Raw genomic sequence first — 57,671 nt, 5'->3', positions numbered from 1 at the left:
ATATTGATAATTATACAGCTTTTATACTTCCAGGTATAATTGTATTGGTTATCTTTTCATCATGTAGTAGTGGTGGTATCATCAATTTTATAATGAAAAATAGCGGAAGTTTTTATAGAGTTTTAATTGCACCTATTAGTAGATATTCCATTGTCTTTGGTCAGTTACTAGAAGCTATCCTAGTGTCTTTTATTGAAGTAGCAATTTTATGCATAGTAAGCATATTCTTTTCAGTAAAAATAGCATCTGGTATTGGTGGAATTGCTATAATGATAGTATTGATATTTATGACAGCCTTTTTTTTATCAAGTCTTGCTTATGCTATAAGCCTATTATTACCAAATGAAATAATTTATGAAACAATTATGACTGCCATTGTACTTCCTATTTTCTTTTTAAGCTCTGCTCTCTTCCCTGTTGAAGATTTATCTGGAGGATTAAAAATAGCAGTTATGCTCAATCCATTTACCCATGTTATTAATACTTTACGTAGCCTAATATTTGGTAAAACTATTCTGGTTGGAGATATACTACCTGTTATAGTGTTATTTTTAATATTATGTTGTGGAAGTTTCGCACTTGCTATGTGGAGACTAAAAAAAGAAATGGTAAGTTAATTTTTGAAGATAATGTGTGTAGATTTGTAAAAAACTAATCTATTATATATACACTAAAGATACACTAAAAAAGGTGGTGTTCCAAAATGATTAATTAAAATCATTTTGAGACACTACCTTTATAATTCATGCTACTTAAGTGTATATTTATAAATTTATACAAGAAACTATAAACTAAAGTACTTATATGTATAATTACTTATTAAACTTCTTACTACCTAACTTCATGTGGAACTTAGTATCTTTTGGAATGCTTGGGTTTATACCTCTTAATGTAGGTATTTCTCCACATATCAATTGTATAGGTACTATGAAGTTAAACGTTTGATAGTAAGGGTTATCTATAATATTTGCCTTTAAATTTTTGTCTTCTTCTGCAACATCTCTACCTATGACAAATACATTGTCTGTCCATCCAGAAAGTACTTCAACCATCTTAGTTACTCTAGGCTCTTTCCCTGTATCTAGTATAAATATAGTAGAATCACTATTTATAGCATTGTACACACCATGTATGAACTCTTCAAACTCATATCCAGTTACAGGTATTCTCATTGTCTCTAATAATTTTAATGCTGACTCTAATGTATCTCCATATATATCAGAGTTGCCTACTATTCTTATTTCTTTAGCGTTAACTAGCTTTTCTTTGTTTCTTTCAATCCATTGTTCAGATGATTTATATACTGATTCAAATCTATCTATTGCATCTAATATCTTATTTATCTCTTCATTGTACTTTTCACTAGATATTATTCCTTTTTCTCTAGCTATTTGAAGACCTAATAACATTAAATTTAACTTTGTGCAATAAAAGCCTTTTGTTTTCGCACCAGATTTTTCTTCACCACAATTCACTGTTAATATATAGTCAGAAATCTCATCTATCAGAGCATTTTTACAACCCGCCATAGATGCTATTTTACAACCTTTGTCTTCAGCTAACTTCATAGCATTATATACAGAATAACTACTTCCACCTTGAGATATTCCTACTACCAAAGTATTTTTATTATCAAATTTAAACGTATCTTCAGTTATCATAAATGGATACTTTTCTACAACATCTATGTCTAATAAATTTTGTAAATATGGTTGTACTTGCAATCCTGAGTGGTAACTAGTACCTGAACCTGTTATTATAATCTTTTTTATATCTTCTTTCTTAATTTCATTAAATAAATTATCTGCATTAGATATCATTTCTCTCATTTTAACTGGTGTTTCTAACATATAATCTTGTATTCTCATTTTGTATGCCTTCCTTATTCATATATTCAATAAATTATAATTTTGTTTCTATAATAATCCTATTGCATGTAAAGCAATTCCTCCCACTATAATGCCTAGAGTTAACTTTGTTACACTTACCTTTCGCTTTAACATGTAATATATTACAAATGCAAAAGTTAAAGGCAACATATTAGGTATTATTTTATCTAATATATCTTGTAAAACCACTTCTGCACCATTTAAATTAAATTTTAATGGAGTGGTTATACTTAACATTGTTGCAACCATTCCTCCTACAACAAATAAACCAACTGTTGTAGCCATAGACATTATTTTCTCCATAAGCCCTTCTCTTTGTATTCTTTCAAGGGAATTTACCCCGACTTTATATCCATATTTAAGTCCAAGTATTCTTAGAGCAAATGCTGGGATATTGTACAATAGTAAGAATAATAGTGGTCCAAATATATTTCCTTCTTTTGCAAGTGATACTCCTATTCCAGCCGCTATAATTCTAAATGTTCCCCAAAACAGCGAATCCCCAATTCCTGCAAGAGGTCCCATAAGAGCTGTTTTAACAGCACTAATTGAACTTTCATCAAATTCTGGATTATTAGCATTTTCCTCTTCCATAGCTACGGTTATACCTAATATAGCAGGAACTACTACTGTGGTTGTATTAAAAATCTCTAAATGTCTTTCTATTGCTTTTGCTTGATTTTCTTTTTTATTATATAACTTCTTTATTGCAGGTAACATTGCATAACAGTAACCTAAATTTTGCATTCTTTCATAATTGAATGCACCTTGAAGAGCAAATGAACGCCAAAACATACTTCTTAATTCTTTTTTTGTTAGTTTATTCAAAGTCAATCTCTCCTTCCGTTAAAATATTAGTTGCTACTTGAGGATTTTGACTATTTTCTTTGTTATTAATATAAAAGTTTAATATAACTGCTACACAGACTCCAAACAACGCTATTGCAGTTATATCTAGTCCAACATAAGATGCTAAGAGGAATCCTATAAAGAAAAATACAGACATCTTTTTTGAAAGTAACATATCCATAAGTAGTGCAAATCCTACTGCTGGTAACAATGTTCCTGCAACACCTAATCCATCTAGTATAACTTTAGGTATTGCATTTATTAATGTTGTAACTTTATCAGCACCAATCATAATTGCTAAAAATGTTGGAACTGATGTACTTAAAAAGAATAATACTACTGGCACCCACATCATTATGGTAACCTTTTTAAAGTCAGCTTGTTTAGCATAGAAAACTGCCTTTTGAGAAAAATATGAGTTTACTATTCTAACTAATACTCCAAGAGATTGTGCTAAGACTGCTACTGGCACTGCTACAGCTAGAGCAACTTCTGCACCATTTCCTGATAATATAGCAAAAGCTGTACCTAATACACCACCTGTTACTACATCTGGAGGAGTAGCTGCACCTATTCCTGCAATTCCCATCCAAATTAATTCAAGTTGTGCACCAATCATAATTCCTGACTTTATATCTCCTAAAACTAATCCTACTAATGCCCCTGTAACTATTGGTCTATCAAACATAGATTGACCAAATATACGTCCATCTAATATACCAAAGCCTGCTATAATAGCTAACATAATAGCTTGTACTAACATAGTGAACCTCCCTCTTAATTTACATTAATTACATCACATTCTTGATTTCATTTTTATTTTCTAATAATTCATTTACATGAACAATTCCATTTCTCGCTTCCTCTAAACCCGATTTAGCTAATAGCTTTGCATCCTCTTCTGGTGATAAAAGAATATCCAAAAGCATTGGTAAATTTACTCCTGTTAATAACTCAAATTTAAACCCCTGCAAAAGTAAATTAGTACATATGTTTGCTACACTTCCACCAAATATATCTGTTAGTATGATAAGTTCTCCATTATCTTTGTTATTTGATAATATACTTATCATTTCTTTCTCAGCATCGTCTGCTGATTTATCTTTTGTCATACAAAAGTACTCAACATTACTTAATGAACCAATTATTAATTTACTTGTCTCAACAAGCTCCTTAGACAATTCTCCATGTGTTGCAATTAAAAATTTTTTCATTTTCTTTCTCCCAAATTATTTTATTAAGTCTGATAATTTTTTCTTTTTGTCTCTAGGTAACATTCTAAATTCTATATCAATTCCTAAATCAGCTATTTCTTTAAAATTTTTTATATCATTATCATCAACAGCAACTAAGTCTGTCAGCTTCTTCTTTCCTTCTTCGTATCTTAATCCACCTACATTTATTTCTTTTAAAACTCCTCCTGAGTTTTTAGCTACATCTAAAGCATCTTTTGTATTTTTTACCAATACTAATACATTACTTTTCTTTGAAGAAGCAAATTTTTCTACTATTTCTCCAGATTCCTCTATCCCCCTTATATATAAAGTTACATTACTAGGCTTAGCTAAATTTAATGACATGGCTTTCATTTGATCGTTTTTTGCTTCATCATTTGCAACTAATATTACATTTATACCTAGTGATGTTGTCCATCCATATGCCACCTGCCCATGTATTAGTCTGTCATCAATCCTCATTAAAGATATCATTTTCCTCAAATCCTCCATTATATATTAAAATTTTTATTTTTTATCCTCTTGTTTACTTATAAAAGCAAAAAGCATGCCAACTAGTGGCATACTTTTTTTAATTTTATTTATTTATTTTTTAATACTGTATTTTACTGAAGTGAACCATAAATAATATTATAGATGTATCCTATTTCTGAAATAGATATTTGCACACTATAACTCTTTTCTAGCACACTAAATGCATTTTTTATTAGTTTAACTTCACTGTGATGGTTTTTAATTAATAAATTCATATCAGTATACTCTTCAATCTCAGCTTGTCTAACTAATCTTTCAATCATACAACTTAAGTGAACATATAAAGCAATTTTTTTGTCATTAGGAAGTTTTTTCTTTTGATTGTTTTCTATAGCGTTGATTCCTTCTTCTATTCTCTCTATTATTTTTTTTGAGTCTAAAATAGTCAGACTATCTATTACTCTAGTCAAAGAAAAATTCTTTATGATAGAATCATTTATGTTTTTGATTTTTTCACTTTCTACTACTTTACTAAATATTCTAAAGACATCCTCTTCTCCTTTTCCTGATATTATATCCTCTAACAGTATGAAATCTACTCCATTTACATTTGGATTAGCAGTTCCTACTATTGCCAATACATCATACATCTTAAAAATTGGATCTTTATCTCCCATAAAAACAAGACTCTCATAATCATGAGGTATTATCTTAACATCAACTATACCAATTAAACTTTCTGAAAGTAGATGTTGGATTTTTATAGCAGTACCTATCCCAGTAAAGCAAGAAGATACTATAGCATACTCCTTATTTTTTTGAGGATAATACAATTGTATATTGGGTTTAATTTCTTCATCCATAATTTCTGCAATATCTTCAATATTTTTACCTTGCATTAATAAATTGCCTACCTCTAGTGCAGAAATAGTGGATATTTGGTCTATAAACAACATTGGACTATTTATTTTGCTCTTTAAATCTTCATATATCAGATTAAGAGAGCCCATATCAAATAACACAACTAGTCCATTTTTTATCCTATCTCCTTCCAAGTATCTAGACATTTGATTTGATACATCAGCAATTGTCGCATCTATTGGCATATCAATAGCTGTAAATACATTTTTACCCAACATACGATTACATACATTTGCCATACTACTAGCAGTAGCATACCCATGTGCTATAATCATTGCATTAATTTTATTAGACTTCATTCTTATAACTGTTGACTTAATAAATATAATCATTATAATTATATCTACATTATTAAGGTACATATCCAATCTATTTGCTATTAATGTTGATACTTTATTTATTATAGAGTATTCTTTGTAATTCTCTTTTTTTAAATATGTTAGTAATTTACTTTGTAAAATTTTACATTCATCAGACAATTGATAAGACTCATCCTTCAAATAAAGATACGAAGAAAATGCTAATACATTATTCCCATCATATTTTATATTGTTGTTAACTTCTAAATTTCTAAATATGTCCTGCATTATAGATATTATAAGCTCCATAAGTACATTTTTATTTTCATCATTATTTGAAAAAACTAAGTTATCCATTAATCTAATCATTAAGTTGGAGCTCTTTTCACTAAATAACTCTTTCGTTATTTCTTTTTTTTCTAGTCTATCAAAATAATCTAAACACTTTATAAGACTTTGATATATTATATTTCTTTTATTTCTTTCATTTGATGTCTCAATATTAAATTGTTTAGGAGAAAACACAATACTTTTGCTTTTAGCACTTTGGAACTGAAATATATCTACATTTTCTATATAAATATTTCTAGGAAGGTCTTGAAGTGTAACAAAAATATTTCCATTTCTTTTTTGATTTTTTGCATATGCCCTTCCACATGCATATTTTATTACATTTTTACATTCACCTATATTACCTTTGAATTTTATCTTTAAAATCGTATTTAATGTAATTTGAGTTATCTCTATGGGTAAACCAAGTACCTTACTTTCCTCATATATAAAATGTTCTATAATCTTCCTTTTTTCAATAGTTCCTCTTTCCTCTATATTTGGAACATAAATATTTATAGGTATTCTTCTTAAAAAAGTCTGCAAAAACTCAGATAAGCTTTCTGTTGTAGCAAATACTAGTCTTACCTTAGCAGTTCTATTTACTCCATTCTCTCCAATTCTAGAAAATGTACCTGTATCCATAAATGTAAATAACTTTTCCTGACCTTCACTGTTTAATCTATGTACCTCATCTAAAAATAATATACCACCATCAGATTTCTCTATTAACCCAGCTCTAGATTCATTTGCTCCAGTATAAGCCCCCTTGACATGTCCAAATAGTATACTTGATAATAACTCTGGATTATTATAATACTGTGCACAGTTTAGTACATTATATGGAGAATTTTTTTCTAATATATTACTACTTACACTATATTTATATATTACCTTCGCTAAAAAAGTTTTACCTACACCACTTTCGCCTGTTAGCATTATTGTAAGTCCATCATTTGGATAAAGTACAGCGGTTTTTATTTGTTCTATTGCCTCTTTTAGGCTACTTTCATGACCTATAATACTGTTAAATACAATTTCCTGCTTTAATAATTTACACTCATTATTAAGTTCATCAACACTTTCATAAATACTTTTTTTCGTAGGACCTATTGCATCATTTATCTTATTTTTTGGTAGAAAGATAACAGGTCTACTATTTATCTTTATAAGATTATCAGATTTTACCAAATCATTTAATAATCTGCTTGATTGAGTTCTACTTAAATTAAATTTTTTTACTATATCTTCTGTTACTATACCACTCTGGTTTTTAAGTTCATCAAAATTGTTAAATAATACCTTTTCATTTATAAAACGTAAAATCTCATTCTTCATAATCAACCTCCAATATAAATATCAATAATACCAATGTATCATTTATATATTAGTGCAAATTTAGGAATAAAGTACATATAAAAACAACTCTATACTTTTTAAGTAAGAGTAAAATTTTAAAATACTATACACATAAATATTATAGATAATGATAACATCATATTCTCCTTTATTAATTTTTCATCTAGAAATAATTTTTTCTAAGTTAATTATATATTAAGAATCTATAAAGATGAATAATTTAAATCAGCCTTGTTGAAAATAAAAAATTAGAAAAAAATTTCGATATATTTTTTTATTAAGAATATTCTATTAGACTTAAAGTAATGATTTTAAATTTTATTTAGTATATAATAAATAAAAAGAATATTAATAGTTGATTAGAAAAAATTTGTAAAATCTTAAATTTTTATAGAAATATAAAAAGCTATGATTTTTATAAGGATAATATTTGTAACCTTAACATTAATAAATTTCAATTCTTCAAATTTTAATTCGAATATTATATCAGGATGTTTAATTTTTTCTGTACTCCTTTCATCATTTATTTTTGCTAAAGAATATAAAAAGTGAACTCTATATCATAGAGTTCACTATAGAAGATTGATTTAATTTAGTATTTCTAATACTGTATTTAATACAGCATGACCATTACAAGTACCATAGTTTACCATATCTATTATAGCTACTGGAGCTTTATCTCCAACTATAGATTTTACATCATCAAACATAAATCTAAGCTGTGGTCCAAGAAGTAAAATATCAAAATTACCAAGTTCTGATTTTATATTTCCTTCTCCAACTGCCCATATTTTACAGTCTATATCTCTTTTCTTTGCATCTTTCTCCATTTTATTTACCAATAAAGTAGAAGACATACCACCAACACACACTAATAATATCCTAATCATTAATATCTCCTTTTTAATCAAATCTACATATATTCTGATTAAAAAGTATATGTAGAAAAGTTTACATTTATAACTTCCTGTATTTTACTTTTAAATTATATCAAATTTTTCCAATTTTTTCACTACTATAGCTTATTTTATATTTTTAATGTCCACTTTTCTACTTCTTCACAAATATTTTCAGATTTTAATATTGCAGATATTATAGCATATCCATCACTATTTAAACACTTAAGTTTATCTATATTATCTAGTTTTATCCCACCAATCAATACAAATGGTATATCTACCTTTTCTTTAATTTCTTTGACAGTTTCAAATGATGCGGATTTAGCATCCAATTTAGTAGATGTTGTAAATATAGACCCTATACCTAAATAGTCTGCACCATCATTTTTTGCACAGATAGCTTCTTCTAAAGTTCTTGCTGATACACCTAGTATTTTATTCTTCCCTATAAGCTTTCTAACTTCCTTGGCATCAATGTCACTCTGTCCTACATGTACTCCATCTGCATCACAAATAATTGCTATATCTACTCTATCATTTATTATAAACTTAACACCATGTTTTCTAGTTATTTCCCTTAGCCTCATAGCCTTTTTTAAAAATTCTTTTCCAGAAGCATTTTTTTCTCTAAGTTGCACAGTTGTTATTCCAGAAGCTATTGCATCTTCAATACATTTATAAAAATCTCTACCTTCTAGCATTTCAGAATCAGTCACTAAATATAACTTTAAGTCTTTTTTTAAACATTCTTTATCTATCATTTACATCCTCCTGTTGAGCATTTATTCATTTAAAAATTCAATATTAGAGTATTTACTTATAATCTCTTCGTCCATTTGGTAAATAGAATTCATTAGCTTTTCTTTAAATGTACCTATTGGTGGATTATTTAAATTAGCCAACTCTCCACTTAATGACATTGTAAGTACACCCATTGTAGCTGCTTCTAATGTATTTTTAGTCACAGCCATAAAACTTGCAATCAAGCTAGCAGTCATACATCCTGTACCTGTAATACCTTTTAGCTTCTCAGTTCCATTATTTATTTTATATGTATCCTTACTATCAGTTATTATATCTATTTTTCCAGTTGCTGCAACTATACATTCAAGCTTTTCAGAAACTTTTTTTATTATATCAGTAGAATCTTCTTCATCATCAAAGGAATCTACTCCCTTACCCATTACATCAAAACCACCTATAAATTTTATTTCTGCTATATTCCCTTTAACCACGTCAAATTTAACTTCATTTAAAAGCTTATTTGTAAGTTCTGCTCTGGCTTTACTTGCAAAGACTCCCACTGGGTCTAAGATAACAGGTTTATTGTATTTATTTGCAGACTTTCCAGCCAATAAAAACAAATCTAATATATTTGAATTCATGGTTCCTATATTTATAACTACAGCATTTGCTATACTTACCATTTCTTCTACTTCCTCATATGAAAAACTCATAAGAGGGCTTGCACCTATAGCTAAGGTTACATTAGCACAATCATTTATTGTTACATTATTAGTATAGTGAATTACTAATGGGTTTGCTTTCTTTACATCTTCAATTAAATTATACATATTCTACCTCCATAAAATTTTATTTACTATTCAAACTTATAAAAATGATGTACTGGACCTACTCCATGACCTATATCAAAACTATTTTTTATTGCTTCTGTTATATAAATTTTACTTAATTTTACTGCTTCTTTTATTTCATAACCTAATGCAAGGTAAGATGTTATTGCAGAAGATAATGTACATCCTGTTCCATGTGTATTTTTTTTATCAATTCTTTCACTTTTATACACTTCAAATATATTTTTACCAACTAAAATATCCACTGCTTCTCCATCTAAATGTCCGCCTTTCATAAGAACAAATTTAGGTCCAAGCTCTAATATTTTCTTTCCTACACTGTTCATATCATCTACATTATGTATTTTTATTCCTGTAATTTCTTCTGCTTCTGGAATATTTGGTGTAATTATATATGCAAGTGGTATTAAATATTTAATTAGATTTTCCTTTGCTTCTGGTTTTAATAAATAATATCCACTTTTAGATATCATTACGGGGTCTACTACTAAATATTCTGGATTGTATTTTTTTAAATTTTCAACTATTTCAAGTATAATTTCTGGACTTGAAACCATTCCTATTTTTACTGCTCTTGGAGGTATATCATCAAATACTGCCTCTATTTGTTTTTTTATTATACTTTGACTTAAATCTTCTACAGCAAAAACACCTTGAGTATTTTGTGCCGTTATAGCTGTTATTACACTCATTCCATATGTGCCAATTGCACTAAAAGTTTTCAAATCAGCTTGGATTCCAGCTCCTCCAGACGAATCTGAACCAGCTATTGTAAGTGTTGGTATTTTATAGTTACTCATTTATACCCTCCTAAAAATTTAATTTAAATAAATTAACTAAAAAAGCTATACCTACAATAGGTATAGCTTAGAAATTCGCATATATCACAAATAATACATACTTAAGTTTTATACTAAGCTTTCCTACGCTGGCATTATCCAGTTCAGGTGTAAGGGTCGGTATTCCTCTCAGCTCTTGGCTCCCCTAGCTATTTTAATTTATTATATTTATAACTTCATTATATTACAATAGTATTTATTGTCAAGTTTTTACACTATATACATTTATTTACTATGTAATTAAAGACACTTACTTCAGTTCTTTTATCTCTTCTCCAATAATATAATTTTCTTTATTGTCAATTGAATCTATAAGTATATTGGGATTTTTTATTATAGATAATTTTTTATCTCTAGTTAATTTTTTTATATAGTATTCTAATTTCATTGCATTACTTTTTGTATTTGTTACAAAGTAAACTTCTAACTTTTTAAATCCCTTTGCTCTAGTATACTTTGAATTAATTCCTAGCTTATGTTCATTCATTCTTCTTACTATATTGCTAGTATATCCAGTATATAGAGAATCATCTTTACATCTTATAATATATGTAAAATACATCTTAATTCACATCCTTAAATTAAATATATAAACATTATATTATAAAATAAAAAAAACTACTGTAAATTATATATATTAATCAGCTCTAACAATAACTCAAATGCAAATTCGTAAAGTAGATTCTAAGAGTATTTGACGCTAAATTTTGACATATTAATAACATATCTATTCTTCTAACAAAAAATTCACAAATATAAAAAAATAAAATTTTCAAAAAAATTATAATTTTCAAAAAAATAAATTGACATATATAAAAAAATTATGATAACCTAATAAAAAGGGGGCAATGATTATGGAAAACAATTTAATTAAAGCTAAAAGCAATAATATTGAATTATCACAAAAGAACTTATTTAAAGTCAATTTACAGATAGGTGTAGACTTTACACTTTTGTCAAAATCACTTAAAGCCTTTTACAAAAAAGAAGAAGATTTTTATTGCATTGCTCTTGCACCATGCAATGTATCTGATGAAAAAGCAAATAAGAAGATAAATATTTCTGAGATGATAAAAGAAATTAATACTTTAATTGAAAGTGTAACTGATAAAAGCGAACTTTTAAGTGAAGAAATATTTACAAACAATCTATCAGAATTTTTTGACGAATCTTTAGATAACATTTATATAGAGTTAAGACAAGCATATCTATATCTTAAGAAGAACACAAACAATATTGATATAGAAAACTCCATTGAATATGTATTCGATGTCAGTATAAGTAATGAAACAAAAATGAAAGAAAATCCACTGATTAACTTTAATTCACTTTCTTTAGTGGTATGGAGTGGTGAAACAAAAAATATTTTACATCAAATGAACATTTTAGACTTAGAAAATATTCACTCCTATCTTTCAGAAAACAATACAAATATGACTCTTTATCAAGATGATAATCTCAAATATGAAGTTAACGAAAACAGTGAAAATATAGGAAAAAGTAATATAGATATAATTGAACAAATGCTTATACTTCCAGATAATTCAGACTATGATAAAGATGAAGTTGAAAACATGAAAAACAGACTTTCAAACATAAATGGAAAATATCTACAAACACTTAAAGAAAAAAATATAGTTATAAAATTAATAAATTCAAATTTAACTGACGAACCAGAATTTAGTGATTTAAAACACCAATTACCTCCGTGTTGGGTAAGATCAGGTAAAACTTGGAAGGATGTACCTGGGGTATATAGAAACAACTCTATTGTAGCTAAAATAGGTTATAGTAACCCTAGTTATGCAAATGTTCATTCAGCTAAAAATTTGGAATTACATGAAACTGCACATGCTATAGATAAAAATGTCTTAGACAAAAAATCAAATTCAGAAGAATTTATGGAAGTGTTTACTCAAGAAAGATATAAACTTTATGACCCTAAACAAGTTGCACATGCATATATTAGTAAATTTCCAGAAGAATTTTTTGCGGAATCATTTGTCCATTATTATCTTGATGAAGACTCAAAAAATATATTGAAAGAAAATTGTCCTTTAACATATAATTTTCTTGAAGAATTAGAACTAAGCTATGAAATACATTAATACTTAATAATATATTTCTATTTAATAAATTACTCTTTATAAAAGACTTTTTGATATTTATGTTATAATATTTCTAATGGTTATATTTTAAAATAGTTTATGTAGCCCATGATTTAAATAAATAATAAAAGGATGAAGAGTTATGAAATTAAACAGAAATGATGCTTGTTGGTGTGGAAGTACTAAAAAATATAAAAAATGTCATATGGATATAGATAATAAAATAAATTCATTCGCTCAGCTAGGTCATATTGTACCTACTCATGACATCATAAAAAATGCAACACAAATTGAAGAAATAAAAAAAAGTGCTGTAATAAACACAAAGATTTTAGATTATATTTCAGATAAAATTAAAGTTGGAATGTCTACAGAAGATATAAATGAATTAGTCCACAACTTTACATTAGAAAATGGAGCTATTCCTGCACCACTAGATTATAATGGTTTTCCTAAAAGTGTATGTACATCAATAAACAATGAAGTTTGTCATGGTATCCCAAGTAAAGACATCATATTAAAGGATGGAGATATTATAAATGTAGATGTTTCTACTATTTTTAATGGATATTACTCAGACGCTTCAAGAATGTTTATGGTAGGAAATGTTAAAGAGAATGCAAAAAAATTGGTTCAAGTTACTAAAGAATGCATTCAAAAAGGTCTTGAGGCTGCTAAACCATGGGGATTCTTGGGTGATATAGGTGATGCTATTAATTCTTATGCAAAAGAAAATGGATATTCTGTTGTTAGGGAAATTGGTGGGCATGGAGTTGGACTAAATTTTCATGAAGACCCATTTGTAAGTTATGTTTCTAAAAAAGGAACTGAAATGTTATTGGTTCCTGGAATGATATTTACGATAGAACCTATGGTAAACGAAGGAACTCATGAGATTTTTGTTGATGAAGAAAATGATTGGACTATCTACACAAAAGATGGTAAATTATCTGCTCAATGGGAGTGCATGATTTTAGTTACAGAGACAGGAGCTGAAATTTTAACTCAATAAAAAATAAAAGCCTATAAAGATTGAGTTTTCAATCTTTATAGGCTTTTATTTTATTCATGCACATCTATTGCATCAACTGGACAGCTTTCTCTAGCTTCTGCTGCTGATTCTTCAGCATCACTTGGTATTTCATCAACTATAACATGTGATTTTCCATCATCCTTCATATCAAATACTTCTGGACATATTGATGGACATAATCCACAACCTATACAAGTATCTTGATTAACATTTGCTTTCATAATAAAATCCTCCTAAACGTTACAAATTTAAAATTTTGTTTACCAAAGATTGGCGAACTAAAACTTTGACCTTCAGTTCTTTTTTATTATGTCCTCAAATTTGAAAATAATACCTTTTCAAAATAAATTTTATAAAATTTATTTTATAGTTGTATTATGACTATATATAATATACATTGTCTAGCTCTTCGTATTCGTAGGATACTTCTCTTTTATTCTTTTTTACAGGTTCTAGATTTCTTATTTTCACTATTTTTGCTGGTATACCAACAACTGTAGCTCCATTAGGTACATCTTTAACAACAACTGAATTTGCACCAATTTTTGAATTAGAACCGATATTTAAAGGTCCTAGTATTTTTGTTCCAGCTCCAATTAATACATCATCGCCAACAGTTGGATGTCTCTTTCCAGTATCCTTTCCTGTAGCACCCAAAGTAGCTCCTTGATATATTGTTACTCTATTTCCCACTTCGGCTGTTTCACCAATTACAACACCCATTCCATGGTCTATCAAAATACCTTCTCCCATTTTAGCCCCAGGATGTATTTCTATACCAGTCATAAATCTGGATATCTGGGATATTAATCTAGCTGTAAAAAGCATCTTCTTCTTATAAAGAAAATGAGCTATTCTATGCATTATCATTGCATGCACTGATGGATATAGTAAAAAAACTTCTATCTTAGATCTAGCTGCTGGATCATTTTTCATTATATATTCAATATCTTTATTTATTTTTTTAAACAAAGTATTCACTCCCTCAAATAAAATTATTAAAATATTCCCATGGACATATATTTATCTACTCCATCTGGAGCTACTGTTACTATTTTTTTATTTGGATATTTTTTCGCCATTTCCATAGCACCAAATATATTTGCTCCAGAAGATATACCTACCAAAATCCCTTCCTTTGATGCAAGTAATTTAACTGTATCAAAAGCATCTTCATCATCCACTAATATTACTTCATCAACTACACTAGAATCATAATTTTCAGGAACAAAGTTAGCTCCTATTCCTTGTATTTTATGAGGTCCAGTTTTATTTTCTGATATAGCTGGAGATTTTTTTGGCTCAAGTGCAACTACTTTTATGTTTGGATTTTGCTCTTTTAAATATCTTGCAGTCCCTATTAAAGTACCACCTGTTCCAACTCCACATACAAATATATCTAAATCTTTAACATCATTCATAATTTCAACTGCTGTTGTTTTATAATGTGAATTTGGATTGTCTTTATTTTCAAATTGTTTCAAACTTTTATAATTTGGATTTTCTCTTAATAGTTCATTTGCTTTTTCTATAGAACCTGCCATTCCAGCTTTTCCATCTGTAAGTACTAAATTTGCTCCATAAGCCTTCATTAAATCTCGTCTCTCGATACTCATAGTCTCTGGCATTACTATTACTACTTCATATCCTTTTAATCTTCCTATCATGGATAATGCAATTCCAGTGTTTCCACTAGTTGCTTCTACTAGTACATCTCCCTTTTTTAATTCTCCTCTTTTTTCTAATCCTTCTAGCATTTCATAAACTGCTCTATCTTTTATACTTCCTGCTGGATTTACTTTTTCTAATTTTACATATATGTTAGAACACCCGTTAGTACATCCTAAATTATTCAATCTTACTACAGGTGTGTTTCCTATCAACTCTAATGCGTTATTATATAACATACTACTTCCTCCTATATGTCCAAATCTATTATCAAATTGATAACGATAAATATATTATAGTATTATCATTTTGATAATGCAACCTTTTTTTGGATTTTATCCCTACAATTGTTTTATTCCTAATATTAGTAATATTCAAACAAAAAAAGTGAAAATCATTATCGATTTTCACTCTTCAAACTTCAAGATTTATGCTAAGTCATACACAATACTTCACTACAAAAACTCTACAAAATACTATATAAGACCTAATATTTTTGCAACCTCTACATTAACCTTTAACACATTAACTCTATCTTCACCTAAAACTCCGAAAAGTTTTTTTGAAGTATTGTCATCTACAATTTTTTGTAATTTACTCTCTGATATTCCTGATACTTTTGCTATAGCAGGTATCTGAACCTTTGCAGAAGCAGGACTTATATTAGGGTCAAGTCCTGAACCTGATGCTGTAAGTAAATCTGTTGGTATATCTTCTTTTTTTACACTTGGATTATCTTTCAAAAACTGTTCAATATCTTTTTGAACTCTATCATGAAGCTCTGGATTAGTTGCTCCATAATTAAAAGAACCTGATGAAACACCGCCATAAACTGTATTTCCATCCTTATCTGGTATTAAATCTTCTTTTGTATAAGTATTATAGTTTACTGATGAAACTCTTCCCTTAAAAAATCTTGCATCTGTAAAACTTTGACCAATAAGCTCTGAACCAACCTTTACACCATTTACTTCTATCATACTTCCATTAGCTTTATCTTTAAATGCAACTTGACTTACCCCTGTTAAAACAAGTGGATATACAAATCCGCAAACAAATAACAATACAATACTTACAAGCAATGCTGGTTTTAATGTTTTCATTTTTATATCCTCCATTTATTAACCTAAATTAAGAACCATTACTAAAGGTGTAATTAATAAATCAATTACTTTTATTCCTAAAAATGGTACTATAACCCCACCAAGACCAAAAATAAGCATATTTCTCATTAGCATAGCTTGTGATTTCATAGGTCTATATTTTACCCCTTTCATAGCAAGAGGTATTAAACATGGGATGATTATAGCATTAAATATTAAAGCTGATAATATCGCACTAAATGATGTAGAAAGTTTCATTATATTTAATATCTCCATTTGAGGTATTGCAAGGGTAAATATAGCCGGTATAATTGCAAAGTATTTTGCAACATCATTTGCTATACTGAATGTTGTTAAAGCACCACGTGTTATTAAAAGCTGTTTTCCTATTTCAACCACTTCTAATATTTTAGTTGGGTCTGAATCTAAATCTACCATGTTTGCTGCTTCCTTTGCAGATGTTGTACCACTATTCATAGCAAGACCCACATCCGCTTGAGCAAGTGCAGGAGCATCATTTGTTCCATCCCCTGTCATAGCAACTATTTTACCTTCAGATTGTTCTTTTTTTATTGCCTCTATCTTATCTTCTGGTTTACATTCTGCAATAAATCCATCCACACCAGCTTCTCTTGCAATTGTAGCTGCTGTTAAAGGATTATCTCCTGTACACATTATCGTCTTTATTCCTATCTCACGAAGTCTAGCAAATCTTTCTACAAGCCCTGATTTTACGGTGTCCTTTAAGTAGATAATACCGTATATCTCATTATTGACACACACTACTAGAGGTGTCCCTCCTAATTTTGCTACTCTATTTACACTTTCTTCTAAATCGCCTGGTACTAATCCACCAGATGATTTTACTCGATTTATTATACTGTCATAAGCTCCTTTTCTAATAGTTGTTCCATCAGATAAATTTATACCACTCATTCTAGTTTGTGCAGAGAATTCCACAAACTCAGCTTCTTCGGCCTCTTTTGTTTTTCCTGTTGAACCTAGTTTTATCCCTAAATCAACTATAGATTTTCCTTCTGGTGTATCATCTTTTAATGAACACATAACAGCATAGTTTATTAAATCTTTTGAATCAGCATTTCCAACTGCTATAAATTCTGATGCAAGTCTATTTCCATAAGTAATAGTCCCTGTCTTATCCAAAATCATAGTATCAACATCACCACAAGCTTCTACTGCTTTTCCTGACATTGCAATGACATTGAATCTAGTTACTCTATCCATACCTGCAATTCCAATAGCGGATAATAATCCACCTATAGTAGTTGGTATTAAGCATACTAAAAGTGCTATCATAGTAGAAATTGGAATCTTAACACCTGCATAATTCGCCATTGGATAAAGAGATATTAAAACAACCATAAATATAAGTGTTAACCCCACCAATAAAGTATTTAAAGCAATTTCATTTGGTGTTTTTTGTCTTGAAGCTCCTTCTACAAGAGCTATCATTTTATCTAAGAAGGACTCTCCTGGCTTTGTTGTGATTTTTATTTTTAGCCAATCACTTACAACTGTAGTTCCTCCTGTAACAGAAGCAAAATCTCCTCCAGATTCTCTCATAACAGGTGCAGATTCTCCAGTTATTGCTGACTCATCCACAGAGGCTATACCTTCTATTACTTCTCCATCATTTGGAATAACTTCTCCTGCATTGACTAAAACAATATCGCCTAATTTTAGCTCGCTTGCACTTATCATTTTTTCATTTCCTAATTTATCTAAAACTCTTGCCACTGTATCTTTTCTAGTTTTCTTTAATGTATCTGCTTGTGCTTTCCCTCTACCTTCAGCTACAGCTTCAGCAAAATTTGCAAAAAGAACAGTTATAAATAGTATTATTGTTACAATCCCATTATAAACTCTTAAGTTATTGCCTCCATCACCAAATAGACTAGGTACTATTGTAAGTATCAATGTTACTATAAATCCAATCTCTACAACAAACATAACTGGATTTTTCATCATATATTTAGGATTTAATTTTTTAAAAGCTTCTATAATGGAAGTTTTGAAAATATCTTTTGTAATAAACTTTGTTTTTTTAGTTTCCATAAAATTTTACTCCCTCCCAATTTTTTAGTGCCATAATACTAGATGCTCTGAAATAGGTCCAAGCGCTAAGGCTGGGAAAAATGTTAAAGCACCAACAATTAAAACAACCAATACTAAAATTATTGTAAATGTGAAATTATCTGTTCTAAGTGTTCCTATGCTTTCATTTACAGAGTTCTTAGATGCTAATAAACTTGATATTGCAAGTAATATTATAATAGATACATATCTTCCAAAAAACATAACTATACCTGTTGTTATATTCCAGAACATCGTATTATCTCCTAAACCTTCAAATCCTGAGCCATTATTAGCCGCTGAAGATGCAAACTCATATAAAACCTGTGATAATCCATGGAATCCAGGATTTGAAATTCCCTCAAGACCTGCTGGTATCGCTACTGAAAGTCCAGAGAACATAAGTATCAAAAGTGGATGTAATATAATAAGTAAAGCTATAAGCTTCATTTCTTTTCCTTCAATTTTCTTAGTTAAGAATTCTGGAGTTCTTCCTACCATCAATCCACATAAAAATACTGCTATTATAGCGTACATTAGCATATTCATAAGGCCTACACCTTTACCACCAAAAACAACATTAAGCATCATATTTAAAAGTGGTACTAATCCTCCCAAAGGAGTTAAAGTATCATGCATATTGTTAACTGTACCAGTTGTAAATGAAGTCGTCACTGTCGTAAATAATGCTGATTGAGCTATGCCAAATCTAACTTCTTTACCTTCCATACTTCCCATGCTTTGATTAAGTCCTAATTGTGATAAGATAGGATTTCCTGCACTTTCTGCTCTAAAGCAAACCATTAAACCTATTAAAAATATGATTGACATTGCACCAAATACAACCCAACCTTGTTTTTTATTCTTTATCATATGTCCAAATGCAACAACACAAGCTCCTGGTAATATCATCATAGACAACATCTCTACTATATTTGATACTATTGTTGGATTTTCAAATGGATGTGATGAATTTGAACCAAAAAATCCTCCTCCATTTGTTCCTAAGTGTTTGATTGATTCAAGTGCTGCTACAGGACCTTTAGCTATATCTTGAAGTTTTCCTTCTATAGTAGTTACTGTTTCTGTACCAGCAAAAGTCTGTGGTACTCCTTGTGTAACTAATATAATACCAATAATTAAAGCTCCTGGTAAAAGTACTCTTGTTGTTATTCTAATTAAATCTACATAAAAGTTGCCTAATGTTTTCTTTTTACCTACTAACCCTCTTACAAATGCCATGGCAGCTGCATATCCTGTTGCCGCTGATGTAAACATCATGTATATTATCACTGTCATTTGACTAAGATATGAAAGCCCTGATTCACCTGAGTAATGTTGAAGATTCGTGTTTGTCATAAAACTTATTATTGTATTAAATGATAAACTTTGTTCCATACCTTTAATTCCATTAGGATTAAAAATATGCATGCTCTGAGTTCTAAGTATTACATATCCTATAAACACCATGACTGCATTTGTAACTAATAAAGCTAAAGCATATTGCTTCCAATTCATTTCTTTGTTCTTATCTATACTACATACCTTATATATACAATTATCTATTTTATCAAACACTTTATCTCCAAATGTTTTTTGATTAGTGGATATATGATATAAATATTTACCCATAGGTATTACTAAAATCATAAATATCGCCAATACTATTACTATCTGTACCATAAAAATTTTCCCTCCAATTCAACTTGCTTATTATCTCTATACTATTTAGAATTTTTCAGGATTAATAAGCGCATACACCAAATATACTATCAACATTACAATTATAACTGCCAGAAACCACATAGGTAATCCCTCCATATATTACATTATTTTTTTTCAGTTTGTTTCCCACACCAGCCAGCAAGCAACTTCATGGAAATAAATCCTATGGCCAATGATGCTATCATCACTATATCTAACATTTCGACTCCTCCATTTACTTTAGTTTATTTGATAAGTTTTGGTTTCATATTGCTACTTCATTTATCTTATCATTTTAGGTATAAAGATAGGGTTAAGATACATCTATTATTGATTAGTATTGCATAAATATAAATTTGAGGTTTTTAAATGAAATTCTAAAAATCGTATTCCCAGAAATTTTAATGTAATGTAGTAGTTTAAAATCATAAAAATTAAAATAAAATTATCTCTTCTATACTTAATTTAGACATAAAAAAAAGGTGGCAAGTTTGCCACCTTTCAAAAATATTGTTATTTAATTTATATTAACATTCTGGAACTATATCATTACTCATATCCATATCTAAATTTTTACCATGATAGTAAATAAAATCAATTACTTTACCACTAATCGTAACAGCAATCAAAGAATAAAAAATATCAAACGCTGATAGATAAAATAGTGATAACAACAATACAATAACATCCGTTGCTAGATAAACTTGCCCTATGTTCAAAGATGTAGTCTTAGAAATTACTAATGCTAAAGCATCGTCTCCTCCTGATGCACAACCTGCTTTTACTATTATCCCTACTCCTACTCCTACAGTTACACCTGCCAAAATAGTTGATAAAAGCATATTTTGTGATTGTGGTACAAGAGGTCCTATAGCCTCAAATAAATCATATAATACTGAAAAACTTATAGAAGCTACTATTGAATATATCAGGAATTTTTTACCGAAAAATTTATATCCTACTAAAAGTAATAAACCATCAATTACAATATTTGCTATTGCTGGTTGTATGTTGAATAAATTTTTTAACAGTAGTAAAATACCTAACACTCCACCTTCTGTTATGTTGTTTAGATAGTAAAAATTATAAACTCCAAATGCTAATATTGCTGAACCTAATAATATAAGTCCAATCCTTTCTAAAAATAACCGCCTGGCCATACATATCCCTTCCTTTTCTTAATTTATATATATTATATACAAAAGGATTGGCTTTGTATACCGCACTTTTCAAAACTTTAATTATACAAAATTTTTTTATTTTTTTCAATAGTTTTTTTATGTTTTTTCATGTTTTTTTAATAATTCTTTTGAACCTTAGTATTTTCAATGCCTTAAATGTTTTCTCATTTCACATAAGTTTATATTAATTTGACTTATAATTTAGTATAAATAAGTCTTTGTTTATATTAATTTTTTATTTGTTTAGAAATACTATCCAATAACTTATCACTAAGTTGTATTCAAAGAAAGAGTTACTTTAGAAACTATATAAAGTAACTCTATAAATTTTGACATATGTAATCTTTTACCATTCACCCTTAAATTCTGAGATATTGTCCTTGTTGACCTCAACTTGTTTAATTTGTGTAACAGGCTCAACTTTTTCGCCTTTAAGGAAATCAGATGCCTTTTCTATGACTAATGCACCTTCTTCAACAGCAGACATATAAGTTGTACCATCTATTAACCCATCAGTTACAGCTTTTAATCCATCTTTACTTCCACCCAAGCCTATAACTTTAACTTTATCTTTAAGACCAGCATCTTTTAAAGCTTGCCCTGCTCCTGTAGCAGAGTTATCATCTTGACATATTATAACATTAAAATCAGTTTTCTTTTGAATTAAATCTTCTGTTACCTTTAAGGCCTGCTCTTTCTCCCAATTTGAAGTTTGGTTATAAACTATTTGTATATTACTATCTTTTAATTCTTTTTCAAGACCTTTTTTTCTTAATACTTGTGGAGTAGTTCCTGGAACACCTTCTATTAATACAGCTTTTCCACCAGCTTCTCCTAATAAGTTTTTAGCAATTTTACCTGTTAATGCTCCTGTTTCTTCCTCATTTTGTCCTATATAGGTAACTAGACCCTTAAATTCTCCAGTTGAGTTACTTCCTATAGAATTTGTAAATGCTATTATAGGAACTTCTGAATCATTAGCAGTCTTAACTATTCTCTCACTTACAGCAGAATCAACTCCACATAATGCAATCATATCTACTCCTTTAGCCATAAAATCTTCAGCTTGTGATAATTGTTTACTAGCATCCCATTGAGCATCTGCATATTCTACATTTACACCTAATTCTTTAGATTTTGCATCTATACCTTGTTTAGTTGCTACAAAATAACCTGTTGAACCTGGTAGCAATACTGCTATCTTTTTTTCTCCATCTTTTCCTTTTCCACCATCATTTGAGCATCCAACTAAACTGAATATCATAACAAGTGATAGTAATAATGCTAAATGTTTCATTAATTTTCTCATAAAAAATTTCCCCCTCTTATTTTTTATCTTGAAGCAAGCTTTTTCTTGCTATAAGAATCAAATCCAACTGCTGCTAAAATTATTAAACCTTTAAATATGTATTGGAAGTATACATCTATACCAAGAAGATTAAAACTATTGTTTATAACACTCATAAGTAACACACCTATAACAGTTTTAAGTACAGAGCCAGAGCCTCCTGCTACTGATGTCCCTCCGATTACAACAGATGCAATCGCATCCATGTCATAGCCTTCACCTGCAATCGCAGTTGCAGTTCCAAGTCTTCCAGTTAATACAATCCCAGCTATTCCTGCAAGTACAGCATTAATAATAAATACTTTTATTTTATGGGAATCTACATTGATACCATTGAGTTTACTTGCTTCTTGATTACCTCCTACAGAATAAACATATCTACCAAACTTAGTTTTATTAAGTACAATAAATGCAACTAGTACTACTATAAAGAAAATTACTACTGGTATTGGTATATTAAATAAATATCCATTTCCAATGTAATCAAGTATTGGTATATTTTCAGTAATTGGATATCCTCCTGTAAGCATCAAAAGCAATCCTCTTACAATAGTAACCATAGCCATAGTAGCTATTAATGATGGTACATTTATCTTTGCAACCACTATCCCATTTATTAATCCTATTACTGCACAAATTGCTATACCTAAAAGCATAGATACAAATAAATTAGTTCCACCAGTCGCAAATTTCATCGTTATAGCACCTGCAAGAGCTGCTACTGCTCCAACTGATATATCAAAGTTTCCAGATATTATAACAAAAGTCATACCTGCTGAAATTATTCCAATTATAGAAGATTGTCGCAAAAGATTAAGTATATTTTGTTTACCTAAAAATGATGGAGTTGCAATACTTATTGCTATACATAAAGCCAAAAAACCTAGTAATACTCCATAATCTCTTAAATTCAATTTATCAAAAGCTTTTTTCATCTCAGTCCTCCATTTTCATTTCTTTTATACATTAAATATACTGTTCATTATATCTTGAACTTTTATATTCTCATTTTTTAAATCATCTACAATAGAACCTTCTCTTGTCACTAAAATTCTATCACTTACTCTTATTACTTCTTCTAAATCAGAAGATATAAATATTACTCCTATCCCTTTACTTGAAAATTCTTTTATCGTATTAAAAATATCTTCTTTTGCAGCAATATCTATTCCCTTTGTTGGTTCATCATATATTATAAAATCTAAGTCTTTATCTAACCATTTAGAGACTACTACTTTTTGTTGATTTCCACCACTAAGTTCTTTTACTTCTTGTTTTACATCACTAACTTTTATTCCTAACTCCTTGACACCCTTTTTAGAAAACTCAATTTCTCTATTTCTATCTATAAACAAGAATTTCTTAAATTTATCAATTTGTACTGATGCCGAATTAGTATATATAGCTTGTTCCAAAATTAACCCAAGATTTTTTCTATCTTCAGGGATTAGCCCTATTTTATTTTTTATCGCAACTTTAGGAGAAGTTATATCTACATTTTTACCATTAATAAGTATATCTCCACTATCTTTATTATCTATCCCAAATATCAAATTTATAATTTCAGTTCTTCTTGAACCCACAAGACCTGCAAGGCCTACAACTTCACCTCTATAAACTTTAAATGAAACATTTTTTATTTTATTAGACCAACTCACATTCTTAACCTCTAATACAGGAACTTCTTCATATTTTGCAAATGTATAATCCTTCTTCTCAATAAGTTTGTGGTTATCATTTCCTGTCATAAGTTGAGTTATTTTTAATTTAGTTAAATCTTTTACATCATAAGTTCCAATCATAGTTCCATTTTTCATTATACTTGCACTATCACATACCTTAAAAACTTCCTCTAGTATATGAGAAATGTAAACTATAGTCTTACCTTTAGATTTCAATCTGTTTATTATTTTAAATAATCCTTCTTTTTCATTATTAGTAAGTGATGTTGTAGGTTCATCCATTATGATGATTTCAGAATTACATGAAACTGCTTTCATTATCTCAACCATTTGTTGATTTGCTACACTCAAATTAGACACTACTACATGTGGGTCTATATTAAAGTCAAAATCTTCACAAATTTTCATGTATTCTTCTAGCATATCTTTCTTATTTAAAAACACAATTCCTTTTAAAGTTTCTCTACCTAAAAAAATATTTTCAATAACTGTAAGGGTTGGTATTAAACTTAATTCTTGATAAATTATACTAATGCCATTTTCTTTAGAATGATGTGGATTTTTAAACATTATTTCATTGCCAGCTAAAATCACTTTACCTTTAGTTTGGGAATGGACTCCTCCTAGAATCTTAATAAATGTAGATTTTCCTGCTCCATTAGCTCCTAAAAGGGCTCTTACTTCTCCCTTTTCTAGTTCAAAATCTATACCATTTAAAACGTCTACCTTTCCAAAACTTTTGTATATTTGTTGCATTTCCAGTATTTTACTCACTATATCACCTCACTAATTCCTAAACCAATTTATAACTTCATCAATATTTTCTTTTGGTGCTGATAACAAATCCCAAGATAGCACATACCCTTTTACTGTTGTCTTATTTATGTTTGAAATATTTTCACTTATATATTTAGGTGTAACAGGAGCTATAATTTCTTTTTTATTTATTTCAATACCTACATATATATCTTTGACAAGATTTTTTGTCATAAAATCGATTTCCTCTAGTGCAAATTTTATAGGATATATATCTCCTTCATACTCTCTAATTCCTAAAATATCTAATAAATTTCTTTTTACAGTCTCTTTATTTTCATGTACTGATTCATCAATTAATCTTTCAAATTCAAATGGCAAACCTGCTGGAGCTTTTGTAATTCTATACATCATTGGTTTTATAAAATCTGCTAATTCTTGTAACTTTTCTAAATCTTGACCCGTAAAGTAAGAGAGAAAAGGAGAAAAAGTGTCTATCCCTATTTTCAATCCTTTACTTTTAAAATAACTGCTTATATCCACTAGTGCATTGTATATATTTTGACTTTTTATTTCAAAAAAATCTTCCCATATTTTATTTTTAAATTTGTATTTTCCATTAATGTATTCTGTTATACCAAATGGAGTATCTTCACTAACTATAACTTTATTAGATATGTTATCCATTTCTATCATTAATGACTTTTTATCAATATTATTTTTTTCATATATATCTAAACAATCTTTACAAAAACAATTAAAAACACCATTTAATTTATTCGAAAAAGAGCCATACCTTATCTTATCTAAAAAAATTCCATCAAACTCAATTTCACTAAAATAAGTACTATATATTTTCTTTATGTTTTCTATATTTACCTTATTATTTGGACAATAAAATTCAAAGTTTTCATCTTCTTGTAATGCATATCCTTTAATTTTTTTTCCAGTATAGTCAACTAATAGATTACTTTTTTCAAGTAATCCTACTTCCGAAAAGCATGGAAACCAAAGATATAATTCAACATTATATTTTTTTAATAGTTTTTTAGTTTCTAAATATAGTTCTTTATCTACACTCCAACCCATGATAACCTTTTCTACGTCAATACATTTCATTAATTCTAATAGCTTATATTTTATATCATTAAATTTTATTTTCTTATTTTTAAATCCACCTGTAAAAATTTGTACAACTATTTTTTTCCTACCCATGTTTGACCCTCCTATTAGCTAATGCTATAGCAAGTCTTATACCTCCATATACTGGCTGATTTTCTTGAAGTATAAATTTTAACTTTTTATCTGTATTTTCTTCCCTTAAGTTGTTTATTAACATTTGAGCATATATAGTTCTGTTTAATGTACCACCAGATAAAACTATATCTATTTCACTTTTATTATTTTTCATTGAATTAGATATTTTACTTAATATTACTTGAGCTAATTTGGACAGTTCAATTGATGACTCTCTCAATATTTCAACAGCTAATTTATCACCTCGTTCAGCACAATCAATCACTAATGAAGCTAAGTTTGCTATTTCAACATTGTTGTTTATTTCAGTAATCATATATGTAAGTTTCTTAAAGCTATCTGCATTAAAGAAATCTAAAACACAATCAAACAAGTCACTATACTCAATACACTCATCACAATAAAGTAAAACTTTCTTTAGTACTTTTCTTCCTATATCATATCCAGAGCCCAAATCACTAAAATTATATCCCCATCCACCAACTCTATATATGTCTCCATCTTCCCTAATTCCTAATACAATTGAACCTGTACCAGCCACAATTACTAAACCAGGAGCGTCAGTCTGCGCATAAAAAGCTAAAACTGCATCATTTACTAAATATATTTTTTCTTTGTTAAGCCCAACTTTTAATATTTCCTTCATTATAATCCTGTAATCATTTGGAGAATCACATCCAGATATACCAAATACAGTGTACTCAATATCGTTATAGTCAATATGTAAGTCTTCTAATATTTTCTCAAATCCATTATTAATATTTTCATATGTTTTTTGAATTCCAACTGACTTATAATTAGTTGAACCAGTAGTATGTTCTTTAAGTATATTTCCATCTAAATCACTTACACAAAATTTTGTTTTTGTTCCCCCTCCATCTATTGAAATCAAATATTTCACATTAATATCCTCCTTTTTTATTAGATAAGGAATATTGGTAGTCAGTTTCTTTTAAACACATACTAATTACTCCATTTATACTTCCTTCTCTCAATGACTCCACTTTTATTAGCCTAGGGAAATTTTCTCCTCCAACACTCTTATTTACATCTTCTTCTATAAATTCCATGTCATTTTTAGTTAATATATTGCATTGTATAATCATAGCTTCTGGATTTAAAACACATACAAGAGTCCTTACAAAATTTGATATTATTGATAAGATTTCTTTTTTAAATTTATTATCTTTACTCTCTAAATATCTTTTTCTTAAACTCATAATATAATCTTCAATATTTAAGTTATTGTAGTTATATTTACTAAACTCTATATTTAGATAACTTAGTTCTCCAGCAAAATTTGTAGAACCTAAATATAGTTCACCATTTATAACTATACCTGAGCCAATACCATCCTCTAAATACATAAGTGCCATATTTTTATATTCGTCTTTGTACTGTTTTTGATAAATTCCAATAGTGGTAATATTTGTATCATTTTCTATAAATACTTTAGTATTATATTTACTCTTTATTAAATTTTCTAAATCTATACCTTCCCAACTTTTTATTGTTGGTATGTTTTTGACTACACCTTTTTTTACAACTCCTGGAACACCAATTCCAATCGCTCTTATATTGTTTCCTCTTACTTTTTCAATCAAAGTATCTATAACAAAAAAAGTATCATTGTTAACGTTTTCATACGTATCCATTCTTATATTGAACTCTTCTTGATAAGTTATTTCACCTAATAAATTTGCAACTACTCCTATACAGCTGTTTCTATAATAATATAAGGCTATTATATGTTCTAAGTCTGCATTTATTTCAAATAGTTGAGCTCTTCTTCCTCCAGTAGATTCACTTAATCCACTTACTTTAAGTTCATTTTTCAAAGCTAATTGTTCTACAATTTTATTAACTGTTGCTAAACTCAATTCAGTAATACTTGAAATTTCTGGCTTTGTTATGGGTCCATCATTTTTTATAATATTTTTTATTAAGTCTTCATTTACTTTTTTTATCGTTTGTGGTTTTCCAACTATATTTTTCATAAACAACACCTTACTTTATAAACTTTATTTATTAAGTTTAGTATAATAGTTACAGGTTAAATTTGTCAATATTATTCCAATAAAAAAGAAATAAATTTAAAATAGATTTCTTCTAAATTTATTTCTTTTAAATTCTCAACTATCTACAAACAATTTTTTCTAAAATTTTATTTTTTATTTCTTTAAGCCGAAAAAACAACTTAAAAGTATTTTTCCTGTTTTATAAGATGCCCTGCAAAGTCGCATGGAATAAGGATTTTTCCATAACGTCTAAAATTGGGCTATTTCTCTTTATGTCATGTTTGAAAACAGCTGGGCACCATTTAGGAGGCACCACAAGCCTTTGTTCGGCTAGCTTTTAAGCTCTCTAATGTTCCGCAATCAGCCTCAACAACAAAGTAAACGATTTTCTTTTCAGTTGGTAGCGATAGCATGGTGATGGCCCATAATGGTGCGTAGCCGCTCCACTTGCGGAGGTTTTGCAGAAGAGAAAAGCATTCCTTGCTGGTGGATTGGAGGCTGGCCTCCAACAAGCGGATTTTCTCAATTTGGGTAAGATACAAATTGAGAAAATCGTATGAGTTTGTACACTCATACCCTGCTTGCCACTATTGTAATCCCCTTTATTAGCTACTGCGCATTATACCAATAAGGCGAACTGCGCAAAATGCTCATAATCGCCCTATAAACAGAAACCATCTATCACACAAACTCAACTATCACTATCTCATTTCCGTCAATATCGCCTAAGCGAACCTCGTAAGTTCCCCAATCATATCTAATGGCTTCAGACAGCGGAATCCCTTTTTCCTTCAAACATTCCATTGTTAAATCAAGAGTTTTTGTTTGAAATACAAAGGATTGATGCCCAGTCGGCTGTACATTACATTTTTTACAGTCCCATATACAAAGAGTGGGTGCGTTTTCTATAAAGCCAAGATAAACCCCATTTGAATTGTCATCATCGGTTTTAATAAAGGGTATTTCTAATATTTGCCTATAAAACTCAATAAGTTCTTTCGCTTGCTCAGAAAAAATATTTGTGCAGTAGTATCCTGTTAGCATCTTCTCACCTCCCAATAATCATTTTTCACCCAATCACAAAATATAAATAATCTTCTTCTGTTCGCCTTATCCACCAAAGGCGAAAAAGCATATGTTTCTTTGATTGCCTGCTGGAGAAATAACTATTTTTTATTCCAGTATATATTTTTTATAGCAATTAAAACTATCTTTATCTACTTCTTAAATCTAACTTCTGCTGCCTTTGCATGTGCATATAATCCCTCTTCTTTTGCTAACTTTTCTGCAACAGGAGCTAATATTTTTATAGCTTTTTCATTTAATATTTGTTTTGTACAAGTTTTTATAAAAGTACCGACCCAAACACCACCAGTATATCTTGATGCTTTTAATGTTGGTAGTGTATGATTTGTACCTGAAACATAATCACCAAATACCTCAGCAGACAAGTTACCAATAAATAGTGAACCATAGTTAGTTAATCTACCACAAATATCATCATACTCATTTACTGCAACTTCTAAATGTTCTGGTGCATAAAAATTACTTATTTTAATGGCTTCCTCCATATCATCAACTAGAATTATCTCTCCATTATTTTTCCAGGAACTATATGCTATATCCTTCGTTGGTAAATCTTTTAGCATAGTTTCTATATTTTTTTCAACCTCTTGTGCTATTTCTAAACTATCAGTTAATAATATACCTCTTGCATTCAAATCATGCTCACATTGTGCCAACAAGTCAGCTGCAATATAAACTGGATTTGAAGTTTCATCAGCTATTATAAGAACTTCACTTGGACCAGCTACAAAATCAATTCCAACTTGCCCATAACATTGTCTTTTAGCTTCTGTTACAAACTTATTTCCTGGTCCTACGATTATATCAACAGGTTTAATCTTTTCTGTACCATATGTAAATGCTGCTATAGCTTGAACTCCTCCAGTTGCATATATTTCATCAGCTCCTGCTATATCCATAGCTACTAATGTTTTAGGATTTATATTTTTAGTGCTTTTCATCGTTGGTGAACAAGCTACTATTCTTTTTACTCCTGCAATTTTTGCAGGTATTATAAGCATAAGAGCTGTTGAAAATAAAGGATATTGGCCACCTGGAACATATGCAAGGCATGATTCTATAGGAATATTAGTTTGACCTAAAATAACGCCTGGATAGATTTCTTTTTCAAAAGAATTTTCGAAACTAGCCTTTTGGGCTTTTGCAAATTCTCTTATATTTTTAGCAGCAATTTTTAAATTTTTTATAAATTCATCATCTACATGTTTATAGGCTTCTTTTATTTCTTCTTCAGTAATTCTGAATTCATCTCTTGTGTTTTTATCAAACATTTCATTATATTTTTTCAAAGCAGTCTCTTTATTATTTCTTATATCTTCTATTATAGAACTTACTTGTTCTCTTAGTATTTTTTCATCTACCTTTTCTTTTATATTTGATTTTTTTATACTCTTCATCTTTTTCCTCCTAGTTTTATAATGTTATCATTCTAGCAATAAATAAAAACTCCCACCCTCTATCAATAACTAGAGGATAGGAGTTTAATCATATTGTACTCACATCACTGACTGAGCACTATTTGTCTAATAACTATACTTATATTTCCGTTAATCTTTCTGAATTTTCTCTTTATTATACATAATATGATATATTTTAACTATTAATTTGTCAATGAAATTTTTTATCTTCTACAGCAATTGCAATTACATCTATCACATTTGCATCTGTCACAATTACACTTATGACATTTACATCTATCACAATTATGGTTATTATTGTTGTTTCCATTTCTTCTAGCTTCACATTCCATACCTTCGTCAAAGAATCTTCTAGACTCTTCTAGAGATTCTATACCTTGATAATTATAAGCTGAATATTCATTCCAAGATCTTTCTGCTTTGTCCCACATTTTTCTAGCTTCACATTCATATTCTCTTGCTTCTCTTCCTCTTTCTTCAGCTTCACAGAATGCTTCTCTTGCTTCTCTTTCTCTTTTTTCAGCTTCTCTTCTAAATCTGTCACAATCTCTGTTTCTGTTTCTGTCTCTGTCACAATCTCTATTTCTATTTCTATCTCTATCACAATCTCTGTCTCTATCACAGTCACAGTCTCTGTCTCTGTCACAGTCTCTATTTCTATCTCTATCCCATGAATTATTCTCATCTTGGAACCATCTTGATGTAGAATAACTTCTTCTATACCAATCTCCTGAACATCTATTATTTCCCATATAGCATATCTCCTTTTAATTTTAATTTTTTATGAGATGTTTTGTTTCATCTCATAGTATATAGTATTAAAATTTTCAAAATATGTTACATAGAAACCTATATTCTTTTCTTTTTAGCTTATTTTCAACATTTTATTCATTTTTTCACAATATCCTTTATCTTTTATTAGACATAAACTGTTATTTATTTCATACTCAGAGTCAGCATAAACCATAATAGCAAGCTCATCATCATCATTTAAAATATCATAATTTACTAAGCAATTCCCAACTATATTCAATATTTCATCTTTATTACATTTTTTAAATCTAAGAAGTGCTCCACACTTTTCTCTAACTATTTTATTTACTTGTATTCTATCTTTAGTAAAAGAGTCTATACTAGAAACTCTATTATCTATTATATCAATAACATCTGAGTAAACTGCACTTCCTGTTGCTAGACTTCCAGCTCCCTTACCTACAAAAGAAACTTCTCCTACTGAATCTCCATTTACTATGACAGCATTAAACTCATTGTCTATTCTAGCAAGTATGTTATCTTTTTCCACTAGAACAGGTCTAACAAATGCACTTACTTTGTCATTTTCATATTTGCTTTGACCAATTAATTTTATCTTACAATTTAATTTTTTTGCATATTCTATGTCTTTTTCATCTATATCTGTAATTCCTTCTAAATATACATCTTTCCAGTATACTCTATTATCATAAGCTAGAGTTGACAATATTGATAGTTTTCTAGCAGCATCATATCCTAAGACATCTGACTCTGGGTTTGCTTCAGCAAAACCTAATTCTTGAGCTTGTTTTAATGCCATATCATAAGACAAATCTTCATCATACATTTTAGATAATATAAAGTTAGTAGTTCCATTCAAAATAGCATTTATGCTATCTATATTATTTCCTTCTAATGATTCTATTATAGGCTTTAATACTGGTATACCTCCAGCAACCGAAGCTTCAAATTTAATACTTACTTTATTTTCACTAGCTAATTTTGCAAGCTCATCTCCACATTCAGCTAATAAATCTTTATTTGCTGTAACAACATGAATTTTATTATTTAATGCTTTTTTGATATAAGATAGTGTTGGTTCTAAACCACCCATAACTTCAACTAATATATCTATATCTTTCTCAAATATGTCATCTATATTATTAGTTATTATATTAGAGTATTTTTTTTCTTTATGTTTTTCTAAATTATTAACTAAAATTCCAACTATTTCTATATTTCTTTTCTCTTTATTATTATCTATTATATCTATAAGTCCACTTCCTACAGTTCCATATCCTAGTACTCCAATTTTCACTTTATTTTGCATTTTATTTTCCTCCTAAATTTATAATTTTCCGATTTTTTTTAATTTTCAATCTTTTATTGTAATAAAAATAGACCCATCCCTATATAAAGGGACGAGTCTATGCTCGCGGTTCCACCCAATTTGATTTTTGTCAATTATTGACAAAATCCACTTTGTACTTTAACGCAGTTAACGGTTAATCTTACTAAAACTCTTTTTAGAGTAACTTCAGATAACAGCTCCTAGGTAGTTTTCAATCCCTCTAATTTAAAAAGTCTTTCAGCCGATGGACTTTTCTCTCTGATAATCGAATTAGATTTACTCTTCCTATTCATCGCTTTTATAATTTTTTATAATTCCTTTTTATACTTTCAAATAATATTTTAAATAACAAAAAACTCCCATCCTTATAACATAAGGACGAGAGTATAATTCCCGCGGTTCCACCTAATTTAGTTTTCATTTTTTATGAAAACCCACTTTAAACTTTAACGTAGTTAACGACTATTCTTACTAAAATCTATTAATATAGATAACTTCAGAAAGTAGCTCCTAGGTAGTTTTCAATCTCTCTAATTTAAAAAGTCTTTCAGCCAGCGGACTTTTCTCTCTGATAATCGAATTAGATTTACTCTTCCTATTCATCGCTTTTTTATTTATTATATTGTAATTCATTTTAAACCCTTACAAATAAATTGTCAATAGTTTTTTTAAATTTTATTTTTTATACTTAATTTATAAATCCGAAAATTCTATTTCTAATTTCTTACTTAGCTCACTACTGATTTCTCTTTTATAATTGCATTTTTCACTATTATTTTTGCTTCTAACTGGCAACGAGACAATAAATTCACTTCCAACACCAAGTTGACTCTTTAAAGATATACTGCCATCATGCAATTCAACTAAAGATTTCACTAGTGAAAGCCCAATTCCACTGCCCTTAACTCTATAAGAAAGTTCATTGTCAATTTGTTCAAACCTATTAAATATTTTATCTATTTTTTCTTTTGGTATACCTATTCCACTGTCAGATATTTTCATTTCAAACATATTATCTTTCACATATAAGAATATATTTATTTTCCCATTTTTTTTATTGTACTTAATTCCATTAGAAAGTAAATTCAATATTATTCTTTCCAATTTTTCTGAATCAAATAACATTGAAAATTCCTCTATTTCTGTGTCAAATGTAAGTTGTATATTATTTTGACTTGCAAAATCGGCTACAGACATACATATATCTTCCACAAATGATATTATATCAGACTCTTTTGGCCTAAAATCTAAGTATCCCGACTGCATTTTTGTAAAGTCTAGAACATTATTTACTAATCTCAATATTCTATTTCCATTTTGTTTTACTATACCTAGATTTCTTTTTAGAGTATCATTTGATTCTATTAAGTCTGCCTCTTTCTTTTCTATTACTTGTAATGAAGATGATATTAAATTTATAGGAGTTCTAAGTTCATGAGATAGATTTGCAAAAAACTCCATTCTATTTTTATCCATCTCTTCTTCTAATTTTTTTCTTCTACTTATATCCCTTGCTGTACCAATTATTCCAATGACACTACCATAACTATCAAAATACGGTCTTTTTGTAATCTCAATACACTTGTTTTCGTTATGTATAATCATATTTGATTCAAATGTAACAATCTTTTTATTTTCAACTACATCCTTATCACTTTTACATATCTTGTCTATTAGAGATTCTTCTGTTGATATTTTATGACTATTCTTACCTAGTAATTCTTCTTTATTCATACAGGCTAGATTCAAAAATCCTGAATTAAACCCAATATAATTTCCATATACATCTTTATAAAACATATTCTCTGGTATTGAGTGTTCAATCATTTTCATTAAGTTTTTTGAATCATAGTTTTTATTATTATATCCACTGTATATTACATTATCTATTATTCCTATAGTTCCTAAAAGTTCGTTTTCATCATATAAGAAATATTTTTCAACCATAAAAAATGTTTCTTCGTACTCAAATAATTTTTGTAAAAATCTTTTTTTACTAGATATTCCTTCTAAATAGTCATCCCTAAATAATTTTCCAGTTCGTTCTCCCCATACTTCTATATCATTTTTTCCAAATATATCTTTTGTAGTTTTAATTTTGTTATTTAATATTGATATTAAATTTTCACTACAATCTATATATATTCCTTCTTCATCTTTAACATAAGCTAGTTTTTCTTTTTTATCAAATGAATCGATTATCTGTCTATAATCGAATACAATTTTACTAAAATACAAAACTATGTACGTATCTCCAACTATTTGTTTTCTTATATTTATCCAATTTTTAAGTGCTGGAATATATCTTTTTATACAATCTACATTATCTGAGAACAACTCTTTGGAATATTTTTTTGCTCTAAATATAGGTAATACATCTAATATATTTTTATCACAAATTCCCTCTTCCAGTTTCAATACTTGACTCATACCTTTACTTATATATTCCACTCTATATTCTATATCTTCATGTTCTCTTATAATCTTACAGTATAAAAAAGGCACAGGTATATTTTTTATAAAATTCACATATTTATTATGGATTTCCATATCCTAACCACTACCTCTCAATGTTATTTATAATAATACTTCTTAAGTAATTATATGACATTTTTCTATTAATTATAACATATTTTATAACAAATATTTGTGAATAAATTTAATTTTATGTAATTTATTATTTGTTTATAATTATTTGTGTCGCTTTTTTTTCATCAGTAATGATATGTGTTATGTATCCAGTCTTCAATGCACCTGTTATTGAATCTATACTAGAATCTGAACATATAGCTATTACTTTTTTTGCCTTTTTTAATTTTTCAAGAGGTATTTGTATGACATAATCACTATCACTTTTAATTATTTCTCCATCTTTATTAAAATAATAAGATAAAAAGGAACCTATTGCTTTCTCTTTTGTAAGCTTCTTTCCAAATCTAATCGCAGTAGCTTGGTCTGGAACCTGAGGATAATTATCAACAGATAAAATTATTGTATCTATATTATCCCATTTTTTCTCCATACTTTGATAATTTTCAGTTTTCAAATAGATATTTCGTTCTTCACTACTAGTTGGAAATGCAGGCGCATATAAAAATACAGGACTAAATCCTGTACTATTTGAAAATACAGATATTAATTCATTAGGGTGATATCCTTTGTTTGGTATGTTAGCCATTCCAACCAATGGATATACTTCTCCTTTAAAAGTACAAGTATCCTCACTCTTTTGTATTTCTTCTATTATATTACCTATAGTATATCCCCATCCTATACCGACATTACTAACCTTAGGTAATTCTTCTTTTATATATTTTATTCCATGACTTAGTATAGTTTGTTGAGTTATATATTCGGTTTTAGCTTCTGGTACTATTAGTCCACCCCTAATGTTAAATATCTCTTTCACCTGATTCATCAGCAAATCATTACTAGAAAATAGTTCCCTAATCTCTATCTTTACTATTCCAATTTCTTTTGCTCTATTTAACATTTTACTTATTAATGGTCTTGACACGCCTAAAACTTTTGCAATCTCTGCTTGAGTTTTATTATCTTCATAATACATTTTTGATACTTCTACTAATTTCAACATTTCGTTTTCAATAGTCATATTTTCATCCTTTCAAAGCTGATTTTAAGATAAAATTATCTCATTAGATAAAATTTGTCAAGTTGTATAAAAAATTTAAAAAGCCCAGAAAAATTCTGGACTTTTTAGCTTAAATATTAACATTCTTGCATTAATTCAATTATAAAACCACCATTAATTATAAACGCACATTTTAAGTTATCTCCTACTTTAAAAGGTTCTACAATTACTTCATTCTCATTTAGATATTTGTCCATGTTTTTTACTTTATATGCAACATGAGGATTTTTTTGCATTATTTCTGGAAGTGGGCTTCCCTCAACAAATCTTAAATATTCATATTTGAAATCTGTGTATTTGGGGTCTGTTATATACACCTTCAATTCTTCATTAAACTCTTCATGCTCTTGTGGCTTATCTGTTATCACACCTATATGTACAAATTCCATAAATTCCCCTCCAATTATATTGAAATCTATATATTAAACTTGATTTATACTACTTATATTCTTCTTTTAATTCTTCAAATAACTTGTATGCTTGTTCTGGAGTATTATTTTCATGAACTACAGCCTTTATTGCCTTTATCATAGCTTTTGGGTTTTCTGATTGGAATACATTTCTTCCCATATCAACTCCTGCTGCTCCTTCATTTATAGCTCTATAAGCCATTTCTAACGCTTCTTTTTCTGGAACTTTTTTCCCTCCTGCTATGACTATTGGCACTGGACAAGCAGATGTTATTTTCTCAAAATCCTCACAATAATAAGTCTTTACTATACTTGCTCCAAATTCTGCTAACATCCTAGTGGCTAATAGAAAATATTTCGCAGTTCTTTCCATCTCCTTACCTACTGCAACGACACCCAAAACTGGTATTGAATATCTATTTCCCATATCTATTGTTTTGACTAAATTTTCTATAGCCTTACATTCACCTTCAGCCCCCATAAATGTCTGTATAGCTAAGCATGATGCATTCATTCTTATCGCATCTTCTATATCAACTCCTATAACTTCCCTGCTCATATCCTCTCTAAGTACGGAGCTCCCAGCTGAACATCTAAGTGCTATAGCTTTATCTTGAGTGGGATTTATACACGTTCTTAAAGCCCCTCTTGTAGCCATAAGACAATCTGCATCTTCTATAAGGTCAGGGATTGAAAGGTCTAATCTTTCCAATCCTTGAGTAGGACCCATTATATATCCATGGTCAAAAGCTAACATCAATGATTTTCCTGTTTTAGGATTAAATATCTTTGATAATCTATTTTTCATTCCCCAATCTACATTGTCCATTCCTTTTAAATAAAAACTCTGTTGAGGTGGTTTTATCCCTATTCCATAATCTTTTGGTAATATTATTCCATCTTTATCTGCCATTTTTTATCTCCCTTTAATTTAGTCTAATTTTTTTTAAAGTAAGGTGTATTGCATGGTGAATTGAAATATCTCAATAATTCATCATCCATTCTAGCTATAAATAGTTGGAATCCAGCTGTTTCTTGAGTAGTCAAAAGTTCTCCAACACAATTTGAAACTATTTCTATATTTTTTTCTTGTAATATTTTATGACACTTTCTATAAACTATTAACATTTCCATTAAAGTAGTAGCTCCTGAACCATTAACTACTAACATTACTTTTTCACCATCTTTGATATCCAAATCCTTTATTAAAGCCTGTGTCATTATTTCAGCAGTTTCATCAGCAGACTTCATTTCCATACGTCCACCTCCACCTTCTCCATGTTGCCCCATTCCTATTTCCATTTCATTTTCTCCAAGTTCAGAAATTACCATACCTGTAGATGGATGAGTTGCTCCTTTACATGCAACAGCTATAGTTGCCATATTATCAGCAAATTTTTGTGCTATTTCTGCAACTTCATCTAAAGATTTTCCTTCTTTAGCAGCCCCTGCAGCTATTTTATATAAAGGTATACATCCGACCAATCCTCTTCTATCATCACTATTTTCTCTTGGTGCATTTGCTATATCTTCTTGAGTAACAACTTTTCTAACATTTAATCCTTCTTTTTTAACTTGTTTCATAACAAGGTTTCCTGTCAACATATCTCCAGCATGATTAAGAACTACAAATAATACACCTTTCCCTTTGTCTGCCATCTTTATAGCCTCTAAACAAGAATTTGGTCCTGGAGCGGCAAATACATCTCCGACTACAGCTATATCAACCATTCCATCCCCAACAAATCCACTTAAAGCTGGTTCATGACCTGCTCCTCCTAAAGTAACTATTGTTACTCTGTCTTCTTCTTCCAACTTTTTGTTTATTACTAAATTTGAATCTGTAACTCTTAGTAAATCCGAATTTGAAAGTTCTAAACCTTCTAAAACTTCTCTAGCTAAATCTTCTGGTTGGTTAATAAATTTTTTCATTGACATGATAAATTCCCCCTATTAAATTTGTTATATTGATTAATTGCTTTGTTAATCTTTTTTATAATGCACTATATAAACCTTTAAACATTAATGATATAGAAACAGCACCTGGGTCCATATGCCCTAAACTTCTTTCTCCTATACTTTTTGCTCGTCCAAATTTTGCTATGTAAGTTTTAGTGTTTTCTGCGCCTTCTACTGCTTTCTCATAACTCACTTTAAAAACATCTTTTATGTTGTCACTTTCAGTATTATACATAGCATCTATTGCTGGGTATAATGCATCTACTAGTGTTTTTTGACCTACTTTAGCAGTAGAAATAAGAGATAAATTTTCTCTTGCTTCAATAAACATCTCTTTTACTTCTTCTATTTTAAGTTCTTTTTTATCTTCTATCCCTTCAGCCATTCCCTCAAATATAGTTCCCCATAAAGGACCTGCTGATCCCCCATTTACATTCATACATAAAGTACTCAAATCTTCATTAATTGATTTTATACTATCATCATCATGTTCTTCTAAAGCTCTTTTTCTCATACAATCCGCTATTCTATCTATAGTAACTCCATGGTCACCATCTCCAACTATACCATCTAGTTCACATAAATATATCTTATTTTCTTTTAATATTTCTGCTGCACTTATTAGCATTTTTCTCCATGTAGCTGTTGACAACATTGAATCATCTCCTTAGCAATATCTTAACTCAATATTATCATATGTAATAACAAATGTAAATTATTTTTAGAAAACGTTTTTACAAAATTTACATTTGCAATATTAAATACCAATTTTTATTTTAATATTTTACTTTAATATTTCATTTCTTATCTTTCTAAAATACAATCTTGAATTTAATTCATAGCCTACAACAATAACCCAACTACTAAAATATATCCATGTCATAAGTACAATTATTTCAGCTATACTTCCATATATTACTTCATAGTTAGCATAATAATTTGTATAATAAGAATAGAAAAATGATACTACAAACCAAGCAAATGTAGCAAAAATAGCACCTGGAGCAGATTCTTTCATAGTCAAACTCTTATTAGGTGTATACTTATATAAAAATGTAAATATTACTATTATTGTTGCAATACCTACAGTGTATCTTAGAATATCCCATATTTTTATGAATATCTCATCTAATCCTATAAAGTTAAAAATAAAGTAACCTATCTTCTCTCCATAAACCAAAAATATCATAGATAAAAAAATCAATACCAAAAGCATAATTGTAAATAAAAATGATATAGATAAAATTTTAAAAAAAGACCTAGTTTCTTTAACCTTATAAGCTCTATTCATTCCTTTAATAAGTGCTTTTACTGCTCTTGAAGATGTCCACATAGTAAGTACAAAACTGACAGCTAAAAAATTTAAACTTCTATTGTCTATTGCAGAAACTATAATTGAAGATAATACATCAAAAGCACTCTCTGGCATCATATTTCTAAATAAGGCTATATATTTATTTAAATGAAGAACTGGTATATATGCTATAGAACTTATTGTAAATATCAAAAAAGGAAATATAGACAACATTAAGAAAAAAGATACTTCTGCTGATTTTGAACTTAATTCACTGTAATTAGATTTTGCAACTATATACTCAATTAATTTTTTATCTATCCCAAACATAAATATCCCCTTTTCTCTAATATTAATTTCATTATACAATATTAATTATACTCAGATTCATGCCATAATATAATTATTTAAACAAAAATAACATAAATAAAAACTGAAAATAATAATTCTACTAACATTTTAATTTTCTAGGCAACGAAAGTAAAATTATAATCTTGAATTAAATAGATATTATTAGGTTATAATTATGATTATATACAAGCTTCTAGTGGTATTAATTTAAAAAGATGAAATTAGAGATGTATTTTCTAATTGAATTGACAACATAAAAGAGTTTTTAGCAACAACAAATAAAAATATTAAACAAACTAGTATTATCAGGGTGACTTTTAATTTTATTATCTTTTCTTCTTAAACAATTATTGATTATGTAAAATTATATCAAATCAATATTAATCTTATGTTTATAATTTAAGAAATATATAATAAATGTTAAATATTTATGGTTATAATGTTTATCTTTCGAATAAAATACATTATAATTAAAAGTAAAGTTACAAATTTGCTATAATTTTAACAAATTAATTTTCAGAATTATACAAATTTTACATTAATTGTTAATACAAAATCTATTTAAATAATATTTTTATACTCAAAAATAAATAAAGTGGAGGTCTTAAAATATGAGTAACTTTATAGTATGTAGTTATTGTGGAGAAAAGATGGATAAGTCTAAAAATAAGTATATAACTTACTCTGAAAAAGATAGTTGTAATGAAATAAATATTTGTACTAATTGTGCTTTAGATTTGTTTGAAAAAACTAATGAAAAATCAAAGATTAAATATGCAAAAGCTTTAACAAAACAAATAGGATAAAAACACAATATAAATTGGATAAATAAGAAAAGCACCTTTTAATTATAGGTGCTTTTTCTATGTATAGATAACCTATGTATAGATAACATCATAAGATATTTAGGTAGATTAATACAGATATTTATACTTATCTCTTTATATTTCCGTATTTTTAAATATTAAACTCAGATTCATAGCAGTAGCACATATACTATATTTTACTTCTGTTGGCAAGTAATCTACTCCATTCATAAAATCTACAACATATTGTTCTTCAACATGTGCAACTTTAGCTATAAATTCAACATTAAGTTCATATGTATCGATTAGTAAACTTAAAATACCTCTAATCCTAGAATCTGAATCAACATCTATAGTATATTCGAGTTGCAAAACAAAATTTATCCATTTTGCCCATAAATCTAAATCTGCTGTAAATTCTTTTTCATATTTTTTATAATTTCTTAATTTTTCTGATTCTATTTTAATCAAATTTGATAAAATATTTTCATTTATGTAATATTCATCAATTAATTTATTAAGTAAAGGCTCTATGTAATTACTATCTATCTTTTTTACTTCCATATAAATTAAACTCTTATAAATAAAATTATTAAATGTATTTTTATTGTATCACACTTATATAGTTTTAAGTATAATAAAGCAATTCTAAAACCTTGAAATATAAACTTTTTTATTTCTTTATTTTTCATTGTAATATTTTAGTAACTCTTTATTCTTATTCTCTTGCTATACTTTGATTAAGAAAGTTAAATATAATTTACTGATTATTTTATGAAAAACATTTTGAAATATTAATATTTACGAGGAGGAAATACAATGAATAAAAGAGCAAAACAAGCATTTCTTCAAACAATCCCAAACTTAATAATTGTATTATTAGCAGTCATATTTACATTTTATACTAATACATTTGACCTTGATTTAAAAGTATTACTTTTATTACCTATAGTATATATTGCTTTATTTTTATATTATTATAGAAAAACTAAGAGAGATTAATAGTAGGTCTGAAAAATAAATCTATTTTTAAAACAAATGTCTTTAAAGTTTACATACTAAAAAAATATACTGTAAAGGAGGTTACTTTTATTGAATTCACAAGAAAAATTTATAAACTTATTAAATCCAATATATATTGAAGATGAAGTAAAAAGAAAGAAAATCCAAATTATAATATTTTTTTCTATAACTTTTGGACTTACTTATTTACTAGGTTTACTATTGTATTTTATGAAGTTTATTAAACCAGAAAATTTTGCATCATTCATGATGATTTTACCATTATCCTCAGTTGCCATTTCAAAATTTTACACTGAAGGGAAAACTAACGATAAGTATAAGTTTTATTCACTAATAATACTGTTTTTTCTTGCTTATTTTTTGTTATTTATTATTGAATCATTAAATTTAATAAATAATGATAAGTTAGAAATAATGAATCTTATATTAATTTTTTTAAGTAGTTTATGTGTTATTACTTATTCTTTTAAATCAAAAGATTTATATCTTCTAAAAAATTTTAAAATAAGTACTTTATTAATTGTTTACTTTATATTTTCTCAAATCATATTTGGATTGATGATAAGTAAAAACCAACTTAACTATAATGGAATTTTATATTATATGCTTACTCCCTTAACATCATTAACATATATTTATCATTTTTTATGTGAAGAATATGGTTGGAGATATTATCTACAAAATCTCTTTTTTGATAAATTTTCTAAAAAAACAGGTGTCATAATGGTAGGTATTTGTTGGAGTTTATGGCATTTACCTCTACAATTTACATTATATAGCCCACAAGCTCCAATAATTGGAAGTACAGTACATTTGATATATGGAATTGGACTTTCTATATTTTTAGGTTATGTTTACATGAAAACTAAAAATATATGGGTTTGTTCTATAATTCATGTTTTAGTTAATAGCTTATCTCTTATAGTTCTTTACAGCGACGCTGAAACAATTTCTAGCTATTATAATATTGTAGAACGCCTAATATTTATATCTTTATTTTATATCCCGTTTCTGTTTACAAAAGAGTACAAACAAAATATATAAAAATTAATATCAATATATCTTATGACAATAATCTCATATTATTTAATTATCAAAAATATACGGTTGTATAGAATTTAATAAATCATTCATTACAAATATAACAAAAAAATATCAAAACAAATAATTAAAATAATAATTTTAGTAAAATACTTTTTAAATAAAAAACTGACTGTCAGTTAAATGTCAGTCAGTTTTTTATAATGCTTTTATTTAAATACAAATAAAATTGCATCTTTTAATACTCATTTATTATTATTCTATGTAGCAATTTAGTCTGTTTTATTTTAATTTTGATACCATAATATCTATATATTCTTTTAAACCTCTAAGCTTTTCCTCTGCTTCAACATCACTAGTTCCTTTTACAGCTATATAAAATTTCAGCTTTGGTTCTGTTCCTGATGGTCTTATAGCTACCCAAGACTCATCTTCCAAGAAATATTTTAAAACATCAGACTTAGGAAGATTATCTACACCATTTTTATAGTCTTTTTTATCAATTACCTTTATATTATTTATACAATCAATTTGATTTTCTCTAAAATAAGATATTATCTCTTTTATTTTTTCCACACCTTCTATACCTTTTAAAGTTAAAGATATAGTCTGTTCTTTAAAGAATCCATATTTCTTATACAGTTCTATTAAGCCTTCATATAAGCTCATACCTTTTGAATAGTAAAATGCTGCCATTTCAGATATTAATAATGATGAAACAACACCATCTTTATCTCTTGCATGAGTTCCAACTAAATAACCATAACTTTCTTCATATCCAAATACATAATTTCTATCTTTATTTTCTTCAAATAATTTTATTTTTTCACCAATAAATTTAAAACCTGTAAGAACATTTAGTACATCAACATTATTTTCTTTTGCTATATCTGCTCCAAATTCTGATGTAACTATAGTTTTTATCATTGTAGGATTTTCTTTTAATTTGTTATTTTCTTTTAAGCCTTCTATTATATAGTGTGTCAACATTCCACCAATTTGATTTCCTGTAAGTAATACATATTCACCTGTAGTAGTTCTTACAGCTACACCTACTCTATCACAATCTGGGTCAGTTGCTATTACAAGGTCTGCTCCTTTTTCTTTTGCAAGTAATATTCCTCTATTTAAAGCTTTTTTCTCTTCTGGATTTGGGTAATCAAGCCCTGCAAAATTTGGGTCTGGATTTTCTTCTTCTGGAACCACTAATATGTTTTCAAATCCTACTTCTTTTAATGCTCTTCTTATTGGAATATTGCCAGTTCCACAAAGAGGTGTATAAACTATTTTAAAATTTTTACCTACGCTTTTTACTAAATCTTTTCTTATAACTTGACTTTTTACAGCTTCTATAAATTCAGTATCCTGTGTTTCGTCCAATAAGACTACTAAATTTTTATTAGCTTCACTTAAAGTTGGTATTATACTATAATCATGTATGTTATTTACTTTTTCTGTTATTGCATTTGCAATATCTGGCATAACTTGTGCCCCATCTTCCCAGTATACTTTGTATCCATTGTATTCAGGTGGATTATGGCTAGCTGTTATAACTATCCCTGCTATTGCATTTAAATTTCTAACAGCAAAAGACAATTCTGGAGTAGTTCTTAAACTATCAAATATATATGCCTTTATACCACACGCTGCTAATGTATTTGCAGATTCTATACAAAATTCTCTAGATTTATGTCTATTATCATGAGCTATTACTACACCCCTATTTTTTTCTTCCTCTGTAGTATTTTCTAGTATATAGTTTGCCAATCCAAAAGTAGCTCTTCTAACTGTGTACTTGTTGATTCTATTAGTTCCTGCTTCAATTACACCTCTAAGACCAGCAGTTCCAAATTCTAAATCCTTATAAAATCTATCTTCTATCTCTTTTTCATTATCTTTTATTTTATCTAATTCTAGTTTTGTATCTTCATCAAAATATGAACTCTTTACCCATTCTTCATAAGTTTTAGTATAATCCATAATAAAATCCTCCCTATTTTATCCATTTATTATAATTTCATAGATAAATCTTTTTTATACAATCATGACTCTTCTATATACTTATTAATTGACTTAATAAAAATATTTGCAATTATTCTATGACCTTCCTTAGTTGGATGTAATCCATCAAAATATAATTTTTTATATCCTTCCTTTTCCATACTTTTATTATATTCAGAATAAAAATCTACAAAATCAGTATTAAATGTCACACTAAATTTTTTTATCCAATAATTGTATGACTCTAACTTTTTTGATACTGTATTAAAATCCGTAAATCTACTCCAATCTTCCCTAACATTTGGAATATCTGGTTTAAGTGGTATACCTATTATTGGTATAATATTTTTAGCATATGCTTGATGCACTATAGCCATTATATTAGAATTAATAACTTCATTTCCTGCTCCAGCAATAAAATCATTAGTACCACCCATTATAAAAACTATATCGGGAGAATTCTGTAAAACATCTTCATTAAATCTAACTAACATACCACTTGTTGTATCACCATTTATACCCTTATTTATTATTTCTAATCTAGTCTCTTGACTCACAATGTTTGTCCATGAATTACTTCGTGATACACCAAATCCATATGTTAAACTGTCTCCTAAGCAGACTATTTTCATCTTATCCCCCCCTTAGCTATATTTTTTCTGTTTCAAGAATAGTCTAACAGTTTAATTAATTCATATTTTATACTTTTTTTCCTTCTAAGTAAAGTTATTATATTCACTAAATTAATATACATATATATCTAAACTCTGTCTTCCCCAATTAGATGCTTTTCCTTCACTATTCATAAATATATCTATTCTGTTACCTTTAATTGCACCTCCACAGTCTTCTGCAACAAATGTCATACCTAATCTAGGTATATATACTTTTGTTCCATATGGTATTATATTTGGGTCAACTGCAATTACTCCCCATCTTGGCGTTGTACCAGTAGATGTTATAGTATCTCCTGCATATGCAGTAGCAACCACTCTCATATGTTTTCTTCCTCTTGTATTTGCTCCTCTTGATGCAATTAAGACTTTTTCTTTAGTTCCATTTTTTATAATTTTTGCAGTTGGTTCTTTAGAAATTACTTCTTTTGATAAGACTTTTTTGACTAGTTCCCCATCATGGTAAGTTAAATTATAGACTAGTTTTTTCTCTCCCTCTATTCCCTCCTGATAGACTTTAGATTTTCCTTTTACTAAATTGCTATCATTCACATGTTTTGTGTCAAATGGTATTTTTTCAAATTCTTCTTTTTGATTTTTAGTTACTTTAACAACCTTAATTTTCATATTATCCTTTAATTCTGTATTCAAACTTGGATTAATTTTATCTTCAGAATTGTATTTCACTCCCTGTTCATCCAAAAGTTCTTCAACTGTCTTTTTAAATGAAGATACTTTTTGTTCTTGGCCTTTAACAGTTAGACTTATCTCTTCTTTATTTAATATAGAATATATGCTTACTAAACTCATTAAAATTGATACACTTAATAAAGATGATATTATTATTTTCTTTTCTCTTTTTTCCATAATATTTCCCCTTTCATGTTCAAATTTTAAATTAACTTATTTATTACAGTTTTAATCCTATATTATATATGTATATTATAACTTTCTAAATTTATGTAACTTTTTTGTAACTTCTAAATTTGTTTTATTCATAATTTTTTTATATTCTACGGTTAATGACTTATTTCATACAAATTAAATTTCTATGTTTGATAACTTATTTTATAAAATAAAAAGCTAGAAATAAGATATTTACTTTATTAAGTATCCTACTTTCTAGCTTTTTATTTTATAATTTTAGGTTGTCACACTAAATATTTATTCATTATTTATCTTTTAACATTTTCTCCAATTCTGAAACACTTTCAATTATAGATTCAAAAATTGGTTCTTCTCTTAATTCATTAAAACTATTATCATTAAACATGATGAGTAAATTAGTATATACATTAAAAGTATATGAATTTTTAGATTTTACTTTATCAAAAAACGTCATTTGACTTGTATCTGAACTTTCATGTAGAGGATATTTTTCTAATATTTCTTTTAGACCATATAAAGCTTCTTTAGCTTCTTCTTTCATATTAAAAAATAAGAGATTTAAAGATAGCTCTATGTAGTCCATGTATATTCCAAAAAAAGCTCCCCTATTTTCACTAAATTTCTTCTTTATTTCTAAAGATACATTTGCATATCCTAATGATTTATTTTTTATATATTCCATTTCTTTCTCTGCTGTTTTTTTGTCATAACTTCCATCATCTAACTCTTTTTTTAATTCTTTATATTTATTTTTACATACATTAATTAATCCTTTACAATCCAGAGTTGTATTAAATACATCGCTAAATAATTTATTTTGAAGTAATGTTTCTGCTTCATCTAATCTATTTTGACTTAAATATATCATAGCTAAATTAACACTTGTGTCTCCTATTGGTTTATGTATCATATTTAAATATAACTCTGCCTTTTCGTAATCATCTAACATATAATATGCATTTGATAAAATAATAAGTGCTGTTTCTTTAATCTGAATATCATCTGTATTTCTCACTATATCTTCAAGAATATTTGTTGTTTCTTTAATTTTATTATTGAATTTATCTTTACCAAATTTATATGAGTACATTTGATATAGCGAACTTATTTTTAACTTTAGCAGATAACTTTGAGGATATTTCTCCATATACATATTAGCAAGTCTTTCTACAGATTCTAAATCTTCTTTAAATTCTTCTAGCGGTTCTTCTGTTGATAAATCAATTTCTACTTTAGCAAGAATTGCTTCTAGTTCTTTATAAACTTTCATTGCTTCTTCTTCACTTAAATCTACTTTATAGTTTAAAAGTTTGTCAACAGATACATTAAAAAAATCTGCTAATACTGGCAATAATTCTATATCTGGATAAGAATTTCCACTTTCCCATTTAGATACTGCTGGTGTTGACACTCCTATAAACTTTGATAATTGTTCTTGTGTTAAACTTTTTTCTTTTCTCAGTGTTTGTATGACTTCACCTATTTTAATTCGCATATATACCTCCTTAATGTATATCTCTTAATTTAAGTATATTAAAAAAGCATTTATTAGTAAATTGAGGTAAAGTTAACAAAAGACTTATAATTTAACTATTGGTTAAATTATAAGTCTTTTGTTAACCTAAAGTAGGTAAATCTATTCAAAAACTTAATTTATTTACATGCTTTCATTTATTATATTTAAACTTTCAAAGAAACTTGAGATAAAATAGATTCCATATATGATTAGGACAATACTCATTGTTAATAACATATTTGTGATAACTCCCATTCCTGCCATAATTGGTACTACGATAAATAACACTTTTGATATAAATAGAGCATTTATAATAGCTAACACTAAAGGAGTTACAAATAATATAAATACTTGTGCAAATATAGCTTTCTTCATATCTTTTTTATTTACACCAAGCTTTCTTAATAATTTAAATCTTTCTTTATTGACTGTTGATTCCATAAGTTGTTGTAGTGCTAATATTGCACCTGCTGATACTAGAAGTATAACACCTATATATATTGCTACAAAGGAAAATGCAGTATTTAAAGCTTTTTTTTCTCCATCTATAACTGATTTATAGTCAATACTATAGTCATCAGAATTATTAACTTTACTTTGGAATTTATAGTATGCTTCCATAAATTTATTTTCTAGACTATTACTTTTTTCTTTATAATTAATATTTAATGTAATCATAGTAGGATTTAAGTTTTTTACTACAATATCAGGCACAATTAAAGTACCATTATCTAATGGAACTACATTTGTATTATAAGAATTAGTATATAGATTTGTCTGGTTTAAATTAAGCTTTACTCCATTTACTGTAATATGTTTTGATTGACTATTAATATATTTTTCATAAAATGCTCTGTAGTCTTCTACAGCACAGCTTATTGCAAATTCATTTTTATTTAATTTTATTTCTTCTAATCCACTTTGTTTTCTGGTAGCATTATAATCACTAAGTGAAACAATAGCAAGTTTATTATTTTTCAATTCAGTTGTTTTTTCACTCTCATCAATTGCAAAATCATACTGACTTATATCTTTTAAAGAATATATCCTTAAATCACTTGTACTAGATGAAAATGAAGATAGAGGTAATTTATTTGTTATTAAAGTATCTTTAAGTGAAGGTATTTCACTGTTTATATTACTTTTTTCTGTACTGTATTCAACAATATTATCTCCATCCATAAAAAGTCTAGATAATGTTACATCATAAGGAGTTGCTTCTTGTAAATCAGTTATTAAGTATTTACCAAATGATATACCAAAAGGTATCACTATCATGGAAGAAAATAATAGCAAACAAATTACAGTGATAGACATACTCATTGTCTTAATACGACTACTTATTTGACTTATTACAAATGGATTTAAATTTTTATAATATACACGTCTATGCTTCTTTATTTTTATCATTATAAAATCAGATACTGACATAAAAAAGAAATAAGTACCTACTAACATAAGAATTATACATATCCCTAATATAAATGTAGATGGTTTTACTTTTAATGGTAATATATATGATGTCACAATTAACACAATAGAGAAAAAGAATAATATTAAGTTAGATTTTTTCCCTCTAGCAATAGAAACCTCATTCTTTTTATTTGCATTTAATAGGTCTATTAACTTATATTTGTTTATTGTTTTCTTATTAAATTTATTAACCAATAATAATACAATTCCAAAAAATACTACCGTTTTGACAGTTGTAAATATTGAGAAAGAAAATCCTGATGATGATACCCCTAACATTTTCAAAGCAACTATACTGAGTCCTTTTGAAATAAATACTCCAAACATGATGCCTGTTATTAAAGCAAATATACCTATTATCACTGTTTCCTTAAACATTAATTTATTTATATCTCTTTTATCCATTCCAAGAATCGTATATATACCAAACTCTTTTTTACGCTTTTTCATTAAGAAATTATTGGCATATACAATTAAAAAGCCAAATATCATACATACTACAATTGAAAAAACACCCACAATGCCTCTAACTAATCCAATACTTGAACTCAGTAAAGCATTGCCACCAAGTATTGCTATATCATTGTCTAGAGAATTAAAAGTATATAAAATAGTAACTCCAAATGTAAGAGTTATAAAGTAAATCAGATAATTTTTCATACTCTTTTTTACATTATTTAGAGCTAATTTTTTAAATGCGCCACTTGATACTCTAGAGACATAGTCATTATTTTTATTAAAAAACATCTTTATCATCACCTCCAAGAAGTGATATTATTTTTATTATCCTATCAAAAAATTCTTGTCTTGTATTATTACCACGAACCAACTCATTGAATATCTTTCCATCTTTTATAAATAATATCCTTTTACAATAACTAGCTGTAAAAGCATCATGCGTAACCATTAATATTGTAGCTTTCAATTCTTCATTTAAAACTTCAAGATTCTCTAAAAACATTTTTGCTGACTTGGAATCCAAAGCACCTGTAGGCTCGTCCGCTAATATTAGTGATGGATTTGTTATTATAGCTCTTGCACATGCTATTCTTTGCTTTTGTCCACCAGACATTTCATATGGGTATTTATTAAGAATTTCATAAACCCCTAATCTATTTGCTATATTTTTTATTTTAGTATCTATTTTTTTTGGGTTAATTCCATTGATAGCCAAAGCCAAAGCTATATTATCATGTGCTGTAAGTGTATCTAATAAGTTAAAATCTTGAAATATAAACCCTAATTCTTCTCTACGAAATTTAGATAATTCATCTTCACCCATAGTAGTTATCTCTTGATTTCCTATATAAATACTACCTTCTGTTGCTTTATCTATGGTAGAAATACAATTCAGTAAAGTAGTCTTACCACTTCCAGAAGCTCCCATAATACCAATATACTCTCCACTTTCAACTTCAAAGCTAATGTTATCAAGAGCTTTTGTAGTATTCCCTCTACTTTTATAGTATTTTTTTATATTTTCTACACTTAATATTTTATTCATATCTACTACCTCCGTTAAACTCTGTTTTATTTCTTAAAAAAATTAAATATTTTTTATTCTTTTTATAGATTAACTTAATTTTCTTAAGAAAATATAGCTTTAAAACAAAAGATTTTCTTAAGATTTCGATATACTCATTACTTTAAAGTAAGAAAATAAAAGAGAGTATTTCATTTATGATAAAAAATCATTTTGAGATACTCTCTTTTTTGTTCTTTATATGCAAAAACTAGCTCATTCAAATAGCTATATAAAACTGAGTCTAATACTAATATTTTATTTATATATCATTCATATATTACTGCACTACAAAATTCCTATTTTTTCATTTAACCAACAAATAACATCTTCAAAAACTTCCTCTTTATTTATCTCATTTAATAATTCATGTCTTCCATCTTTATAGAGTTTACATGTTACATCTTTTACTCCTAGATTTATATATCTATCTCTAAGTCTCAAGACACCCTTACCATTTTTACCTATGGGGTCTTTATCTCCAGATATTATGTAAATAGGAATATCAAGTGGTATCTTTTTTAAGTTTTCTTTATCCTCTATTTCTTTTAATCCTTGTACTAAATCGTAAAAAAAGCCACAAGTACATACAACCCCACAAAATGGGTCATTTATATATTTTTCAACTTGTTCTTTATCTCTACTTAACCAATCAAATTTAGTATTTTTATTTCTTCTTATGCTTTCTCCTCCAAATATTAAATCATTTATTTTATTGCTTCGAGAATTTCTTCCATGCTTTTTAATCTCATGATTAATTATTAGGTTAGCAAAATTTAGAATAATACCTTGTTGTCCATTTGAACCACATAATATAAGACCAGATAAATTATCACTGTAATCCATTATGTATCTTTGGCTAGCAAATGACCCCATACTATGTCCAAACAAATAAATTGGCAAATCTTTATTTTCCTTTTTTATAATACTTGTTAAAGTATTCATATCTTCTACAAGACATCTAAAACCTTCTTCTTCAGCTAGATGCCCAACATTCTCTACTGTCTTTGCAGTTTTTCCATGTCCTCTATGGTCATTTATATACACTATATATCCATTTTTAGTAAGCTCTTTAGCAAAAACTTCATACCTTTGTGCAGTTTCTGCCATTCCATGGGCAATTTGTACAATTGCCTTTGGGTCTTCTATACTTTCATCTTCCCATTTATATGTATATATATCTAAATCTTCTTTTCCTTTGAAAGTAAAATTTGTACACTTCATAGTTACTCCTCCAGCCTGAATTTATTCAACATATTAACTTATATACTATATTACTACAATTTTCAAGTCAAAAATGTTCTATATGAGTTTCTTACTTATTAATTATTAGTATAAATTGCTATACAAGTGTTTCTCTAAATAACTATATAATAATTTAGTTATTGAATATTAATTATTTAGAAAGAACATTTAACTATACTTGGACATCATATTGACATTATATTCAATTCGTGATATTCTGTTTTCGTCAAAATAATATCTAAATATAAAGGAGATATTTTATGGATTATTCAAATGAATTGAAAGAATTGTTTCTAATGAATCAAACATACGCAACTCTTTTTACTCTTACAAACAAAATACAAATAGAAGGTGATAAGTATTTTGATGTACTTACTTCAAGACAATATATGACTATTTTATCTATTCTTCACTTGCCAGAAGAAGAAACAACATTAAATAATATTGCACGAAAAATGGGTACAAGTAAACAAAATATAAATAGAATAGTTGCTAACCTTGAAAAAAACGGATATGTTCAAGTAATTCCAAGTCCAAATGATAAAAGAGCGATTAATGTAAAAGTTACAGATTTAGGAAAACAAGTTATGATAAAATGTGGTAAAGTTGGAATAAACTTTATGGCAGATGTATTTCATGAGTTTACTCAAGATGAATTGGAAACTTTGTGGAGTTTACTAAAAAAAATGTATCGTTTTAATGGCGAAGAACAAGATGGATTCGAAGAAGATGCTAACTTTGTAGAAGATGAAGAAATAGATAAAATTAAATCTGAAGCACTTAAAGAATTCTCAAAAAGAAGAAATAGAGTAAATAAAAAGGACTAATAACCTCTATAATTTAAAATAGGTATTAACTTTCTTAAGAGTAAAACAGAGTATTTATTTGTATAAAGTCTAAAGGTTACTTCATATTGATTTAAGGACTAAAGACAATTAAATTAATGCTTATTATTTATTAAAAGAACTCAGTATCAAGTATCAATACTGAGTTCTTTTAACATTACAATTAGTCTCTCATAGAAATTATATCATTTAGTTTTTGTGAATCATTAAATGGTTGACTACAACTATTATTCTGACATACATAGTAAGTAGTTTTGTCATTTTTTAATTTATAATTATTTAAAAAACCTATCTTAGTATTTTCTTCATTGTATTTTTTTACTAAAAAAGTTGCATTTGGTACAAAATTTTCACTTACTAAAGTCTTAAAACCAATCAAATCAGAGTTTTCCTTTAAAATACATATGATTTCCTTTGTAGGATAAAGTTCATACATTAATGAAAGCATATAGAAACTATATCCAGTTGGTGAATTTTTTACACTATCTGAATAAAGTTTTAATTGCTTATATGACAATTCTTCAAGTTTATTATCACCAGTAATCTTTGCAAGTCTTATAAGATTATATAATTGTACAGAGTTACCTGATGGAATAGCTCCATCATACAAATCTTTTGGTCTTGCTATTAAATTTTCACTATCTTTACCATATAGGTAAAATCCACTTTTTTCATAGTCCCAAAAAAGCTCAATACAATTTTCATTTAATTTTAATGCTTCTTCTAAATACTTTATATCAAATGTTGATTCATAAAGTTCTATATATGCCCATATTAAAAATGCATAATCATCCAAATACGCTAAATAATCAGCACTTCCATCTCTATATCTAGCTAATAATCTACCTGCTTTATTCACAAGATTATTATTTATAAAATCAAGACACATATTTGAATACTCCAAATATGTATCATTTTTTAGAGTCTTATAAGCCTTTGCTAAAGCTACTACCATCAATGCATTCCATGATGTCAGTATCTTATCATCTTTATGCAAAGAAGTTCTTTCTTTCCTATATTCAAATACCTTTTTACTCAAATTAGCTATTCTTTCATTATACTTATCGTATTCTTTATTTTTTATAAGATTAGGAATACTTTTTCCCTCAAAATTTCCACTATTAGTTATATCAAAGTAATCATTAAAGAATTTTCCATCTTCTTCACCTAATATATCAATTATTTCAAGTGGATTAAATGTATAAAATTTACCTTCCTCTCCCTCACTATCTGCATCTTGTGCTGAATAAAATCCACCTTCTTTATCTTGCATCTCTCTAATTACATAATCTATAGTTTTTATCGCGATTTCTTTATATAGCTCTTTCTTGGTTATCTTGTATGCATCTAAATAAGCAACTGTAAGCATAGCATTGTCATATAGCATCTTTTCAAAATGAGGTGCTAACCATTTTTTATCAGTGGAATATCTTGAAAAACCAAATCCAATATGGTCAAATAGACCTCCTCTGTACATTCCATCTAAAGTTTTTTCCACCATTTTTAATACATCTTCATCTTTTTCTATACTATAGTATTTCATCAAAAACATAAGATTTTGAGGACTTGGAAATTTAGGTGCATTCCCAAAACCACCATATTTATCATCATAAATAGCTTTAAATATTCCAACTGATGAACTTAACATATCTTTTGATAAATCACCATCTGTATTTTTTACTCCAAAATCATCTTTAAGAGCCTCTACTATTTCATTTCCAGATTTTATAAGCATATCTTTATTTGTATTCCATTTTTCAGATACATTTTCCAATAAATCTATAACGCCTGGTCTATTATATCTTGAGTATTTTGGAAAATAAGTTCCTGCAAAAAAAGGTTTTTTATCAGGAGTCATTATTATGGTCATTGGCCATCCACCACTACCTGTCATTGCTTGACAAACTGTCATATACACACTATCTATATCTGGTCTTTCTTCCTTGTCTACTTTTATTGCTATAAAGTTTTTGTTCATTATTTCAGCAACTTCTTCATCTTCAAAAGATTCATTTTCCATAACATGGCACCAGTGGCAAGTTGAGTATCCAATACTTAAAAATATCGGTTTATCTTCTTCCTTTGCCTTTTTAAAAGTTTCTTCATTCCAACTGTACCAATTTATCGGATTATATGCATGTTGTAAAAGATATGGAGATTTCTCATTTATTAAATTATTAGGTTTTTTATTAGTTGACATAATACCACCTCATTTATTATTTTGTTATATGTTTTGCAATAAAAAAATAGATATACACTTATAATAAGTGTATACCCACTTTTAACTGTATATATTTAGATTTTTATATACTTAATTCCTCTAGGCAAATAATTTTTAAAATACCTACCAAAACAAAACAATACAATAAATATCAAGCTATTTCTTTAAAGGTTTTTCAAAAGAAGGAGGATTGATATCTATCTTAGTATCATGATTTGGTCCTGGAGTTGATAAATCGAAATATAGCTTAGAATCTTCTGTAACTCCAAAATCCTTGTTTGAACCTGTATCTTTAACCTTATTTAAAGCATCTCTAAATAAAGCATTATGCGCTTCTTCTCTATTAAGCAAAAAGTCAATTGTTTCTTTTACATATTTATCATCAATTTGTCTATATAGATACTCATAAACTACCTTTGCTCTTTGTTCAGAAGCTATATTTGAAAGTAAATCAGCTACTAAATCTCCTGTAACTGTAACATAATCAGCAGTCCATGGAGCTCCTGATGAATTTATTAATACTGGTGATAATCCAGTTAAGACATGCGTTTCTATTTCCCCTGTATCAACTGCTTTGCAATCAACATCATGCCCATTTAATAAATTTATAGTTTGACCTACCATTTCCATATGACTAAGTTCTTCTGCTGCTATATCAAGAAATAAATCTTTTATTTGAGGGTCTTTTATTCTAAAACTTTGAGCTAAATATTGCATTGCTGCTTTTAATTCTCCATTTCCACCACCTAACTGTTCTTGCATCAAAACAGCATATTGAGGGTTTGGTCTTTCTACTTTTACTTCTTTTAATAAAGCTTTATCATGCTTAAACATATGAATACCTCCGTAAATTATTATTCAAAATTATTATTTACTTAAATTACATTATTATTCTAAATTCCATTATTAATATTTAATCAATACTTTATCATACATGCATTAAATTATTACAAAACTAAAAAATATTAGTCTATACTTAAGATTATTGCAAAATAAAAAACTGAATATCAATAAAATTTTAATAAAAAACTTTATCAATATTCAGTATCAATTTTTAATTACATATCAAATTTTCTAATGCATCATTGGGAGCTACAATAGGATAAACATCATAGTCTTTATCTATATCACATTGTAAAAATACAGGTTTATTAAAATCTATTGCATCCAAAGCTCTTTCTAATCCATCCATATCACATGCCTTATATCCATCTATATTATAAGCATTTACAAGCTTAACATAGTCTACATTTTCATTAATATCAGTTTGAGAGTATCTTTGATTAGAAAATAATTTCTGCCATTGTCTTACCATTCCTAGAGTTCTGTTATTAAGCAACAAAATAAGCATAGGCACATTATAATTTGCAACTGTAGCTAACTCATTACAGTTCATTCTAAAGCTTCCATCACCAGTGACTAAAACTACATTTTTATCTAAGTTACCAACTTTAGTTCCAATAGCAGCTCCTAAACCAAATCCCATCGTTCCTAGACCTGC

General features: G+C 27.9%; 54 protein-coding genes, 1 riboswitch and 2 other annotated features (2 of these 57 cut by a window edge). Of the genes, 7 read left to right on the top strand and 47 right to left on the bottom strand.

All coding sequences use genetic code 11. The features are described from left to right. Positions 1-617: the 3' portion of an ABC transporter permease gene (locus KGF48_RS01855; RefSeq protein ID WP_227840906.1), read on the top strand. The gene continues 133 nt to the left of window position 1, outside the view; the window shows 617 of its 750 coding nt (coding positions 134-750); its start codon lies beyond the left edge, outside the window; it ends in the stop codon at positions 615-617. A gap of 195 nt (positions 618-812) precedes the next feature. On the opposite strand, the gene KGF48_RS01850 is transcribed toward KGF48_RS01855, so the two are convergent. The 11 genes from KGF48_RS01850 to KGF48_RS01800 all read right to left on the bottom strand — a co-directional run bounded on the left by KGF48_RS01850 (position 813) and on the right by KGF48_RS01800 (position 11,251). Beyond that, positions 813-1,868, bottom strand: a complete 1,056-nt coding sequence (locus KGF48_RS01850) for an SIS domain-containing protein (protein WP_227827460.1) — start codon at positions 1,866-1,868, stop codon at positions 813-815. A 48-nt stretch (positions 1,869-1,916) separates the two neighbouring features. Next, positions 1,917-2,717: a PTS system mannose/fructose/sorbose family transporter subunit IID gene (locus KGF48_RS01845; protein ID WP_227840907.1), complete on the bottom strand. Its 801-nt coding sequence runs from the start codon at positions 2,715-2,717 to the stop codon at positions 1,917-1,919. Beyond that, positions 2,710-3,501 carry a PTS mannose/fructose/sorbose/N-acetylgalactosamine transporter subunit IIC gene (locus KGF48_RS01840; RefSeq protein ID WP_227827458.1) on the bottom strand — a complete coding sequence of 264 codons (792 nt, stop codon included), beginning with the start codon at positions 3,499-3,501 and terminating at the stop codon, positions 2,710-2,712. The genes KGF48_RS01845 and KGF48_RS01840 overlap by 8 nt, the downstream gene beginning before the upstream one ends. A gap of 28 nt (positions 3,502-3,529) precedes the next feature. After that, the gene (locus tag KGF48_RS01835) at positions 3,530-3,952 is read right to left on the bottom strand and encodes a PTS mannose transporter subunit IIA (protein WP_227861294.1); all 423 of its coding nucleotides are present in this window, start codon (positions 3,950-3,952) and stop codon (positions 3,530-3,532) included. A 15-nt stretch (positions 3,953-3,967) separates the two neighbouring features. After that, positions 3,968-4,447, bottom strand: coding sequence for a PTS sugar transporter subunit IIB (locus KGF48_RS01830; protein ID WP_227827456.1), 480 nt, complete (start codon positions 4,445-4,447; stop codon positions 3,968-3,970). A gap of 131 nt (positions 4,448-4,578) precedes the next feature. Further along, entirely contained in the window at positions 4,579-7,335 is a 2,757-nt protein-coding gene (locus tag KGF48_RS01825) for a sigma 54-interacting transcriptional regulator (RefSeq protein WP_227867692.1), read from the bottom strand. Positions 7,336-7,943: 608 nt separating this feature from the next. Next, positions 7,944-8,246: a PTS sugar transporter subunit IIB gene (locus KGF48_RS01820; protein WP_227827454.1), complete on the bottom strand. Its 303-nt coding sequence runs from the start codon at positions 8,244-8,246 to the stop codon at positions 7,944-7,946. A 137-nt stretch (positions 8,247-8,383) separates the two neighbouring features. Next, positions 8,384-9,016, bottom strand: coding sequence for a thiamine phosphate synthase (gene thiE, locus KGF48_RS01815; RefSeq protein WP_227841410.1), 633 nt, complete (start codon positions 9,014-9,016; stop codon positions 8,384-8,386). 21 nt (positions 9,017-9,037) lie between these two features. Continuing rightward, complete coding sequence (thiM, locus tag KGF48_RS01810) at positions 9,038-9,829, bottom strand: hydroxyethylthiazole kinase (protein WP_227861296.1); 792 nt, start codon at positions 9,827-9,829, stop codon at positions 9,038-9,040. 26 nt (positions 9,830-9,855) lie between these two features. After that, complete coding sequence (gene thiD, locus KGF48_RS01805; RefSeq protein ID WP_227827451.1) at positions 9,856-10,650, bottom strand: bifunctional hydroxymethylpyrimidine kinase/phosphomethylpyrimidine kinase; 795 nt, start codon at positions 10,648-10,650, stop codon at positions 9,856-9,858. 103 nt (positions 10,651-10,753) lie between these two features. Next, a riboswitch (TPP riboswitch) is annotated at positions 10,754-10,846 on the bottom strand. 93 nt (positions 10,847-10,939) lie between these two features. Next, complete coding sequence (locus KGF48_RS01800) at positions 10,940-11,251, bottom strand: GIY-YIG nuclease family protein (protein WP_227841412.1); 312 nt, start codon at positions 11,249-11,251, stop codon at positions 10,940-10,942. Between the two features lie 292 nt (positions 11,252-11,543). Here KGF48_RS01800 and KGF48_RS01795 point away from each other — a divergent pair, with 292 nt between their 5' ends. Next, a complete protein-coding gene (locus KGF48_RS01795) occupies positions 11,544-12,797 on the top strand; it encodes an anthrax toxin lethal factor-related metalloendopeptidase (RefSeq protein WP_227841413.1) in 1,254 nt (417 codons plus the stop codon). A 142-nt stretch (positions 12,798-12,939) separates the two neighbouring features. Beyond that, positions 12,940-13,809, top strand: coding sequence for a methionyl aminopeptidase (locus KGF48_RS01790; protein ID WP_227840285.1), 870 nt, complete (start codon positions 12,940-12,942; stop codon positions 13,807-13,809). A gap of 50 nt (positions 13,810-13,859) precedes the next feature. On the opposite strand, the gene KGF48_RS01785 is transcribed toward KGF48_RS01790, so the two are convergent. The 25 genes from KGF48_RS01785 to KGF48_RS01665 form a co-directional block, all read right to left on the bottom strand. After that, positions 13,860-14,051 carry a ferredoxin gene (locus tag KGF48_RS01785; protein ID WP_227827447.1) on the bottom strand — a complete coding sequence of 64 codons (192 nt, stop codon included), beginning with the start codon at positions 14,049-14,051 and terminating at the stop codon, positions 13,860-13,862. Between the two features lie 160 nt (positions 14,052-14,211). Next, on the bottom strand, positions 14,212-14,802 hold the full coding sequence (epsC, locus tag KGF48_RS01780) for a serine O-acetyltransferase EpsC (RefSeq protein WP_227827446.1): 591 nt from the start codon (positions 14,800-14,802) through the stop codon (positions 14,212-14,214). A 26-nt stretch (positions 14,803-14,828) separates the two neighbouring features. Beyond that, the gene (cysK, locus tag KGF48_RS01775) at positions 14,829-15,737 is read right to left on the bottom strand and encodes a cysteine synthase A (RefSeq protein ID WP_227840286.1); all 909 of its coding nucleotides are present in this window, start codon (positions 15,735-15,737) and stop codon (positions 14,829-14,831) included. Positions 15,738-15,974: 237 nt separating this feature from the next. Continuing rightward, the gene (locus tag KGF48_RS01770; RefSeq protein ID WP_227867691.1) at positions 15,975-16,601 is read right to left on the bottom strand and encodes a K(+)-transporting ATPase subunit C; all 627 of its coding nucleotides are present in this window, start codon (positions 16,599-16,601) and stop codon (positions 15,975-15,977) included. Between the two features lie 18 nt (positions 16,602-16,619). Then, positions 16,620-18,677: a potassium-transporting ATPase subunit KdpB gene (gene kdpB, locus KGF48_RS01765; protein WP_227867690.1), complete on the bottom strand. Its 2,058-nt coding sequence runs from the start codon at positions 18,675-18,677 to the stop codon at positions 16,620-16,622. Positions 18,678-18,701: 24 nt separating this feature from the next. After that, a complete protein-coding gene (gene kdpA, locus KGF48_RS01760; RefSeq protein WP_255287884.1) occupies positions 18,702-20,378 on the bottom strand; it encodes a potassium-transporting ATPase subunit KdpA in 1,677 nt (558 codons plus the stop codon). A 45-nt stretch (positions 20,379-20,423) separates the two neighbouring features. Beyond that, positions 20,424-20,501 (bottom strand): K(+)-transporting ATPase subunit F, encoded by a 78-nt coding sequence (kdpF, locus tag KGF48_RS20595; RefSeq protein WP_227840306.1) that lies wholly within the window; start codon positions 20,499-20,501, stop codon positions 20,424-20,426. 425 nt (positions 20,502-20,926) lie between these two features. Then, the gene (locus KGF48_RS01750; protein ID WP_227827442.1) at positions 20,927-21,559 is read right to left on the bottom strand and encodes a YitT family protein; all 633 of its coding nucleotides are present in this window, start codon (positions 21,557-21,559) and stop codon (positions 20,927-20,929) included. Between the two features lie 367 nt (positions 21,560-21,926). Next, positions 21,927-22,889: a sugar ABC transporter substrate-binding protein gene (locus tag KGF48_RS01745; RefSeq protein ID WP_227867689.1), complete on the bottom strand. Its 963-nt coding sequence runs from the start codon at positions 22,887-22,889 to the stop codon at positions 21,927-21,929. A 23-nt stretch (positions 22,890-22,912) separates the two neighbouring features. Further along, entirely contained in the window at positions 22,913-23,863 is a 951-nt protein-coding gene (locus KGF48_RS01740; protein ID WP_227840290.1) for an ABC transporter permease, read from the bottom strand. A gap of 24 nt (positions 23,864-23,887) precedes the next feature. Next, positions 23,888-25,384 (bottom strand): sugar ABC transporter ATP-binding protein, encoded by a 1,497-nt coding sequence (locus tag KGF48_RS01735; protein WP_227867688.1) that lies wholly within the window; start codon positions 25,382-25,384, stop codon positions 23,888-23,890. A 12-nt stretch (positions 25,385-25,396) separates the two neighbouring features. Further along, the gene (locus tag KGF48_RS01730; protein WP_227867687.1) at positions 25,397-26,581 is read right to left on the bottom strand and encodes a hypothetical protein; all 1,185 of its coding nucleotides are present in this window, start codon (positions 26,579-26,581) and stop codon (positions 25,397-25,399) included. Then, entirely contained in the window at positions 26,574-27,524 is a 951-nt protein-coding gene (locus KGF48_RS01725; RefSeq protein ID WP_227867686.1) for a BadF/BadG/BcrA/BcrD ATPase family protein, read from the bottom strand. Before KGF48_RS01725 ends, KGF48_RS01730 begins: the two co-directional genes overlap by 8 nt. Before the next feature lies 1 nt (position 27,525). Then, positions 27,526-28,620 carry an ROK family protein gene (locus tag KGF48_RS01720; RefSeq protein WP_227840294.1) on the bottom strand — a complete coding sequence of 365 codons (1,095 nt, stop codon included), beginning with the start codon at positions 28,618-28,620 and terminating at the stop codon, positions 27,526-27,528. Positions 28,621-29,322: 702 nt separating this feature from the next. Then, on the bottom strand, positions 29,323-29,685 hold the full coding sequence (locus tag KGF48_RS01715; protein ID WP_227840295.1) for a VOC family protein: 363 nt from the start codon (positions 29,683-29,685) through the stop codon (positions 29,323-29,325). A gap of 173 nt (positions 29,686-29,858) precedes the next feature. Further along, positions 29,859-31,124 (bottom strand): histidinol dehydrogenase, encoded by a 1,266-nt coding sequence (gene hisD, locus KGF48_RS01710; protein WP_227840296.1) that lies wholly within the window; start codon positions 31,122-31,124, stop codon positions 29,859-29,861. 224 nt (positions 31,125-31,348) lie between these two features. Further along, positions 31,349-31,897: a hypothetical protein gene (locus KGF48_RS01705; RefSeq protein ID WP_227867685.1), complete on the bottom strand. Its 549-nt coding sequence runs from the start codon at positions 31,895-31,897 to the stop codon at positions 31,349-31,351. A gap of 113 nt (positions 31,898-32,010) precedes the next feature. Further along, entirely contained in the window at positions 32,011-33,228 is a 1,218-nt protein-coding gene (locus KGF48_RS01700; RefSeq protein ID WP_227433002.1) for a homoserine dehydrogenase, read from the bottom strand. A gap of 84 nt (positions 33,229-33,312) precedes the next feature. Then, positions 33,313-33,551 (bottom strand) — a binding site (T-box leader). Positions 33,552-33,620: 69 nt separating this feature from the next. Further along, positions 33,621-33,861, bottom strand: a binding site (T-box leader). An 81-nt stretch (positions 33,862-33,942) separates the two neighbouring features. Continuing rightward, positions 33,943-35,799 (bottom strand): ATP-binding protein, encoded by a 1,857-nt coding sequence (locus KGF48_RS01695; RefSeq protein ID WP_227840298.1) that lies wholly within the window; start codon positions 35,797-35,799, stop codon positions 33,943-33,945. A gap of 127 nt (positions 35,800-35,926) precedes the next feature. Then, positions 35,927-36,862 carry a sugar-binding transcriptional regulator gene (locus tag KGF48_RS01690; RefSeq protein WP_227827437.1) on the bottom strand — a complete coding sequence of 312 codons (936 nt, stop codon included), beginning with the start codon at positions 36,860-36,862 and terminating at the stop codon, positions 35,927-35,929. A gap of 116 nt (positions 36,863-36,978) precedes the next feature. Then, positions 36,979-37,290, bottom strand: coding sequence for a hypothetical protein (locus tag KGF48_RS01685; RefSeq protein WP_227840299.1), 312 nt, complete (start codon positions 37,288-37,290; stop codon positions 36,979-36,981). 49 nt (positions 37,291-37,339) lie between these two features. After that, positions 37,340-38,224: a 3-hydroxy-5-phosphonooxypentane-2,4-dione thiolase gene (lsrF, locus tag KGF48_RS01680; protein ID WP_227840300.1), complete on the bottom strand. Its 885-nt coding sequence runs from the start codon at positions 38,222-38,224 to the stop codon at positions 37,340-37,342. 23 nt (positions 38,225-38,247) lie between these two features. Next, positions 38,248-39,249 (bottom strand): dihydroxyacetone kinase subunit DhaK, encoded by a 1,002-nt coding sequence (locus KGF48_RS01675; RefSeq protein WP_227827434.1) that lies wholly within the window; start codon positions 39,247-39,249, stop codon positions 38,248-38,250. Positions 39,250-39,304: 55 nt separating this feature from the next. Further along, the gene (gene dhaL, locus KGF48_RS01670) at positions 39,305-39,925 is read right to left on the bottom strand and encodes a dihydroxyacetone kinase subunit DhaL (protein WP_227827433.1); all 621 of its coding nucleotides are present in this window, start codon (positions 39,923-39,925) and stop codon (positions 39,305-39,307) included. A gap of 129 nt (positions 39,926-40,054) precedes the next feature. Beyond that, a complete protein-coding gene (locus tag KGF48_RS01665) occupies positions 40,055-40,894 on the bottom strand; it encodes a YihY/virulence factor BrkB family protein (RefSeq protein ID WP_227827432.1) in 840 nt (279 codons plus the stop codon). Between the two features lie 632 nt (positions 40,895-41,526). Here KGF48_RS01665 and KGF48_RS01660 point away from each other — a divergent pair. Beyond that, entirely contained in the window at positions 41,527-41,721 is a 195-nt protein-coding gene (locus KGF48_RS01660) for a DNA-directed RNA polymerase (protein ID WP_227827431.1), read from the top strand. A 135-nt stretch (positions 41,722-41,856) separates the two neighbouring features. Here the strand turns inward: KGF48_RS01660 and KGF48_RS01655 are convergent, their stop codons facing one another. Further along, positions 41,857-42,285: an HTH domain-containing protein gene (locus KGF48_RS01655; protein ID WP_227827430.1), complete on the bottom strand. Its 429-nt coding sequence runs from the start codon at positions 42,283-42,285 to the stop codon at positions 41,857-41,859. A 255-nt stretch (positions 42,286-42,540) separates the two neighbouring features. Between KGF48_RS01655 and KGF48_RS01650 the strand changes: the two genes are divergently transcribed. Beyond that, entirely contained in the window at positions 42,541-42,723 is a 183-nt protein-coding gene (locus tag KGF48_RS01650; protein ID WP_227840303.1) for a hypothetical protein, read from the top strand. Positions 42,724-42,813: 90 nt separating this feature from the next. Next, positions 42,814-43,788 (top strand): type II CAAX endopeptidase family protein, encoded by a 975-nt coding sequence (locus KGF48_RS01645; RefSeq protein ID WP_227867684.1) that lies wholly within the window; start codon positions 42,814-42,816, stop codon positions 43,786-43,788. A gap of 279 nt (positions 43,789-44,067) precedes the next feature. Here KGF48_RS01645 and KGF48_RS01640 read toward each other — a convergent pair whose 3' ends face one another. The 7 genes from KGF48_RS01640 to KGF48_RS01610 form a co-directional block, all read right to left on the bottom strand. Continuing rightward, entirely contained in the window at positions 44,068-45,765 is a 1,698-nt protein-coding gene (locus KGF48_RS01640; RefSeq protein WP_227867683.1) for a phospho-sugar mutase, read from the bottom strand. A gap of 62 nt (positions 45,766-45,827) precedes the next feature. Continuing rightward, entirely contained in the window at positions 45,828-46,418 is a 591-nt protein-coding gene (locus tag KGF48_RS01635; protein ID WP_227840609.1) for an SGNH/GDSL hydrolase family protein, read from the bottom strand. Positions 46,419-46,529: 111 nt separating this feature from the next. Continuing rightward, positions 46,530-47,327, bottom strand: a complete 798-nt coding sequence (locus KGF48_RS01630) for a 3D domain-containing protein (RefSeq protein WP_227827425.1) — start codon at positions 47,325-47,327, stop codon at positions 46,530-46,532. A 304-nt stretch (positions 47,328-47,631) separates the two neighbouring features. Continuing rightward, entirely contained in the window at positions 47,632-48,843 is a 1,212-nt protein-coding gene (locus KGF48_RS01625; RefSeq protein WP_227840608.1) for a helix-turn-helix transcriptional regulator, read from the bottom strand. A gap of 162 nt (positions 48,844-49,005) precedes the next feature. Next, positions 49,006-51,084, bottom strand: coding sequence for an FtsX-like permease family protein (locus KGF48_RS01620; RefSeq protein ID WP_227867682.1), 2,079 nt, complete (start codon positions 51,082-51,084; stop codon positions 49,006-49,008). After that, complete coding sequence (locus tag KGF48_RS01615) at positions 51,074-51,841, bottom strand: ABC transporter ATP-binding protein (RefSeq protein ID WP_227840606.1); 768 nt, start codon at positions 51,839-51,841, stop codon at positions 51,074-51,076. The genes KGF48_RS01620 and KGF48_RS01615 overlap by 11 nt, the downstream gene beginning before the upstream one ends. A 306-nt stretch (positions 51,842-52,147) precedes the next feature. Continuing rightward, positions 52,148-53,083, bottom strand: coding sequence for an alpha/beta hydrolase (locus KGF48_RS01610; RefSeq protein ID WP_227840605.1), 936 nt, complete (start codon positions 53,081-53,083; stop codon positions 52,148-52,150). A gap of 281 nt (positions 53,084-53,364) precedes the next feature. On the opposite strand from KGF48_RS01610, the gene KGF48_RS01605 reads away from it, so the two are divergent. Continuing rightward, a complete protein-coding gene (locus KGF48_RS01605; RefSeq protein ID WP_227827420.1) occupies positions 53,365-53,931 on the top strand; it encodes a MarR family winged helix-turn-helix transcriptional regulator in 567 nt (188 codons plus the stop codon). A gap of 181 nt (positions 53,932-54,112) precedes the next feature. Here KGF48_RS01605 and KGF48_RS01600 read toward each other — a convergent pair whose 3' ends face one another. The 3 genes from KGF48_RS01600 to ilvB all read right to left on the bottom strand — a co-directional run. Continuing rightward, on the bottom strand, positions 54,113-56,149 hold the full coding sequence (locus KGF48_RS01600) for a thioredoxin domain-containing protein (RefSeq protein ID WP_227840604.1): 2,037 nt from the start codon (positions 56,147-56,149) through the stop codon (positions 54,113-54,115). Positions 56,150-56,326: 177 nt separating this feature from the next. Continuing rightward, positions 56,327-57,004 carry a manganese catalase family protein gene (locus tag KGF48_RS01595; RefSeq protein ID WP_227840603.1) on the bottom strand — a complete coding sequence of 226 codons (678 nt, stop codon included), beginning with the start codon at positions 57,002-57,004 and terminating at the stop codon, positions 56,327-56,329. 220 nt (positions 57,005-57,224) lie between these two features. After that, positions 57,225-57,671 carry the 3' end of a biosynthetic-type acetolactate synthase large subunit gene (gene ilvB, locus KGF48_RS01590; protein WP_227840611.1) on the bottom strand. The gene runs 1,242 nt beyond the window's last position, so only the last 447 of its 1,689 coding nucleotides appear in the window; its start codon lies beyond the right edge, outside the window; the stop codon is at positions 57,225-57,227.

Source organism: Clostridioides sp. ZZV15-6388 (genome assembly GCF_020657755.1).
GTDB lineage: Bacteria > Bacillota > Clostridia > Peptostreptococcales > Peptostreptococcaceae > Clostridioides.
The sequence above is the reverse complement of the archived record's forward strand: the minus strand, read 5'-3'. Positions and strand labels throughout refer to the sequence as shown.

Excerpts from the sequence above, each read along its gene's own strand:
- KGF48_RS01785 (WP_227827447.1), bottom strand. The coding sequence starts at position 14,051 with ATGAAAGCAAATGTTAATCAAGATACTTGTATAGGTTGTGGATTATGT.
- KGF48_RS01745 (WP_227867689.1), bottom strand. The coding sequence starts at position 22,889 with ATGAGAAAATTAATGAAACATTTAGCATTATTACTATCACTTGTTATG.
- thiD (WP_227827451.1), bottom strand. The coding sequence starts at position 10,650 with ATGAGTAACTATAAAATACCAACACTTACAATAGCTGGTTCAGATTCG.
- KGF48_RS01655 (WP_227827430.1), bottom strand. The coding sequence starts at position 42,285 with ATGGAAGTAAAAAAGATAGATAGTAATTACATAGAGCCTTTACTTAAT.
- dhaL (WP_227827433.1), bottom strand. The coding sequence starts at position 39,925 with ATGTTGTCAACAGCTACATGGAGAAAAATGCTAATAAGTGCAGCAGAA.
- KGF48_RS01715 (WP_227840295.1), bottom strand. The coding sequence starts at position 29,685 with ATGCTAACAGGATACTACTGCACAAATATTTTTTCTGAGCAAGCGAAA.
- KGF48_RS01600 (WP_227840604.1), bottom strand. The coding sequence starts at position 56,149 with ATGTCAACTAATAAAAAACCTAATAATTTAATAAATGAGAAATCTCCA.
- KGF48_RS01675 (WP_227827434.1), bottom strand. The coding sequence starts at position 39,249 with ATGTCAATGAAAAAATTTATTAACCAACCAGAAGATTTAGCTAGAGAA.
- KGF48_RS01700 (WP_227433002.1), bottom strand. The coding sequence starts at position 33,228 with ATGCAAAATAAAGTGAAAATTGGAGTACTAGGATATGGAACTGTAGGA.
- KGF48_RS01795 (WP_227841413.1), top strand. The coding sequence starts at position 11,544 with ATGGAAAACAATTTAATTAAAGCTAAAAGCAATAATATTGAATTATCA.
- KGF48_RS01750 (WP_227827442.1), bottom strand. The coding sequence starts at position 21,559 with ATGGCCAGGCGGTTATTTTTAGAAAGGATTGGACTTATATTATTAGGT.
- KGF48_RS01660 (WP_227827431.1), top strand. The coding sequence starts at position 41,527 with ATGAGTAACTTTATAGTATGTAGTTATTGTGGAGAAAAGATGGATAAG.
- KGF48_RS01820 (WP_227827454.1), bottom strand. The coding sequence starts at position 8,246 with ATGATTAGGATATTATTAGTGTGTGTTGGTGGTATGTCTTCTACTTTA.
- KGF48_RS01635 (WP_227840609.1), bottom strand. The coding sequence starts at position 46,418 with ATGAAAATAGTCTGCTTAGGAGACAGTTTAACATATGGATTTGGTGTA.
- hisD (WP_227840296.1), bottom strand. The coding sequence starts at position 31,124 with ATGAAGAGTATAAAAAAATCAAATATAAAAGAAAAGGTAGATGAAAAA.
- KGF48_RS01640 (WP_227867683.1), bottom strand. The coding sequence starts at position 45,765 with ATGGATTATACTAAAACTTATGAAGAATGGGTAAAGAGTTCATATTTT.
- thiM (WP_227861296.1), bottom strand. The coding sequence starts at position 9,829 with ATGTATAATTTAATTGAAGATGTAAAGAAAGCAAACCCATTAGTAATT.
- KGF48_RS01690 (WP_227827437.1), bottom strand. The coding sequence starts at position 36,862 with ATGACTATTGAAAACGAAATGTTGAAATTAGTAGAAGTATCAAAAATG.
- KGF48_RS01650 (WP_227840303.1), top strand. The coding sequence starts at position 42,541 with ATGAATAAAAGAGCAAAACAAGCATTTCTTCAAACAATCCCAAACTTA.
- lsrF (WP_227840300.1), bottom strand. The coding sequence starts at position 38,224 with ATGGCAGATAAAGATGGAATAATATTACCAAAAGATTATGGAATAGGG.
- KGF48_RS01770 (WP_227867691.1), bottom strand. The coding sequence starts at position 16,601 with ATGAAAACATTAAAACCAGCATTGCTTGTAAGTATTGTATTGTTATTT.
- KGF48_RS01620 (WP_227867682.1), bottom strand. The coding sequence starts at position 51,084 with ATGTTTTTTAATAAAAATAATGACTATGTCTCTAGAGTATCAAGTGGC.
- thiE (WP_227841410.1), bottom strand. The coding sequence starts at position 9,016 with ATGATAGATAAAGAATGTTTAAAAAAAGACTTAAAGTTATATTTAGTG.
- KGF48_RS01835 (WP_227861294.1), bottom strand. The coding sequence starts at position 3,952 with ATGAAAAAATTTTTAATTGCAACACATGGAGAATTGTCTAAGGAGCTT.
- KGF48_RS01605 (WP_227827420.1), top strand. The coding sequence starts at position 53,365 with ATGGATTATTCAAATGAATTGAAAGAATTGTTTCTAATGAATCAAACA.
- KGF48_RS01790 (WP_227840285.1), top strand. The coding sequence starts at position 12,940 with ATGAAATTAAACAGAAATGATGCTTGTTGGTGTGGAAGTACTAAAAAA.
- KGF48_RS01615 (WP_227840606.1), bottom strand. The coding sequence starts at position 51,841 with ATGAATAAAATATTAAGTGTAGAAAATATAAAAAAATACTATAAAAGT.
- kdpB (WP_227867690.1), bottom strand. The coding sequence starts at position 18,677 with ATGGAAACTAAAAAAACAAAGTTTATTACAAAAGATATTTTCAAAACT.
- cysK (WP_227840286.1), bottom strand. The coding sequence starts at position 15,737 with ATGTTATATAATAACGCATTAGAGTTGATAGGAAACACACCTGTAGTA.
- KGF48_RS01720 (WP_227840294.1), bottom strand. The coding sequence starts at position 28,620 with ATGAAAAATATAGTTGGAAAACCACAAACGATAAAAAAAGTAAATGAA.
- kdpF (WP_227840306.1), bottom strand. The coding sequence starts at position 20,501 with ATGTGGTTTCTGGCAGTTATAATTGTAATGTTGATAGTATATTTGGTG.
- KGF48_RS01830 (WP_227827456.1), bottom strand. The coding sequence starts at position 4,447 with ATGATATCTTTAATGAGGATTGATGACAGACTAATACATGGGCAGGTG.
- KGF48_RS01595 (WP_227840603.1), bottom strand. The coding sequence starts at position 57,004 with ATGTTTAAGCATGATAAAGCTTTATTAAAAGAAGTAAAAGTAGAAAGA.
- KGF48_RS01800 (WP_227841412.1), bottom strand. The coding sequence starts at position 11,251 with ATGTATTTTACATATATTATAAGATGTAAAGATGATTCTCTATATACT.
- KGF48_RS01705 (WP_227867685.1), bottom strand. The coding sequence starts at position 31,897 with ATGGGAAATAATAGATGTTCAGGAGATTGGTATAGAAGAAGTTATTCT.
- KGF48_RS01840 (WP_227827458.1), bottom strand. The coding sequence starts at position 3,501 with ATGTTAGTACAAGCTATTATGTTAGCTATTATAGCAGGCTTTGGTATA.
- KGF48_RS01685 (WP_227840299.1), bottom strand. The coding sequence starts at position 37,290 with ATGGAATTTGTACATATAGGTGTGATAACAGATAAGCCACAAGAGCAT.
- KGF48_RS01610 (WP_227840605.1), bottom strand. The coding sequence starts at position 53,083 with ATGAAGTGTACAAATTTTACTTTCAAAGGAAAAGAAGATTTAGATATA.
- KGF48_RS01665 (WP_227827432.1), bottom strand. The coding sequence starts at position 40,894 with ATGTTTGGGATAGATAAAAAATTAATTGAGTATATAGTTGCAAAATCT.
- KGF48_RS01625 (WP_227840608.1), bottom strand. The coding sequence starts at position 48,843 with ATGCGAATTAAAATAGGTGAAGTCATACAAACACTGAGAAAAGAAAAA.
- KGF48_RS01695 (WP_227840298.1), bottom strand. The coding sequence starts at position 35,799 with ATGGAAATCCATAATAAATATGTGAATTTTATAAAAAATATACCTGTG.
- kdpA (WP_255287884.1), bottom strand. The coding sequence starts at position 20,378 with ATGGTACAGATAGTAATAGTATTGGCGATATTTATGATTTTAGTAATA.
- KGF48_RS01740 (WP_227840290.1), bottom strand. The coding sequence starts at position 23,863 with ATGAAAAAAGCTTTTGATAAATTGAATTTAAGAGATTATGGAGTATTA.
- KGF48_RS01850 (WP_227827460.1), bottom strand. The coding sequence starts at position 1,868 with ATGAGAATACAAGATTATATGTTAGAAACACCAGTTAAAATGAGAGAA.
- KGF48_RS01825 (WP_227867692.1), bottom strand. The coding sequence starts at position 7,335 with ATGAAGAATGAGATTTTACGTTTTATAAATGAAAAGGTATTATTTAAC.
- KGF48_RS01630 (WP_227827425.1), bottom strand. The coding sequence starts at position 47,327 with ATGGAAAAAAGAGAAAAGAAAATAATAATATCATCTTTATTAAGTGTA.
- KGF48_RS01730 (WP_227867687.1), bottom strand. The coding sequence starts at position 26,581 with ATGGGTAGGAAAAAAATAGTTGTACAAATTTTTACAGGTGGATTTAAA.